Origin of the sequence: Ramlibacter humi (assembly GCF_004681975.1) — a bacterium.
GTDB classification, from domain to species: Bacteria; Pseudomonadota; Gammaproteobacteria; order Burkholderiales; family Burkholderiaceae_C; genus Ramlibacter; species Ramlibacter humi.
Window position 1 is genome coordinate 114,337 of the sequence record NZ_SMLK01000002.1, and the last position, 53,794, is coordinate 168,130.

At 69.5% G+C, this 53,794-nt stretch carries 56 protein-coding genes and 1 tRNA gene (2 of these 57 running past the window's edge); 23 read left to right on the top strand and 34 right to left on the bottom strand.

Features of this window, described 5'->3' with window-relative positions; genetic code table 11:
* Positions 1 to 1,277, bottom strand: partial view of an AMP-dependent synthetase/ligase gene (locus EZ216_RS07910; RefSeq protein ID WP_135249212.1) — the 5' portion only. Its footprint begins 670 nt before the window's first position; 1,277 of the gene's 1,947 nt are visible here — the first part of the coding sequence; it begins with the start codon at positions 1,275 to 1,277; its stop codon lies off the left edge, out of view.
* Between the two features lie 112 nt (positions 1,278 to 1,389).
* Between EZ216_RS07910 and EZ216_RS07915 the strand changes: the two genes are divergently transcribed.
* Together EZ216_RS07915 and EZ216_RS07920 are read left to right on the top strand one after the other, a co-directional pair.
* Complete coding sequence (locus EZ216_RS07915; protein WP_135249213.1) at positions 1,390 to 2,121, top strand: Crp/Fnr family transcriptional regulator; 732 nt, start codon at positions 1,390 to 1,392, stop codon at positions 2,119 to 2,121.
* Positions 2,118 to 2,897, top strand: coding sequence for a pseudouridine synthase (locus tag EZ216_RS07920; RefSeq protein WP_275405141.1), 780 nt, complete (start codon positions 2,118 to 2,120; stop codon positions 2,895 to 2,897). The genes EZ216_RS07915 and EZ216_RS07920 overlap by 4 nt, the downstream gene beginning before the upstream one ends.
* A gap of 1 nt (position 2,898) precedes the next feature.
* Here EZ216_RS07920 and EZ216_RS07925 read toward each other — a convergent pair whose 3' ends face one another.
* The 5 genes from EZ216_RS07925 to EZ216_RS07945 form a co-directional block, all read right to left on the bottom strand.
* The gene (locus EZ216_RS07925) at positions 2,899 to 3,807 is read right to left on the bottom strand and encodes a spore coat protein U domain-containing protein (RefSeq protein WP_135249214.1); all 909 of its coding nucleotides are present in this window, start codon (positions 3,805 to 3,807) and stop codon (positions 2,899 to 2,901) included.
* Entirely contained in the window at positions 3,804 to 6,497 is a 2,694-nt protein-coding gene (locus tag EZ216_RS07930) for a fimbria/pilus outer membrane usher protein (RefSeq protein WP_167772855.1), read from the bottom strand. The genes EZ216_RS07925 and EZ216_RS07930 overlap by 4 nt, the downstream gene beginning before the upstream one ends.
* Position 6,498: 1 nt before the next feature.
* Positions 6,499 to 7,254 carry a fimbrial biogenesis chaperone gene (locus EZ216_RS07935; protein WP_135249216.1) on the bottom strand — a complete coding sequence of 252 codons (756 nt, stop codon included), beginning with the start codon at positions 7,252 to 7,254 and terminating at the stop codon, positions 6,499 to 6,501.
* 46 nt (positions 7,255 to 7,300) lie between these two features.
* On the bottom strand, positions 7,301 to 7,507 hold the full coding sequence (locus tag EZ216_RS07940; RefSeq protein WP_135249217.1) for a hypothetical protein: 207 nt from the start codon (positions 7,505 to 7,507) through the stop codon (positions 7,301 to 7,303).
* A 189-nt stretch (positions 7,508 to 7,696) separates the two neighbouring features.
* Complete coding sequence (locus tag EZ216_RS07945) at positions 7,697 to 8,206, bottom strand: spore coat protein U domain-containing protein (RefSeq protein ID WP_135249218.1); 510 nt, start codon at positions 8,204 to 8,206, stop codon at positions 7,697 to 7,699.
* A gap of 204 nt (positions 8,207 to 8,410) precedes the next feature.
* Here EZ216_RS07945 and EZ216_RS07950 point away from each other — a divergent pair, with 204 nt between their 5' ends.
* From EZ216_RS07950 to EZ216_RS07965, 4 genes are all read left to right on the top strand, one after another.
* Positions 8,411 to 8,617 carry a hypothetical protein gene (locus EZ216_RS07950; protein ID WP_135249219.1) on the top strand — a complete coding sequence of 69 codons (207 nt, stop codon included), beginning with the start codon at positions 8,411 to 8,413 and terminating at the stop codon, positions 8,615 to 8,617.
* A gap of 18 nt (positions 8,618 to 8,635) precedes the next feature.
* Entirely contained in the window at positions 8,636 to 9,319 is a 684-nt protein-coding gene (locus tag EZ216_RS07955; protein ID WP_135249220.1) for a response regulator transcription factor, read from the top strand.
* Entirely contained in the window at positions 9,319 to 10,719 is a 1,401-nt protein-coding gene (locus tag EZ216_RS07960; protein ID WP_135249221.1) for an ATP-binding protein, read from the top strand. Before EZ216_RS07955 ends, EZ216_RS07960 begins: the two co-directional genes overlap by 1 nt.
* A 151-nt stretch (positions 10,720 to 10,870) precedes the next feature.
* On the top strand, positions 10,871 to 11,164 hold the full coding sequence (locus tag EZ216_RS07965) for a DUF4148 domain-containing protein (protein WP_135249222.1): 294 nt from the start codon (positions 10,871 to 10,873) through the stop codon (positions 11,162 to 11,164).
* Positions 11,165 to 11,226: 62 nt separating this feature from the next.
* On the opposite strand, the gene EZ216_RS07970 is transcribed toward EZ216_RS07965, so the two are convergent.
* Complete coding sequence (locus tag EZ216_RS07970) at positions 11,227 to 11,445, bottom strand: hypothetical protein (protein WP_135249223.1); 219 nt, start codon at positions 11,443 to 11,445, stop codon at positions 11,227 to 11,229.
* Between the two features lie 224 nt (positions 11,446 to 11,669).
* On the opposite strand from EZ216_RS07970, the gene htpG reads away from it, so the two are divergent.
* Positions 11,670 to 13,586 (top strand): molecular chaperone HtpG, encoded by a 1,917-nt coding sequence (gene htpG, locus EZ216_RS07975; RefSeq protein WP_135249224.1) that lies wholly within the window; start codon positions 11,670 to 11,672, stop codon positions 13,584 to 13,586.
* 91 nt (positions 13,587 to 13,677) lie between these two features.
* Here htpG and EZ216_RS07980 read toward each other — a convergent pair whose 3' ends face one another.
* The 3 genes from EZ216_RS07980 to EZ216_RS07990 are packed head-to-tail and all read right to left on the bottom strand — an operon-like array spanning position 13,678 to position 16,371.
* The gene (locus tag EZ216_RS07980; protein ID WP_135249225.1) at positions 13,678 to 14,376 is read right to left on the bottom strand and encodes a molybdate ABC transporter substrate-binding protein; all 699 of its coding nucleotides are present in this window, start codon (positions 14,374 to 14,376) and stop codon (positions 13,678 to 13,680) included.
* Entirely contained in the window at positions 14,376 to 15,377 is a 1,002-nt protein-coding gene (locus EZ216_RS07985) for a tripartite tricarboxylate transporter substrate binding protein (RefSeq protein WP_239024314.1), read from the bottom strand. Before EZ216_RS07985 ends, EZ216_RS07980 begins: the two co-directional genes overlap by 1 nt.
* Before the next feature lie 25 nt (positions 15,378 to 15,402).
* Positions 15,403 to 16,371 (bottom strand): tripartite tricarboxylate transporter substrate binding protein, encoded by a 969-nt coding sequence (locus EZ216_RS07990; protein ID WP_135249226.1) that lies wholly within the window; start codon positions 16,369 to 16,371, stop codon positions 15,403 to 15,405.
* 64 nt (positions 16,372 to 16,435) lie between these two features.
* Between EZ216_RS07990 and EZ216_RS07995 the strand changes: the two genes are divergently transcribed.
* The 3 genes from EZ216_RS07995 to EZ216_RS08005 are packed head-to-tail and all read left to right on the top strand — an operon-like array spanning position 16,436 to position 18,529.
* Positions 16,436 to 17,311 (top strand): fumarylacetoacetate hydrolase family protein, encoded by an 876-nt coding sequence (locus EZ216_RS07995; protein ID WP_135249227.1) that lies wholly within the window; start codon positions 16,436 to 16,438, stop codon positions 17,309 to 17,311.
* A gap of 55 nt (positions 17,312 to 17,366) precedes the next feature.
* On the top strand, positions 17,367 to 17,720 hold the full coding sequence (locus EZ216_RS08000; protein ID WP_135249228.1) for a hypothetical protein: 354 nt from the start codon (positions 17,367 to 17,369) through the stop codon (positions 17,718 to 17,720).
* Positions 17,721 to 17,749: 29 nt separating this feature from the next.
* On the top strand, positions 17,750 to 18,529 hold the full coding sequence (locus tag EZ216_RS08005; RefSeq protein ID WP_135249229.1) for a PIG-L deacetylase family protein: 780 nt from the start codon (positions 17,750 to 17,752) through the stop codon (positions 18,527 to 18,529).
* Here EZ216_RS08005 and EZ216_RS08010 read toward each other — a convergent pair.
* The 4 genes from EZ216_RS08010 to EZ216_RS08025 all read right to left on the bottom strand — a co-directional run bounded on the left by EZ216_RS08010 (position 18,526) and on the right by EZ216_RS08025 (position 21,664).
* Complete coding sequence (locus EZ216_RS08010) at positions 18,526 to 19,533, bottom strand: serine/threonine protein kinase (protein ID WP_135249230.1); 1,008 nt, start codon at positions 19,531 to 19,533, stop codon at positions 18,526 to 18,528. The two genes, EZ216_RS08005 and EZ216_RS08010, sit on opposite strands and share 4 nt — an antisense overlap.
* Before the next feature lie 34 nt (positions 19,534 to 19,567).
* On the bottom strand, positions 19,568 to 20,650 hold the full coding sequence (locus EZ216_RS08015; RefSeq protein WP_135249231.1) for a DUF2855 family protein: 1,083 nt from the start codon (positions 20,648 to 20,650) through the stop codon (positions 19,568 to 19,570).
* A 107-nt stretch (positions 20,651 to 20,757) separates the two neighbouring features.
* Positions 20,758 to 21,174, bottom strand: a complete 417-nt coding sequence (locus EZ216_RS08020; RefSeq protein ID WP_135249232.1) for an organic hydroperoxide resistance protein — start codon at positions 21,172 to 21,174, stop codon at positions 20,758 to 20,760.
* A 37-nt stretch (positions 21,175 to 21,211) separates the two neighbouring features.
* Complete coding sequence (locus tag EZ216_RS08025) at positions 21,212 to 21,664, bottom strand: MarR family winged helix-turn-helix transcriptional regulator (protein WP_135249233.1); 453 nt, start codon at positions 21,662 to 21,664, stop codon at positions 21,212 to 21,214.
* Between the two features lie 228 nt (positions 21,665 to 21,892).
* Between EZ216_RS08025 and EZ216_RS08030 the strand changes: the two genes are divergently transcribed.
* Positions 21,893 to 22,624, top strand: a complete 732-nt coding sequence (locus EZ216_RS08030) for a hemerythrin domain-containing protein (protein ID WP_135249234.1) — start codon at positions 21,893 to 21,895, stop codon at positions 22,622 to 22,624.
* Here EZ216_RS08030 and EZ216_RS08035 read toward each other — a convergent pair.
* Genes EZ216_RS08035 through EZ216_RS08050 form a run of 4 tightly spaced genes read right to left on the bottom strand, consistent with a single transcriptional unit; the run spans position 22,621 to position 26,188 of the window.
* Positions 22,621 to 23,961: a GAF domain-containing protein gene (locus EZ216_RS08035; protein WP_135249235.1), complete on the bottom strand. Its 1,341-nt coding sequence runs from the start codon at positions 23,959 to 23,961 to the stop codon at positions 22,621 to 22,623. The genes EZ216_RS08030 and EZ216_RS08035 overlap by 4 nt on opposite strands.
* On the bottom strand, positions 23,958 to 24,449 hold the full coding sequence (locus EZ216_RS08040) for a hypothetical protein (RefSeq protein ID WP_135249236.1): 492 nt from the start codon (positions 24,447 to 24,449) through the stop codon (positions 23,958 to 23,960). The genes EZ216_RS08035 and EZ216_RS08040 overlap by 4 nt, the downstream gene beginning before the upstream one ends.
* Position 24,450: 1 nt before the next feature.
* The gene (locus EZ216_RS08045) at positions 24,451 to 25,248 is read right to left on the bottom strand and encodes an ABC transporter permease (RefSeq protein ID WP_135249237.1); all 798 of its coding nucleotides are present in this window, start codon (positions 25,246 to 25,248) and stop codon (positions 24,451 to 24,453) included.
* A 1-nt stretch (position 25,249) separates the two neighbouring features.
* Complete coding sequence (locus EZ216_RS08050; RefSeq protein ID WP_135249238.1) at positions 25,250 to 26,188, bottom strand: ATP-binding cassette domain-containing protein; 939 nt, start codon at positions 26,186 to 26,188, stop codon at positions 25,250 to 25,252.
* Between the two features lie 77 nt (positions 26,189 to 26,265).
* On the opposite strand from EZ216_RS08050, the gene asd reads away from it, so the two are divergent.
* Complete coding sequence (gene asd / locus EZ216_RS08055; protein ID WP_135249239.1) at positions 26,266 to 27,129, top strand: archaetidylserine decarboxylase; 864 nt, start codon at positions 26,266 to 26,268, stop codon at positions 27,127 to 27,129.
* Between the two features lie 13 nt (positions 27,130 to 27,142).
* Here the strand turns inward: asd and EZ216_RS08060 are convergent, their stop codons facing one another.
* Complete coding sequence (locus EZ216_RS08060) at positions 27,143 to 28,651, bottom strand: AMP nucleosidase (RefSeq protein ID WP_135249240.1); 1,509 nt, start codon at positions 28,649 to 28,651, stop codon at positions 27,143 to 27,145.
* A gap of 157 nt (positions 28,652 to 28,808) precedes the next feature.
* Between EZ216_RS08060 and EZ216_RS08065 the strand changes: the two genes are divergently transcribed.
* A complete protein-coding gene (locus tag EZ216_RS08065; RefSeq protein ID WP_205959641.1) occupies positions 28,809 to 29,075 on the top strand; it encodes a hypothetical protein in 267 nt (88 codons plus the stop codon).
* 63 nt (positions 29,076 to 29,138) lie between these two features.
* On the opposite strand, the gene gorA is transcribed toward EZ216_RS08065, so the two are convergent.
* On the bottom strand, positions 29,139 to 30,506 hold the full coding sequence (gorA, locus tag EZ216_RS08070) for a glutathione-disulfide reductase (protein ID WP_135249241.1): 1,368 nt from the start codon (positions 30,504 to 30,506) through the stop codon (positions 29,139 to 29,141).
* Between the two features lie 25 nt (positions 30,507 to 30,531).
* Positions 30,532 to 31,419, bottom strand: a complete 888-nt coding sequence (locus EZ216_RS08075; protein WP_135249242.1) for a LysR family transcriptional regulator — start codon at positions 31,417 to 31,419, stop codon at positions 30,532 to 30,534.
* 99 nt (positions 31,420 to 31,518) lie between these two features.
* On the opposite strand from EZ216_RS08075, the gene EZ216_RS08080 reads away from it, so the two are divergent.
* From EZ216_RS08080 to EZ216_RS08100, 5 genes are all read left to right on the top strand, one after another.
* Entirely contained in the window at positions 31,519 to 32,151 is a 633-nt protein-coding gene (locus tag EZ216_RS08080) for a glutathione S-transferase family protein (RefSeq protein ID WP_135249243.1), read from the top strand.
* On the top strand, positions 32,148 to 33,083 hold the full coding sequence (locus EZ216_RS08085; RefSeq protein WP_135249244.1) for a pyridoxamine 5'-phosphate oxidase family protein: 936 nt from the start codon (positions 32,148 to 32,150) through the stop codon (positions 33,081 to 33,083). The genes EZ216_RS08080 and EZ216_RS08085 overlap by 4 nt, the downstream gene beginning before the upstream one ends.
* Positions 33,084 to 33,204: 121 nt before the next feature.
* The gene (locus EZ216_RS08090) at positions 33,205 to 33,924 is read left to right on the top strand and encodes an MlaE family ABC transporter permease (RefSeq protein WP_135249773.1); all 720 of its coding nucleotides are present in this window, start codon (positions 33,205 to 33,207) and stop codon (positions 33,922 to 33,924) included.
* Between the two features lie 4 nt (positions 33,925 to 33,928).
* Positions 33,929 to 34,903 carry an MlaD family protein gene (locus EZ216_RS08095; RefSeq protein ID WP_135249245.1) on the top strand — a complete coding sequence of 325 codons (975 nt, stop codon included), beginning with the start codon at positions 33,929 to 33,931 and terminating at the stop codon, positions 34,901 to 34,903.
* On the top strand, positions 34,900 to 35,544 hold the full coding sequence (locus tag EZ216_RS08100; protein ID WP_135249246.1) for a hypothetical protein: 645 nt from the start codon (positions 34,900 to 34,902) through the stop codon (positions 35,542 to 35,544). Before EZ216_RS08095 ends, EZ216_RS08100 begins: the two co-directional genes overlap by 4 nt.
* Before the next feature lie 6 nt (positions 35,545 to 35,550).
* On the opposite strand, the gene EZ216_RS08105 is transcribed toward EZ216_RS08100, so the two are convergent.
* From EZ216_RS08105 to EZ216_RS08145, 9 genes are all read right to left on the bottom strand, one after another.
* Positions 35,551 to 36,084 (bottom strand): alpha-ketoglutarate-dependent dioxygenase AlkB, encoded by a 534-nt coding sequence (locus EZ216_RS08105; protein ID WP_239024315.1) that lies wholly within the window; start codon positions 36,082 to 36,084, stop codon positions 35,551 to 35,553.
* Between the two features lie 246 nt (positions 36,085 to 36,330).
* Positions 36,331 to 36,831 carry a histone H1-like DNA-binding protein gene (locus tag EZ216_RS08110; protein WP_135249774.1) on the bottom strand — a complete coding sequence of 167 codons (501 nt, stop codon included), beginning with the start codon at positions 36,829 to 36,831 and terminating at the stop codon, positions 36,331 to 36,333.
* Between the two features lie 194 nt (positions 36,832 to 37,025).
* Positions 37,026 to 38,249, bottom strand: a complete 1,224-nt coding sequence (locus EZ216_RS08115; protein ID WP_135249248.1) for a ribonucleotide-diphosphate reductase subunit beta — start codon at positions 38,247 to 38,249, stop codon at positions 37,026 to 37,028.
* 125 nt (positions 38,250 to 38,374) lie between these two features.
* Complete coding sequence (locus EZ216_RS08120) at positions 38,375 to 41,284, bottom strand: ribonucleoside-diphosphate reductase subunit alpha (RefSeq protein ID WP_135249249.1); 2,910 nt, start codon at positions 41,282 to 41,284, stop codon at positions 38,375 to 38,377.
* A 353-nt stretch (positions 41,285 to 41,637) separates the two neighbouring features.
* Complete coding sequence (gene ampD / locus EZ216_RS08125; protein ID WP_135249250.1) at positions 41,638 to 42,225, bottom strand: 1,6-anhydro-N-acetylmuramyl-L-alanine amidase AmpD; 588 nt, start codon at positions 42,223 to 42,225, stop codon at positions 41,638 to 41,640.
* Positions 42,209 to 43,690, bottom strand: a complete 1,482-nt coding sequence (locus EZ216_RS08130; RefSeq protein WP_205959642.1) for a sigma-54-dependent transcriptional regulator — start codon at positions 43,688 to 43,690, stop codon at positions 42,209 to 42,211. The genes ampD and EZ216_RS08130 overlap by 17 nt, the downstream gene beginning before the upstream one ends.
* Complete coding sequence (locus tag EZ216_RS08135; protein ID WP_135249251.1) at positions 43,687 to 45,372, bottom strand: sensor histidine kinase; 1,686 nt, start codon at positions 45,370 to 45,372, stop codon at positions 43,687 to 43,689. The genes EZ216_RS08130 and EZ216_RS08135 overlap by 4 nt, the downstream gene beginning before the upstream one ends.
* Positions 45,373 to 45,374: 2 nt before the next feature.
* Positions 45,375 to 45,608, bottom strand: a complete 234-nt coding sequence (locus EZ216_RS08140) for a PP0621 family protein (protein WP_135249776.1) — start codon at positions 45,606 to 45,608, stop codon at positions 45,375 to 45,377.
* Entirely contained in the window at positions 45,608 to 46,405 is a 798-nt protein-coding gene (locus tag EZ216_RS08145) for a cytochrome C assembly family protein (RefSeq protein WP_135249252.1), read from the bottom strand. The genes EZ216_RS08140 and EZ216_RS08145 overlap by 1 nt, the downstream gene beginning before the upstream one ends.
* Positions 46,406 to 46,539: 134 nt before the next feature.
* On the opposite strand from EZ216_RS08145, the gene ffh reads away from it, so the two are divergent.
* From ffh to EZ216_RS08160, 3 genes are read left to right on the top strand one after another with little or no spacing between them, the layout of a single operon-like run.
* Positions 46,540 to 47,907: a signal recognition particle protein gene (gene ffh / locus EZ216_RS08150; RefSeq protein ID WP_135249253.1), complete on the top strand. Its 1,368-nt coding sequence runs from the start codon at positions 46,540 to 46,542 to the stop codon at positions 47,905 to 47,907.
* Positions 47,908 to 47,936: 29 nt separating this feature from the next.
* On the top strand, positions 47,937 to 49,130 hold the full coding sequence (locus EZ216_RS08155) for a M20 aminoacylase family protein (RefSeq protein ID WP_135249254.1): 1,194 nt from the start codon (positions 47,937 to 47,939) through the stop codon (positions 49,128 to 49,130).
* A 25-nt stretch (positions 49,131 to 49,155) separates the two neighbouring features.
* Positions 49,156 to 50,115 carry a tripartite tricarboxylate transporter substrate-binding protein gene (locus tag EZ216_RS08160; protein WP_135249255.1) on the top strand — a complete coding sequence of 320 codons (960 nt, stop codon included), beginning with the start codon at positions 49,156 to 49,158 and terminating at the stop codon, positions 50,113 to 50,115.
* A 19-nt stretch (positions 50,116 to 50,134) separates the two neighbouring features.
* On the opposite strand, the gene miaB is transcribed toward EZ216_RS08160, so the two are convergent.
* The 4 genes from miaB to EZ216_RS08180 all read right to left on the bottom strand — a co-directional run bounded on the left by miaB (position 50,135) and on the right by EZ216_RS08180 (position 52,872).
* A complete protein-coding gene (gene miaB / locus EZ216_RS08165; protein ID WP_135249256.1) occupies positions 50,135 to 51,511 on the bottom strand; it encodes a tRNA (N6-isopentenyl adenosine(37)-C2)-methylthiotransferase MiaB in 1,377 nt (458 codons plus the stop codon).
* Positions 51,512 to 51,516: 5 nt separating this feature from the next.
* The gene (locus tag EZ216_RS08170; RefSeq protein ID WP_135249257.1) at positions 51,517 to 51,900 is read right to left on the bottom strand and encodes a hypothetical protein; all 384 of its coding nucleotides are present in this window, start codon (positions 51,898 to 51,900) and stop codon (positions 51,517 to 51,519) included.
* Between the two features lie 69 nt (positions 51,901 to 51,969).
* Positions 51,970 to 52,046, bottom strand: a tRNA-Met gene (locus EZ216_RS08175).
* Between the two features lie 46 nt (positions 52,047 to 52,092).
* On the bottom strand, positions 52,093 to 52,872 hold the full coding sequence (locus EZ216_RS08180; RefSeq protein WP_135249258.1) for an enoyl-CoA hydratase: 780 nt from the start codon (positions 52,870 to 52,872) through the stop codon (positions 52,093 to 52,095).
* A 94-nt stretch (positions 52,873 to 52,966) separates the two neighbouring features.
* Between EZ216_RS08180 and EZ216_RS08185 the strand changes: the two genes are divergently transcribed.
* Both EZ216_RS08185 and paaI read left to right on the top strand, forming a co-directional pair.
* Positions 52,967 to 53,770 carry an enoyl-CoA hydratase-related protein gene (locus EZ216_RS08185; RefSeq protein ID WP_135249259.1) on the top strand — a complete coding sequence of 268 codons (804 nt, stop codon included), beginning with the start codon at positions 52,967 to 52,969 and terminating at the stop codon, positions 53,768 to 53,770.
* On the top strand, positions 53,770 to 53,794 hold the start of the coding sequence (paaI, locus tag EZ216_RS08190) for a hydroxyphenylacetyl-CoA thioesterase PaaI (protein ID WP_135249260.1). 410 nt of this gene lie beyond the right edge of the window; 25 of the gene's 435 nt are visible here — the first part of the coding sequence; its start codon is at positions 53,770 to 53,772; its stop codon lies beyond the right edge, outside the window. The genes EZ216_RS08185 and paaI overlap by 1 nt, the downstream gene beginning before the upstream one ends.

Sequence of the window (53,794 nt, forward strand, 5' to 3'; positions counted from 1 at the left end):
TACGCCTTCAGCAGGCCGGGCGAGCGCACCAGGATCTCGCCGTCGCCGGCCACCTGGAGTTCCACGCCGTTGCAAGGCACGCCCACCGTGTCGGCCTTGACCTGGTGGTCCGGCTGCATGCACACGAACACCGCCGTCTCGGTGGAGCCGTACAGCTGCTTGAGGTTGATGCCGATGGAGCGGTAGAAGGTGAACAGGTCCGGCCCGATGGCCTCGCCCGCGGTGTAGGCCACGCGCACGCGCGAGAAGCCCAGGTTGTTGCGCAGCGGGCCATACACCAGCAGGTCGCCCAGGCGGTACAGCAGCCGGTCGGCGAAGCCCACCGGCTGGCCGTCGCGCAGCGCGGGACCCACGCGGCGGGCCAGCGCCATGAAGCGGTGGAACATGCCGCGCTTCACGGCGCCGGCGTCTTCCATGCGGATCATCACGCTGGTGAGCAGGCCCTCGAACACGCGCGGCGGCGCGAAGTAGTAGGTGGGCCCGATCTCCTTCAGGTCGATCATCACCGTGCCGCCCGACTCGGGGCAGTTGACGACGAAGCCGCAGGCCAGCCACTGCGCATAGCTGAAGATGTTCTGGCCGACCCACGCGGGCGGCAGGTAGGCCAGCACTTCCTCGTTTTCGGTGAGGCGGTCGAAGTCGGCGCCGGCGCGCGCGCGGTCCAGCAGCGTGCGGTGCGTGTGCACCACGCCTTTCGGGTTGCCGGTGGTGCCGCTGGTGAAGAACATCGCGGCCACGTCGTCGGGCGACGCGCGGTCCACCTGCGCGCGGAACAGGCCCGGTTCGCGCTGCGACAGCGCCGCGCCGGCTTCGGCCAGGCTCGCGAGCGAAGCGAGGCCCGGCTCGGCGTAGTTGCGCAGGCCGCGCGGGTCGTCGAACCAGATGCGCGTGAGCTGCGGGCATTGCGTGCGAATCTCCAGCAGCTTGTCCACCTGCTCCTGGTCTTCCACGATCGCGAAGCGCACTTCCGCGTTCGTGATGGGGAACACGCATTCGGCCGCGACGGCGTCCTGGTACAGCGGCACGGGGATGGCGCCCAGCGATTGCGCGGCGAGCATCGCCGCGTACAGGCGCGGGCGGTTGGCGCCCACCACGACGACGTGCTCGCCGCGGCGCAGGCCGGCTTCGTGCAGACCACAGGCGACTTGCTCCACCAGTTGCGCCATCTGCGCCCAGGTGAAGGTCTGCCAGATGCCGTATTCCTTCTCGCGCATGGCCGCCGCTTGCGGGCGGCGCTCGGCATGCTGCAGCAACAGTCGCGGGAACGTCGTGTCCATCCGGGTCCTCGGCCATCGGCCGTCTGAATGGAGGGCATCGTAGGGGTCACTTTGACGTCAGGTTGTCTTTGCGACGACAATCCCCGGGTTTCCCTTCCTCGGACTAACCCGCATGCAGGCCGCCGACCTTCCGCTGCACCAGCGCCGCCGCCGGCCGACGGAGGCCGAGCTCGCGGGCATCCCGTGGCTGCAACTGCTGCAGCCCGCCGAGTACGAGCGCGCCGCCAGCCACATCACGGTGGGCGACGCGAAGCCGGGCGACTTCGTCTGCCGCGTCGGCCGCCCCGTCACCTACTGGTTCGGTGTCATCGAAGGCCTGCTGAAGATGAGCACCGACAGCGCGCAGGGCCGCACGCTCACCTTCACCGGCGTGCCGCCCGGCGGCTGGTTCGGCGAAGGCACGGCGCTCAAGCGCGAGAGCTACCGCTACAACATCCAGCCGCTGCGCAACAGCGTGGTGGCGGGGCTGCCGGTGGACACCTTCCACTGGCTGCTGGACCACTCCATCGGCTTCAACCGTTTCGTCATGAACCAGCTCAACGAGCGGCTCGCGCAGTTCATCGCCGCGCGCGAGATCGACCGGCTCAACAGTCCCGACGTGCGCGTGGCGCGCAGCCTGGCCGCGCTCTTCAACCCGGTGCTCTATCCCGGCGTGGGCGAGGTGCTGCGCATCACGCAGCAGGAGCTGGCCTACCTCGTCGGCCTGTCGCGCCAGCGCGTGAACGAGGCGCTGGCGGAACTGCAGGCGCAGGACGCCATCCGCGTCGAGTACGGCGGCCTGCGCATCCTGGACCTGGAGGCGCTGCGTTCCAGCGGCGCCGCGCCCGTGGAGGTGGCGGCTTGACCGCCGGCGTGGGCGGCGAGGCCGCGACCACCCGCCTGAACAAGCGCATGGCCGAGCTGGGCCTGTGCTCGCGCCGCGAAGCCGACGACTGGATCGCGCGCGGCTGGGTGCGCGTGGACGGCCAGGTGGCGGCGATGGGTCAGCAGGTGGCGCCCGGCGCGCGCATCGAAGTGGACCGGCGCGCACAGGGCCAGCAGCAGCGGCAGGTCACCATCCTGCTGCACAAGCCCATCGGCTACGTCAGCGGGCAGGCGGAAGACGGCTACCAGCCCGCCGTCACGTTGGTGCAGGAGCGCTCGCACTGGAACGGCGACCGCGTGAAGCAGCGCTTCTCGCCCGCGATGCTGCGCGGGCTGGCGCCGGCGGGCCGACTGGACATCGACTCCACCGGACTGCTCGTGCTCACGCAGGACGGCCGCGTCGCGCGGCAGCTGATCGGCGAAGACTCCGAAGTGGAAAAGGAGTACCTGGTGCGCGTGGCTTTCGGCGCGGTCGAACGCGACGTGCAGGCGTCTTTTCCGCCCGCGCAGTTGGCGCGGCTGCGGCATGGCCTGTCGCTGGATGGCCGCACGCTGAAACCGGCTCGCGTGGACTGGCAGAACCCCGAGCAGCTGCGCTTCGTCCTGAAGGAAGGCCGCAAGCGCCAGATCCGCCGCATGTGCGAGCTGGTGGGACTGAAGGTCGTGGGCCTGAAGCGCGTGCGCATCGGCGGCATGACGCTGGGGCAACTGCCGCTGGGAACGTGGCGCTACCTGGGGCCGGACGAGCGCTTCTAGATCAGTACTCCAGCAACAGCGTGTGGCTGGGCCCGGACTGCGTGCACGAAGCCAGCGCGCAGGTGCCGGCCTGCCCGGCGGCCGCGGTGGCATTGACGTAGTAGGTGACGGCGGCGCCGGTGCCCGCCAGGTTGTAGGCCGTGGTGCTGCTGATGTCGGTGGCGCCGTTGGCGGCCGTTCCCAGCTTCAACCCATACGCGATGCCCGCCGCGGTGCCGGCGACGGGACTGACCGACATGCGGTAGGGGCCGCCGTTGCTGCAGTTGACGGTGAACGGGCGGTTGGCTTGCGCGGCGGCGGCCTGGAAGGCGGCATAAGCCAGCGCCACGCTGGCGGGCGGGCTGACGATGCTGCAGGTGGTGGCGGCCGTGACCGAGGCCGCGAGGGTGCCCGGCGTGACGCTGCACGGCGTCGCCTTGGCGGTCGTGCAGGTGCCGCCGACCGCTGCCGAGTCGGTGTACGTGCGGCCGGTGAGCGGGTTCAACGCGGCGGCCATCTGGAAGGTGAAGGTGAAGCTTCCACTCGCGCTGTTGGTGGTGAAGTTGACCGTCACCACGTTCGCGTTGCCCAGGCCCGTGGTAACCCCGTCGCCCCAGGCCGCGACGCCGGTGATGAGCGAGTACGCCATCGCGTTCCCGCCGTTCGCCACGCGGCGGCTGCCTGCCAGGTAGTTGACGCCCGGGCCCGCCGTCACGTTGAAGGTGATGCGGTTGCCGTCGACCGCGTTGGACGTGCGCGTGCACCTGTAGTTGACGGTGCCCGTCGCGTTGAGCGCCGCATTGGTGTACGTCTGCCCCGCGAGCACGACGCCCGTGATGGTGCAGGTGCCGGCCGCCCGTGCCCCGCCGCCGAAAATCAATGCCAGCGCCAGCAGCGCGGCGGCGCGGACGGCGTGCGGCCAGCGCCTCATCGCCGCACCCCGGCGCATGTCAACGGACCCACGCGCGGAATCTCGTCCGCGCTCGGCGGGGGCAGGTCGACGTCCACGGTGCACTCCTGGCCGCGGTGCAGCAGGCGGATGCGGCCGTGGTCCTGCAGCCCGGTGACGAAAGCTTCCCCGCGGCGCGCGACGAAGAATTCCTTGCGGTCCCCCAGCACTTCCACCTGCGCGCCCGCCGGGGCGGGCCCGCCGTCGTCCAGCACCAGCCGGATCAGCGCTCCGCGCCCGCTGCGGACCGGGAAGACCACTTTCACCGCGCTGCGCGCGGGCGGCACCGCGACCTGCTCGAGGTCGTCGAGCTCGGCGTTGATCGGCAGCTCGCGCGCGTCAATGCGGATGCTGTTGCTCTCATAGGGGCGCAGCCGGGGCAGGATGGCCGTGCCTTGCGCGTCGGTGCGCGTGAGCGTGCCGCCCTGGAAGCCGATGCCCACGTCCGCGTAGCCCGGCACCGAGACGACGGCGAAGCTGTCCTCGATGCGGCGCGCGAGGAACGCGTGCCCGTCGGCGAAGGCCACGCCGCCGCTGCCGCCCAGGCGCAGCGCCTGGGCGTCGCCCGAGACGGAAAGGTCGGCGCTCGCGTAGCCCTTGCCGCCCTGGTAGTAGAGCCCGCCTTCGCTGTAGCCACGGCCGGCGCGGCTGCCCGCCAGCACGCGGCTCCCCAGCCCCGTTTCCTGCGCCAGGGGAAGGGACGCGGCGGTGTAGCCTTCGGTGCGTCCGTCGCGCCGGCTGGCGCTGGTGCTGGATGTCCATCGGCCCAGGGGAACCACCAGCGACAGGCTCGCCGAGATGGCGGAAGTGCTGCCGCCCACCCGGTTGAGCGACAGCACCAGCGCGGCGTCGCTGCCCACGCGGACCGTGTCGCTGATCGAGATGGAGTGGAGCGCGCCGGCAGCGCCGTTGACGACCTTCGCGGCGGTGAAACCCAGCGTGCCCAGCACGGGATGCGTGTAGTCGTACGCGACCACGGCGGCCAGGCGCGGGAAGGCCAGCGAGTCGGAAAAGCCCAGCTGTCGGTAGCCCGGCGTGGCGCCGTCCAGCCGCACGCTGAAGCCGTGCCGCAGGTGACGGTTCTCGATGCCCGCCATGGCCAGCCAGCCGCCTCCCGCGCCGCGGTCGTGGCTGCGCGAGACGGCGACCTGCGCGAGGGACTGTGCCGAGAGCGCGGTGGACAGCGCCAGTGTCAGTGCCTGCGTCCGGCTGCCCAGCTCGGCCTTCGCCTCGGCCGTCCGCGAGTCCGAAATGCCGCGGCGGTACAGGCCCGACGCGAAGGCCTGGCCGTAGTCGGCGTCGCGCTGCGCCAGGTTGCGCCGCACCGCACCCGCTTCCACGCTCCAGTCGCTGAGCCCCGCGCCGAGCAGCGAGTCGTGGGTGAAGAAGTCCTGCACCACCACGGTCTCGCGGCCGAGCAGGTCGCGCACCACGACGCGGGCCTGGCCGCTGCCGGTGAGCGCGCCCGGGTTCTCGATGGTGAAGGGGCCGGCCGGCACCTTCGCGGTCTGCCGCAGCGTGTCGTTGACGTAGAGCTCCACCGTGCTGGGTGCCACCGACACGCCGCTCAGGGCGGCCAGCGGCTGCGTGACCACGCCGGGCGCCAGCGCGGAATTGCGGCCGGCCTGGATGCCGCCGAAGTACACCGCGCGCCCGGCCACGCCCGCGCGCGTGGCGCTGTCGCCCAGCCGCACGGTGGTGCCGCTGTCCGGGAGGTCGCGCGTGAACGCGGTTTCCAGCCGCCGCCAGCGACCCGCGCCGTCCGCGGCGGCGCCGGGATGCCCGGTCACCAGGAAACTCGAGGTCAGCACGCCCGCGGATCCCGACAAGCCCGCTTCCAGCAGGGCGCCGAAGTCGCGCGTGGCGGCGGCGCCGCGCTGCGATTGCGCCGTGAAGTCGACGTCGTAGTTGAGGAACGCGGCCGGGATCGCCGGCGTGACGGGCGGCCGCGGCGCCGCTTCGGGCGAAAGGCGGGTGGCGGCGAAAGCCGCGGGCGAAAACTGCAGTTGAAGCACCTGCGACACCGGGTCCAGCACCGGCTCGAATCCCGCGACGGAAGACAGCGGGTGCCAGCGCTGCCCGCGGAACTCGACGGGCGCTTGCGCCGGCCGGGCGAGCCGCCACTCGGTGAAGGCTTCCTCCGGTGCGTGCAGCGCGCCGTCGCGCTCCAGCAGGAGCCAATTGCCCGAGCGGCTGCCGTTGACGATCACTTCCAGCGGCAGCAGCCGCGTCCCTGCTTCGTTGCGTGCGGTGGCCGGCATCGGCGCGAGGTCGCCCGGAAGCGGCGGTGTCCCGGCGGGCAGCAGGGAGGGCGGCGGCACGAGCAGGTCGACCCGGTTCTCGGAGGAGAGCAGGCGCAATTCGGCGCCTTCGATGGCGGCGAGCGGGTACCACAGCTGGCCGCTTTCCTCGCGCAACAGCGCGTTCTGCCTGGGACGGACGCCCCAGGCGGGAAGGTCGGCGACGCGCACGTGCAGCGCGCCGTTGCGCGACAGCAGCGGCCACGTGCCGAGTGACCGGCCATTGAGGCGCACTTCCATCGGCTGCAGCCGGACGTCCGGCGCGGGGCGATCCTTCACCGGCTGCGCCGGCGTGGCGCCGCCGAAGGCAAGAAGCGCTGCCGCGGCGCATGCGCGGGCGAAGGCCAGGCCGGCACCGCCGCGGTGTCCCATGTCATGGCAGCTGCAGCGCCTGGTCGACGCTCTGGCCATCGTCGAAGAACAGGCGCGCCACCGCCGGGCCCGCGGCGATCGGGCGGTCGGCCTTGATGCTCAGGCTGTGCCGCGCGCCGGGCAGCAGGTAGGTGCCGCCTTCGAAGCGGGCCAGCTCGTCCTGGCCGCGCAGCAGCAGGATGGCGCGAACCTGCGCATAGGCATTGCCGGCGTTCTGGCACAGCGCGTTGAAGCTGCGGGCGTCCAGCCGCGCGATGCGGCACTGCACGTCCCGCCGGGCGGCCGGCGGCGTGACGAAGACGGGCATCGACATCGCGAGCGAGACCGGCAGCTGCAGCAGGATGTCCTTCTCGGCCTTCGGCAGCGTGACCTCGGGCACTTCGCGCACGATCATGCGGTAGGCCGATTGGCGCGCCATGTCGGCCGGCGCCAGGCGGGCCAGCCGCACGACCTGGCGCGCGCCGGGGCCGAGCCGCAGGATGGGCGGCGCCACCAGCAGGTCTTCGGTCAGCACCAGGTCGTCGCTGCCGTCGGGCTTTTGCGACCAGGTGTACAGGTCGGCCTGCAACGCGACCTCGGTGTCGCCCTCGTTCGTGATCGTGATCGCCACGGCGCGATCGTTCGGGCTCATGTAGATGCGCACCGGCACGACGGAGAAGCTGCCCGCGTGGACGGCGGCCGCGGCGAACAGGAGAGCCGCGAAAGGGAGCCGGCCAAGGCGCGCGGCTGCGCGGGGCCGGGAGATCGGATGCTTCATCGTGGGTCGCTTGTCCATTACCGGCGTCGCGGCGGTTGCTTCAGCGTCAGTAGCTGATGAGAAGCTCGAAAGACTCGCGCGTGCCGGCACCGGCATCGCGCCGCACGGCCGCCACCGTGGCCACGATGGCCGGCGCTTCCTGGTGCGTGGCGGCGGGCGGGTCGGTCCGGGAGGGACGGGCGTGCACGTAGTAGCGGAAATCGGCTCGCGGCGACGGCGTGACGCTGACCGGGCCGCCGGGCTCGCACGCCATCTCCAGGACGGCGGTCGTTCCTTCGGACCGCGTACCGCCGGAACATCCCCCGGCCGGGACGAGGCGAACCTGCACGGAGAGGAGGGCTTGCGCGTTGCCCGCCGTGGCCCATGGGCAGGCGCCGATGGCGCAAGCAAGGAGCAGCGGCCGGAGCATGCACGCGGGCCCCGGCGACTGCGCCATCCCGCTTCAGTACGTGACGGTGACGGTGTGGTTGGCCGAGCTGGCCGCGCAGCCCGCGGTGGTGGCGCAGGTGCCGGCTTGCCCGCCCGCCGCCTGGGCGCCGACGGTGTAGGGCTGGTCGGCGCCGCTGCCTGTCAGTCCCGGCAGCGTGCCGCCGCCGGTGGTGCCGGAATAGGAGGCGGTGGTGCCGGCCACCACTTTCAGGAAGTAGGTGATGCCCGCGGCGCTGGAGGTGTCCGGCGCGATCGCGATGCTGTAGGGCAGCGTGTTCGAGCAGCGGACGTTGAAGCTGGTGGACCCCTGCGCCGGCGTTGCCTGGAAAGCGGAATAGGCCAGCGCGATGTTCGTGGTGGCCTGGCTGGCCGGCCCCGTGGTGTCGATGTTGACGAAGCACTTGGGGGTGAGGGTGATCGCCACCTGGAAGGTGGAGGTCGATGACGCCGCCCGCGCGGCCCCGCCACCCAGCGCGATGGCGACGCCCGCGATGAGCGCGAGACAGCGAAACAGTCCGTTCATGATGCGTTCCCGTTGGAGGCTGGGGCAGCCCACATGGCGCCCCAAAAGGCGAATGAATGTATCGGCCGTGGCTCAACGCTGCAAACGCAGAACGTTTGAGTTCTACTGGAGCCCGGCGCGAAGTGCGGCTTGGAATGGGGCGGCTAATGGCAGGCTAACTCTTCGTTCCTAGACTGCCATCACCACTCCCACGTCCACACCACCATGGCAACGTTCACCCTCGCGCCCCTGCTGTTTGCCGCCACGCTGATCGCGGCCCTGGCGGGTGCGCTGTCGATGCTCGGGATCTCCCTGACCGCCGGCCTGCTGCTGGGCCTGCTGGCGGCCGCGGGCGTGGCCGCCGCGGTGGCGTGGCAATTGCGCATGGCCTGTCTCACCGCCCGCTGGAACGCGGGCCGGCGCCTGCGCTGAAGTTCGAAAGGGAAAGCGATGCGAGTGCTGCTGGTCGAGGACGACGAGATGATCGGGCAAAGCCTGCACCGGGCGCTCGAGGCCAACGGCATGTCGGTCGACTGGGTCAAGGAAGGTGAACTGGCGCAGAGCGCCATGGCCGACGGCGGCTACGCCTGCGTGCTGCTGGACCTGGGCCTGCCGCGCCGCGACGGCACCGAGGTGTTGCGCCGCGCGCGCGCCTCCGGCGACCGCACGCCGGTGCTGGTGCTCACCGCGCGCGATGGCCTGGACGATCGCATCAACGGGCTGGACATCGGCGCCGACGACTACATCGTCAAGCCCTACGAATTCCGCGAGCTGCTGGCGCGCATGCGCGCGGTCATCCGCCGCCGCGACGGCGCGGCCCATTCCATCATCGGCATCGACGCCGTGCAGCTGGACCTCACCACGCGCGAGGTGCTGGTGCAGGGCGAAAGGTCGCAGCTGTCGGCGCGCGAGTTCTCGCTGCTGCACGCGCTGCTGGAAAGGCCCGGCGCCATCCTCTCGCGCGACCAGTTGGAAGACCGCATCTACGGTTGGGGCGAGGAAGTCAGCAGCAACGCGGTCGACGTCCTGATCCACGGCATGCGCCGCAAGCTGGGGCCGGACGTCATCCGCAACGTCCGCGGGCTGGGCTGGCGCATCGCCGCCGCGCCCGCCACCGCGAAAGGAGCCGCGTGATGCACATCCTCTCCTCGGGTCCCATGTGCTCGCTGCGGCGGGCACTGCTGCTGTGGCTGGTGCCGCTGTTCCTGATCGTCGGCGCCGCATCGGCCGCGTTCTCGTACTGGAGCTACAACCGCATGGTCGGCGAGTTCCTGGACGAGCAGATGATGCAGCTGGGCGACTCCATCGTCATGCAGGACGAGCGCGTGGCGCTGCCTCCGGTCACCACCGAGCGGGTGCACAAGTGGGGCAGCTACATCGCGCAGGTGTGGACGCCCGAAGGCCGGCTCGAGCGCGCGTCGCTCGCCGGCGTGGACGTGCCGCTGGGCAGGTCGCCCGGCTTCCAGGACTTCATGGTGGACGGCAGCCCCTGGCGCGCGTACACCACGCCGCCCGCGAAGGGCACGGGCAACCGCGTGCAGATCGTGCAGAGCGGCGAGTTCCGCCGCCAGCTGGCGGTGGAGCGCGCGGGCGCCGCGCTGGCGCCGGTGATGATCCTGCTGCCGCTGGCCATCCTGATCCTGTGGGGCGTGGCCGCCAAGCTTTCGCGCGAGGTGCACAACATCGGCCGCGCCGCCGCGGAGCAGGACGTCAACGACATCCACGAGCTGCCCATGACGCGCGTGCCGGCCGAGGTGGCGCCGCTGGTGGAATCGTTCAACGACCTGCTGGCACGGCTGCGTGACGCCTTCGAAACCAAGCGCCGGTTCGTGCAGGACGCGGCGCACGAGCTGCGCACGCCCATCACCGCCGTGGCGCTGCAGCTGGAGAACGTGCGTCGCGACCTGCCGCCCGGCGCGTGCCTGGACAGCTTCAGCCAGCTGCAGGCCGGCGTCAGCCGCGCGCAGCGCCTGGTGGACCAGCTGCTCAAGCTCTTGCGCAACGACACCCGGGCCGCGCAGGAAGCGCCGGTCATGGTGGACCTGCAGGCGCAGGTGCACCAGAGCATCGACGGCCTGATCGCGCTGGCGGACCAGCAGGGCATCGACCTGGGCTTCGTCTCGGACGGCGCGCCGCTGCCCGCGCCCCTGCTGCGCTGCGCCGCCGGCGACCTGCGCAGCCTGCTGGACAACCTGATCGAGAACGCGCTGCGCTACACGCCGCAAGGCGGCGTGGTCGACGTGCGGCTGGCGGCCACGCCGCGCGGTCCCGTGATCGAGGTGGTGGACACCGGGCCGGGCATCCCGCAGGACCAGCTCGGCCGCGTGTTCGACCGCTTCTTCCGCGTGCCCGGCACCGGGCCGCGCGGCAGCGGCCTGGGGCTGTCCATCGCGCAGTCGGCGGCGCAGCGATGCGGCCTGCGCGTGGTGCTGCGCAACCGCGACGACCGCAGCGGCCTCATCGCGCGCATCGAGCCCGCCGCCGCGACGGCCGGCCATGCGCCTGCGCGGCCGCTGTCCCCGGCGGTGGCCTGAGCGCCACCCTAATTCCCAGCTAAGGGAGTCCTCACGGCCAGCCAAGAGTCGGGGCCTACATTGGAATCACGGACGGCGCAGCGAGCAGACAAGACCTCCCGCTCGCGTCCTCCGGAACGCAGACCCAACCCGACCCTGAAAGGAACTCACCATGAACGCCAAGACTCTCCTCGCCGTCGCTTCCGTCGCCGCCGCCTTCTCGGGCATGGCCCGTGCCGGTGAAGCCGACCAGTTCCTGAGCAGCCCGCAAGTCCAGAACCAGCAGCGTTCGCGCGCGGAAGTGAAGGCCGAAGCCGTGCAGGCCGCGCGCAACGAGCGCTTCGGTGAAGCGGACCTCTCGGTGCCGGCGCAGTGGGCCCATGCCGCCCGCAACACCCACGCCGTGCGGGACGAAGCCGCGCAGGCCGTGCGCCTGGGCCAGATCCGTGCCGGCGAAGCCAGCTGAGCGAGCCACCCGCCCATGAAAAACGGCGCCTCAGGGCGCCGTTTTTCATGGGGTGGCCGTTTTCAGGCCGGGCGGGTGTAGATGAACTCGAACGACGCCGCCGAGACGCTGTGGCGCTCGCCCGGGTCGCGGCTGGTACGGCCCAGCGGGCGCATGCGGCCCCTGGTCTCGCTGCGGGCGCCGCGCTCGAGCGTCAGCGTGTGCTGGAACTCCAGCGGCAGGTCGGTGCCGGCGGCGGTGTCGACCAGCGGGGTGGGCAGGGGCGGCAGCTCGATGAACATGGGGCTCAGCGGTTCGGACGGGGCGGACTGTAACAAATCGCAGAGACGGTTCCCCGCGTGTACTGCGACCGCCTGACGGATGACGCCACATATTTCACGCGGGCGAAGGGCTCCTTGTGGTGCGGATGAGCTTCCGCGGCGCGGAAACGAGCGGCCGAGGCTTGAAAATGCCGTCCCCGCCCCCAGACTCCTCACGCTTTTCGCATCCCGTTTTCGAGAGAACCATGAGCCAGGACAAGCAAAAACATTCCTTCCAGGCCGAGGTGGCGCAGCTGCTGCACCTGGTCACCCACTCGCTCTATTCCAACCAGGAGATCTTCCTGCGCGAGCTGGTGTCCAACGCCTCCGATGCCTGCGACAAGCTGCGCTTCGAGGCGCTGGCGGACAACTCGCTGTACGAAGACCAGCCCAACCTGGAGATCCGGGTGGACTTCGACACCGAGGCGAAGACGCTCACCATCACCGACAACGGCATCGGACTGTCGCGGCAGGAAGCCATCGACAACCTGGGCACCATCGCCAAGAGCGGCACGCGCGAGTTCATGGGCAAGCTGTCCGGCGACCAGAAGGCCGACGCGCAGCTGATCGGCCAGTTCGGCGTGGGCTTCTACTCCGGCTTCATCGTGGCCGACCGCATCTCGGTGGAATCGCGCCGCGCGGGCGCCAAGCCCGAGGCCGGCGTGCGCTGGTCCAGTACCGGCAGCGGCGACTTCGAAGTCGAGGAGATCACGCGCGAGAAGCGCGGCACCAGCGTCATCCTGCACCTGAAGCCCGAAGCGGCTGCCGAGTACCTGTCCACCTGGAAGATCAAGTCGGTCATCGGCAAGTACTCCGACCACATCTCGCTGCCCATCCTGATGCGCAAGGAAGAATGGAAGGAAGGCCAGGACAACCAGCCCGGGAAGATGGAACTCACCGATGAATGGGAGACCGTCAACCAGGCCAGCGCGCTGTGGACCCGGGCCAGGAAGGACGTCACCGAAGAACAGTACAAGTCGTTCTACCAGCAGATCACGCACGACCACGAAGACCCGCTGGCGTGGAGCCACAACCGCGTGGAAGGCGCCACCGAGTACACGCAGTTGCTGTACATCCCGGCGCACGCGCCTTTCGACCTGTGGAACCGCGACAAGCCGGCCGGCGTGAAGCTGTACGTCAAGCGCGTGTTCATCATGGACGAGGCCCAGGCGCTGATGCCGCTGTACCTGCGCTTCGTCAAGGGCGTGATCGACTCGGCCGACCTGCCGCTGAACGTCAGCCGCGAACTGCTGCAGGAAAGCCGCGACGTGCGGTCCATCCGCGAAGGCTCCACCAAGCGCGTGCTGGGCATGCTGGAGGAACTGGCGAAGCTGGAGAAGGACGAGTCCGCTTCGGAAGAGGACAAGGGCAAGTACGCGAAGTTCTGGGCCGAGTTTGGCGCCGTGCTGAAGGAAGGCCTGGGTGAGGATTTCGGCAACCGCGAGCGCATCGCGAAGCTGCTGCGCTTCTCGTCCACGCAATCGGACGCGCCCACGGTGTCGCTGGCCGACTACAAGGCGCGGATGAAGGAAGGCCAGGAGGCCATCTACTACATCACCGCCGACACGCTGGCCGCCGCGAAGAACAGCCCGCAGCTGGAGGTGTTCCGCAAGAAGGGCCTCGAGGTGCTGCTGATGGCGGACCGCGTGGACGAGTGGTCGCTGAACTACCTGCAGGACTTCGACGGCACGCCGCTGCAGTCGGTGGCCAAGGGCGCGGTGGACCTGGGCAAGCTGCAGGACGACGAGGAAAAGAAGAAGGCCGAGGAAGCGGCCGAAGCCTTCAAGCCCGTGCTGGCGAAGCTGAAGGAAGCGCTGAAGGACAAGGCCGAGGACGTGCGCGTCACTTCGCGCCTGGTGGACTCACCGGCTTGCCTGGTCGTGGGCGACGGCGGCATGAGCCTGCAGCTGGCGCGCATGCTGAAGCAGGCCGGCCAGAAGGTGCCCGAAGCCAAGCCGGTGCTGGAGGTGAACCCCGAGCACGCGCTGGTGAAAAAGCTGGACGGGTCGGTGCACTTCCACGACCTGGCGCAGATCCTGTTCGACCAGGCAGTGCTGGCCGAAGGCGGCCTGCCGGAAGACCCGGCGGCTTACGTGAAGCGCGTGAACGCGCTGCTGGCCTGACCGTCGTCCCCGCGGAGGCGGGGACCCATGGCTTCCGATGGCGCTTCCAATGCGCAAGCCATGGATTCCCGCCTTCGCGGGAGTGACGCCATCAAAGCGGGTCGAACCCGCCCGCTTGACGCAGTTCCGCGGCTTCGGCCGAAGCGAGCAGCGTCGCCACTTCCGCGGCGGCTTCCGACGCCGCGGATGTCGTCGCCACGGCAGCGGTGTACACCGTCGCCAGCTCGAATGCCTTGGGCAGGTTGCCCACCAGCTGCACGCCGGCGGTGTAGAGGATCTCGGTCACCTGGGTGCAACCGACCGAGCCGGGTTCGCCCGATTCCGCCATCGCGCGCATCGCGGTGGCGCCGTTGGGGAAGGCGCGCAGGCGGTCCTTCAGCTGGCCGTCCAGCCCCAGCGTGCGCAGCACCTTCATGAAGTGGATGCCCGCAGTGGCCTTCTCGGGATCGGGGAAGTAGATCGCCTTCGCGCCTTCCAGCGTCGCTTTCAGCGAAGCCTCGTCATCGACGCGCGGCAACGCATCGCCCGTCTTCACCGCGATGCCGGTGCGCACGCGCCCCAGCGGACGTTCGCTGCCGGGCCGCGCATGGCCCTGCTGCTGCAGTTCGCGGATCAGCGCTTCCGTCAGCACGACCAGGTCGCACGGCTCGCCCGCGAGCAGCTTGTCGCGCATGGCGCCCACCGCGCCGAAGGTGCCGCCCACCGAGAGGCCGCGCGCGGCCAATTGCGGTTCCAGCGCCTTCACCAATCCCTGCGCGGCGCCGCCGCTGAGAATCTGCACCTGCGTCATCAGTCGGCCTTGATGTTCGCGGACTGGATCACCTTGGCCCACTTGGCGATGTCGTCCTGCATGTACTTCTCGAACTGCGCGGGCGTCATCGTCATCGGCACCGCGCCTTGCTGTTCCCAGGCCTTCTGCACGTCGGGTGCGCTGACGATCTTCGTGATGGCTTCGTTGAGCTTCGTGACGATGGCCGCGGGCGTGCCCTTGGGCGCCAGCACGCCCAGCCAGATGGTGGCTTCGTAGCCGGGCACGCCCGACTCGTCGACGGTGGGCACGTCGGGCAGCACCGCCGAGCGCTTCTTGCCTGTCGTCGCGATGGCCTTCACCTTGCCGGACTTCGCGTGCTCGGCCATGGTGGTGACGGCGTCGAACATCAGGTCGACCTGGCCGCCGATGACGTCGGTGCGCGCGGCGGAACTGCCCTTGTATGGCACGTGGACGATGCTGGTGCCCGACATCGCCTTGAACAGCTCGCCGGCCATGTGGTACGGCGTGCCGGTGCCGGAGGAGGCGTAGTTCAGCTTGCCCGGCTTCTCTTTCGCCAGCTTGACCAGCTGCTGCACGGTGGCCACGCCCAGTGAAGGGTGCGCCACCAGCAGCAGGTCGGAAGAGTTGATGGGCGCGACTGGCGCGAAGTCGCGCATCAGGTTGTACGGCTTGTTGGGCACCAGCGTCTCGTTGACGGTGTGCGTGTTCGACATCACCAGCAGCGTGTAGCCGTCGGCCGGCGACTTGGCCGCCGCGTCGGTTCCGATGACCGCGCCCGCGCCGGTGCGGTTGTCGACGACGAAGGGCTGGCCCAGTTGGTCGCCCAGACGTTGCGCGAGGAAGCGCGCGTAGACGTCGGCCGGACCGCCCGCCGCGTACGGCACGATGACCTTCACCGGCTTTGTGGGCCAGGCTTGGCCCGCCGCGGGCGAGGCGGCCTGCTGCGCGAGCGCAGGAAGGGCCAGCATCGACACGGCCGCGGCGGCGATGAACCTGCGAGACAACTTCGGCAACAGCATGGCGTCTCCTTCGGCGTGGCGAGGCTTACTCGACCTTGCCGATCTTGCGCACCACCTCGGTCATGCGCTTCACGTCGGCCTGCACGTACTTCTCGAAGTCCGGCGTGTCCTGGTACAGCACGGGGCTGCCCGCATTGGCGATGACGTCGCGCACCTTCTGGTCGTTGGCCGCCGCCCGCGCCGCGGCGCGCAGGCGCTGCGCGATGGGCTCGGGCACGCCGGCGGGAATGAACAGGCCGGACCACTGCGCGTACTCGGCGTTGTAGCCCGCTTCCTTCAGTGAAGGCGCGTCGGGCATCGATTCCAGCTTGCCGTTGCCCCAGTGGCCCAGCACGCGCAGCTTGCCGGCCTTCACGTGCTGCAGCACCGTGGCGGGACCGGACGACACCGCGTCGATCTGGCCGCCGAGCAGCGCGACGACGGCGGGCCCGGCGCCCGTGTACGGCACGTGCCTGAGCTTGATGCCCGCGGTCTGCGCCAGGATCTCCATCGGCACGTGCATGGTGCCGTAGTTGCCCGAAGAGCCGTAGGTGATGGCGTCGGGCCGCTTCTTCGCGTCCTCGACGAAGTCCTTCACCGTCTTCCAAGGCGCGTCGGCGCGCACGGCCAGCACCGTGGGGTCGGCCGTGAAGCGGGCGATGGGCCGCAGCGCCTGGTAGCTGTACATCGGCGAGCGGCCGAGGAGGGTGTCCGCTTCCGGCAGCACGCTGTACGAAGCCAGCGCCATCACGATGGTGTAGCCGTCGGGCGCGGCTTTTGCCACCTGGCCCATGCCGATGCCGCCGCCCGCGCCGCCCTTGTTGTCGATGACGACCGGCTGGCCGAGGTCGCGCGACATGGCTTCGGCCACCGGACGCGCGACGATGTCGGCCAGGCCGCCCGGCGGGAACGGCACGACCATGGTGATGGGCTTGCTGGGGTAGGGGGCCTGCGCGAAGGCGGCCGCGGACGCGGCGATGAGCGCGACGGCCGCCAGGGCGTTGCGACGTTGCATGAATGAGCTCCTTGTCGAGTTAGCATGCTACATTGCCGCCCCCGAACCGGAGAGAGTTTTCCCGATGAAGATCGCCGCTTACCTCGACCGTGGACGCCCCGGCGTGGGCATCGTCGCGTCCGACCTGCAGAGCGTGCTGCCGCTGGACCTTCCGCCAGCCGACCTGGCGCGCGGCGCGCAGCCGGTGATCGAGATGCTGGTCGCCGGCAAGGCGCTGCCGCCCACCGGCGCGCCGCTGGCCATCGACGCGGTGCAGCTGCTGGCGCCGCTGCCGCGCCCGCGCCGCAACATCTTCTGCGTCGGCAAGAACTACCACGCGCACGCGAAGGAATTCGCCGGCAGCGGCTTCGACAGCAGCGCCAAGTCGGGCGGCGACGTGCCCGCGCACCCGATCATCTTCACCAAGGTGCCCGAGTGCGTCATCGCGCAGGGCGAAGCCATCGTCATCCCGCGCGCGGTGTCCACCGCCATCGACTACGAGGCGGAACTGGCGGTGATCATCGGCAAGGGCGGCAAGGGCATCCGCAAGGCCGCCGCCATGCACCACGTGTGGGGCTACACCATCGTCAACGACGTCACCTCGCGCGATTGGCAGAGCCGCCACCAGCAGTGGGACATGGGCAAGTCGTTCGACACCTTCTGCCCCATGGGCCCGTGGCTGGTGAGCGCCGACGAGTGCGACGCCACGAAGACGCGCGTGCGCTGCTGGGTGAACGATGAGCTGCGCCAGGACGCGCAGACCACTGACCTCATCTTCGACATCCCGACGCTGATCGAGACGCTGTCGGCCGGCATCACGCTGTACCCCGGCGACGTCATCGCCACCGGCACGCCGGTCGGCGTGGGCATCGGCTTCAAGCCGCCGAAGTACCTGCAGCCCGGCGACGTGGTGAAGGTCGAGATCGACGGCATCGGCACGCTCGAGAACCCGGTGCGCTGAAGCACCTCGTCACAGCGGGGCCACGTGCCCCGGGGCGCGGTCCAGAATGGGCCGCATGAGACTGATCCTGCTCGTTCCCGTCGCGCTGCTGTGCGGCGCGCTGGCCGCGTGCGGCTCGGCGGGCGTGGGCGCCGGGATCGGCGTGCCCATCGGCAACAGCGGCATCACGCTGGGTGTCGGCGGCGGCACGGGCGGGCTGAACGTCGGCGTGAGCACGGGCGTGGGACCGGTCGGCGTCGGCGTAGGCGTCAACCAGAGCGGACAGGTCTACACCGGCGCGGGCGTTGGTGCCGGCGTGCCCATCGGCAATACCGGCGCCACGGCCGGTGTAGGCGTGGGCACCGGCACGGTGATCTACGACCCCAAGCAGCACCTCGCTCCGCCGGCTTCCGGCGAGAAATCCCCCTGATCCCCGCGCCGCGCGAGAATCGGCGGCGCATGCCCCATCCTCGTCCGGCCTTCTTCCTGCAGCCCCACTACGACGACGTCGCCCTGTCCTGCGGCGGCACCGCCGCGGCCTGGGCGGCCGCCGGCATGTCGCCGACCATCGTGACGGTGTTCGCGAGCGAGCTGGTGCACTCCATGGTGGGCGAGTTCGCGGCCTGGAAGCATTCGCGCTGGCGGCTGGACGATCCCGACGCGGTGCAGGCAACGCGGCGCGCGGAGGACGAAGAGTCCGCGCGCGCGCTGGGCTGCAACCTGCGCTGGCTCGGGCTGCCCGATGCCATCTACCGCGGTGATCGCTACACGTCGGACGAATCGCTTTACGGCCCGCTGCATCCGGACGAACCGGCGCTGGCCGCGCACCTGGTCGAAGAGCTGCTGAACCTGCCCGAGTGGCAGGACGGCGGCCAGTGGTTCGTGCCGCTGGGCGTCGGCAGCCACGTGGACCACCAGCTGGTGTTCGAGACGGGGCGCATGGCCGCCCGGCGGGGCGTGGAGGTGTGGGCCTACGAAGACCTTCCCTATGGCATCCACACCCCGGAAGGTTTGCCGCTGCGGCTTCGGCAGATCGAAGGCGAGGTGGGCCCTTGCGTGCCGCAACCGATCGGGCAACGGGACATGGAGGCCAAGCTCGCGGCGGTGGCCTCTTACGAATCGCAGCTGCGCGTGATCTTCCGCTTCACCGACGATTTCGGCGCGACGCTGCAAAGGCACGCGGAAGAAGCCGGTGGCCCGCTGGGCCGCGCCGAGCGGCTCTGGCGGGTGCTGGCTTAGGCGACCAGCGGCGGCTCGGCCATCTGCTCGAGCTGCTCTTCCAGCAGGTGCGCCTGCTCCTTCCAGTAGTCGCTGCCGCCGAACCACGGGAACGCCACCGGGAATGCGGGATCGTCCCAGCGCCGCGCCAGCCAAGCGCTGTAGTGAATGAGGCGCAGCGTGCGCAGCGGCTCGATCAGCGCGAGCTCGCGGCGGTCGAACTCGCGCACCTGCTCATAGCCATCCAGCAGCGCGCCCAGTTGCCGCTGGCGCTGCGCGCGATCGCCCGAGAGCAGCATCCACAGGTCCTGCACGGCGGGCGCGGTGCGCGCGTCGTCGAGGTCGACGAAGTGCGGGCCCGCATCGGGCGTCCACAGGATGTTTCCCGGGTGGCAGTCGCCGTGCGTGCGCAGCAGGCGGAACTGCGCGCCCCAGCCGCCGTCGCTGCTGCCGGTGGCTTGCGCGACGGCGTCGAGCGCGGCGTCGCAGGTGTCGCGCCACAGCGCCTGCACGTCCAGGGGGATGCGCTCGTGCGACAGCAGCCAGTCGCGCGATTCGCGGCCGAAGCTGCGCAGGTCCAGCGTGGGGCGCTCGCGAAACGGCTTGGCCGCGCCCACGGTGTGGATGCGCGCGAGGAAGCGGCCGATCCACTCCAGCACGTCCTCGTCGTCCAGTTCCGGCGCGCGGCCGCCGCGGCGCGGGCTGACGCTGAAAGCGAAACCGGCGTGGTGGTGCAGCGTGCGGCCGTCGATCATGAGCGGTGCGACGGCCGGCACTTCGGCTTCGGCGAGCTCCAGCGCGAAAGCGTGCTCTTCCCGGATCGCCGCATCCGGCCAGCGGTTGGGCCGGTAGAACTTGGCGACGACTTGCGAGTGGCCCTGCACCGGCTCTTCCAGCCCGGCCTGGTAGACGCGGTTCTCGTACGAACTCAGCGCCATCAGCCGGCCGTCGCCATGCAGGCCGACGAGCGCCAGCGCGTCCATCACCGTGTCGGGCTGCAGTGCTTCATAGGGATGCGAACTCATGGCCGCATTGTCCCCGCTGCGGCCGGCGCCGAACTCAGCGCAGCGTGAGCACGTGCCCTTCGGAAGGATCGACGCGGCCGGCGAGCAACTGCGTGTACGCGGCCTGGACGTCGTCGCGGCCACGGTGCGATCGCACCTGCAGCCAGGGCTCGCGATCCTGCTGTGCCGCGAAAGCACGCCAGCTGTTCACCAGCCGCTGCTGCAGGCCTTCGGCGCCCCAGTCTGCGGTGCGCTTCTTGAGCTGCGCGGGCGCGAAGAACAGCGCCGGGCGCGGACCCGGCAGGCCGGCGCCGCCGCCCAGGTGCTGAACGTGCGTGCCGCCGACGGCGCAGCTGTACTTCAGCTGGTCGCGGAAGCGTTCGTGCACGGCCTTGCGGAAGTCGGCGTTGCCGGCGAAGTCGACGTACACGCAGGGTTCGTCCGCGGCGACTTCGCCGAGTTGCCCGTAGGCCAGCACGCGCGTGTAGCAGCCCAGGCGTTCGCAATAAGCCTTGTTGGCCGGCGACGTGAATCCCACGACATCGAGCCCCGGGCGCTTCGCGAGCAACTGCGCCGTCGCCCACGCGGTCTTGCTGGACGCGCTGGACAGCAGCACGCGCCGCACGCCGAAGAAGTCCTGGTCGGCGAGGAAGTCGTCGATCAGCCAGGAGGTGGTGAACAGCGGGCGCAGCAGCACCTGGAAGGGCTCGTCGCTGCCGCGATAGAGCGGGTCGGCGCCGGTGCGCACGTACCGGTTGTAGACCGGGTGCAGCGCCTCGCGGTGCGGCGCCGCGTCGCGCAAGCCGGTGGCATCCAGGCGGTCCGGCTGCAGCACCGCGCCATCGGCCAGCGGCCAGTAGCCGTACAGCCGCTCGCCCACCGCCACGCCCGGGTGCAGCGACTGCACCACGTGGCCGAAGCCCCAGACCGGCAGCACGCCCCAGCCTTCCTCGTTCGACGGGAAGAACTTCCAGTAGTCCATCGAGTCGCCGAAAGCCGCGTAGGTGATGTTGTTCGCGGTCAGCGCCAGCAGGTCCGGCGCGACGCGCACCTGCCCGTTCGCCAGCGGCCGGTCGTCTTCGGTGCGCCAGCGGGTGTCCTGCAGCCGGTCCTTGCGGATGAGCAATGTGGTCGTCATGCGGCGACCGTACGGGATTCGTCGGGGCGCCGCAAGAACCTGCGTGACGCGGCCCCAAAAGGCAAAAGGCCGGATCGCTCCGGCCCTTCGTCGTCATCGAACGGTCATCAGACCAGGTTGATCTGGACGTCGATGTTGTTGCGGGTCGCGTTCGAGTACGGGCAGACCTGGTGCGCTGCATCCACGAGCTGGCGCGCGGCGGCCTGGTCCATGCCGGGCAGGCTGACGTTCAGGCGGGCGGCAATGCCGTAGGCCTGGCCGACGGGGCCCAGGTCCACTTCCGCGTTGATGGCCAGGTCGGCCGGCAGCGTGATCTTCTGCTTGGCGGCCACGGCCTTCATCGCGCCGATGAAGCAGGCCGAGTAGCCGGCCGCGAACAGCTGCTCGGGGTTGGTGCCCTGGCCGGCGCCGCCGGGCGAGGTGAGCTTGATGTCCAGGCGGCCGTCGTCCGTGCGGGACTGGCCTTCGCGGCCGCCGGTGGTGTGGGCCTTGGCGGTGTACAGCACCTTGTCGAGCTTGTTCATGGTTCTCTTCCTTTCGGTGGGTTGACGGGGGGAGGGATCAGGCAGCGATGCGGTCGCGCAGCGACTGCACCTGCTGGGTGAGCTGGACCAGTTCGCCGAGGGTGCAGCGGCTGGCTTCGAGCAGGCAGCCGGGCACCTTCTCGGCCTTGGCGCGCAGGCGGCGGCCCGCGGCAGTGAGGGTGACGTGGACGCGGCGTTCGTCGTGCTCGGCGCGCTGGCGCGCCACCAGCCCGGCGGCTTCCAGGCGCTTGAGCAGCGGGGTGAGTGTGCCCGAGTCCAGGCGCAGGCGCGCGCCGAGCTCGGACACCGACAGGCCGTCTTCCTCCCACAGCGCCAGCATGGCGATGTACTGCGGGTAGGTCAGGCCCAGCTCGTCCAGCACCGGCTTGTAGAGCTTGGTGATGGAGAGGGAGGCGGAATACAACGCGAAGCAAAGCTGGTTGTCCAGGCGCAAGGCCTGGTCCTTCGCGATCGCCGTCTTCGTCACCATGGGCGAAACTGTAGCACCAAATTCAATTGCGTGCAATTGATCTGCCCGGCAGCTTTTTCCTGCCTCGGCCGTGAAGCAGTTCCGTGCCGCAGGTCACGGGTGGCGCTGCTTAAGGTTTGCTTAGGAAGCGCTTAAGGAAATCTTCAGAGCGGGCTCGGCAGCGCGTTCCTACAGTGCGAACCCAGCGCGGAATGACCGCGCCCATGCTTCACCCAAGGAACCTGCCCCATGAAGATCGACGCCCTCGAACTGCAACGGCTCGCCGCCGTCCCGAACCGCCTGGACATGTACAGCGGCATCCACAAGGCGATGCGTGCCTGCATGGCCGACGCGCTGCTCGCGTTGGGCCGCGCCGACCTGGACGACACGGCCGCGCTGGCCGCCGCCACGCAGCGCGTGCTGGACCTGATGGACCTTTGCGAAGGCCACCTGGCGCACGAGAACGTGCACATCCACCGCGCGATCGAGGCGCGCGCGCCCGGCGCCGCCGACGCCATCGCGCACGAGCACGAACAGCACGTCCGCCACATCGACGCCCTGCGCGCTTGCACGCTGGCGCTGAAGATGGCGCGGCCCGAACTGCGGCCGGCCGCGGCGCAGATGGTGTACCGGGAACTGGCGCTCTTCGTCGCCGACAACTTCCGCCACATGCACGTCGAGGAAACGGCGCACAACGCCGTGCTGTGGGCCCACTACACCGACGCCGAGCTGGCCGCCATCCACGACGCGCTGGTGGCATCCATCCCGCCTGAAAAGATGATGGGCTTCGCGCGCTGGCTGGTGCCTTTCCTGAACCCGGCGGAGCGCCTGGGTCTGCTGGGCGACATGCGGGCCAAGGCGCCGCCGCCGGCCTTCGAAGCCGTGCTGGACGTGGTGCGCCCGCACCTGGATGACCGCGAATGGCACCAGCTGTGCAACGGCCTGGGCCGGCCGGCGGTGCCGGGCCTGGTGGAAGCCTAAGCCTCCACCAGCTGCAGCGGCCGCGCCACCACCAGGCGGAAGCGGCCGCGGCCCGTCTTCTCGATGCGCACGTGCGGGCCGTGTTCCTGCAGCCGGCGCTGCAGCAGCAGCAGGCGCGCTTCCAGGTTGTCCGTCACGTCGGGCAGGCCCAACGAGGGATCGAGGCGCAGTTCGCGGTTGGTGAACTCGGTGCGGCCTTCGGCCACGTGGTCGCGCACCAGCTTCCACAGGATGGCGCCCGCCACGCCCTTGATCAGGTAGTCCTCGCCCAGGAAGATGCTTTCGTTGGCCGCGAAGCGCTTCACCCGCAGCGCCTCGCCGCGCGACGGCCGGGGTTGCGCCGGGGCGGCCACTTCCGCTTCGGCGGCCTCGCCGACGGATTGCAGCAGGCCCATGATGGCGCCCAGGTGCCCCGCCAGAACCACCAGCGCGTCTTCGTCCCGGTGGCTGAAGCGCAGGTCGTGCGGGCTCTCCGCGAACACCACGCCCAGCAGCCGCCCTGCCGCCTGCACCGGCACGGCCAGCTGGCTGTGCGGCTGCGGCAGGCCGGGGTAGGGAATCTCGGTGGCCGGCTCGACATCGTGCGCGTCCTGCTCGAAGCTGCTGCGCATGGCCTGGCTGTAGTGCGCCGCGTTGGTCATGTGCGAGATGCGCACCGGCGTGCGCTCGCGCGCGGCGACACCGATGACGCCCTGGCCCATGCGGATCTCCGAGCCCACGCCCGACGTGGCGTAGCCACGGCTGGCGACGGTGTACAGGCATTGCGATTGCTCGTCGAGCATCAGCACCATCGCGTGCGCGATGTCCAGCGGTCCGGTGAGGGTGGCAAGCAGCGCTTCCAGCGCGTCGTCCAGCGAGGCACATCGCGACAGCCTCTCGCCGCAAGCCCGCAGCGCGGGCAGCCAGCCCGCGCGTTCCGGCGGCGGGGGCAGCGGCTCGCCCGGCACGGGCTCGATGGCCTCGACTTCGTAGATGTCCGAGCCGCGCAGGCGAAACACGTCGGCCAGGCCGGCATGCGAGGCAATGCCCGCGAGCTGCGCCTTCATGCTCTCGAACACCGGCCCCTCGGACTCGGTGCGCAGGTAGCGGATGTGCAAGCGCCAGTACTCGACCGTGCGCGGATCCAGCAGCAGCACGGTGGCGCGCGGATGGGCCAGGATGTTCTGGCGGGTCTTGTTGAAGAACTGGAACGACAGCGCCACGTGGCGCTCGTCGACGTAGAACACCTGCGAGATGTAGGCCACGTTCGGCACGCCCGCCAGGTCGCAGGTGCACAGCATGGCCGGGATCACGCCATCCAGGCAGGCGCGGAGGTCGGACAGGCGCGGCGCGCTCATCGCGAACCTCCGAGCGCGGAGCCGGCGCGTGGCCCCGGTGTCTGGTCGAAGGCCTGTTCCGGCGTGAAAGAGACGGCCACCAGGTCTTCCAGCCGGCAGGCCAGCATCACCCCCGCCAGCATGCGCGGGTAGCCGGCGCCTTCGAGTTCGAGCTCCATCGCCGCCAGGTAGCGCGCGAGCACGGGACGGTCTTCTTCCGCCGCGGCGCGCTGCGTGGCGGAACGCGCCTTCAGCTGCACGGTGCGGTGCGAGACGGGCGCGCTGAACACCACCGAGAGGTGCCCGGTGCTGGCGATGTCCTGCAGCAGCTGGCGCGACTGGCTGCGTGCCAGGAACACGGTGACGCGGCTGCCGTCCGGCGACACGTCGCTGCCCATGGCGCGCATGATGCTGGGACGCAGCGACGCGTCGTGCGAGCCGACGATGGCCGACATGCCATTGGCCATCATGGCCAGCAGGTCGGGGGGCAGCTGGACGGACGCGGCCATGTCAGCGCGCGAAGCGGCGGCGCGTGAGCACCAGCGCCGACCAGAAAGCCACCACCGTGTACGCCGCCAGCACCAGCGCGTGGCGCAGCGGCTGCGCCGGCCACTGGTCGATGAAGAGCGGCCGCACCAGTTCCACCGCGTTGGTCAACGGCAGCCAGTCGGAAGCGATGCGCAGCGGCTCGGGCAGCTGCTCGCGCGGGAAGAACACGCCGGAGAGGAACATCATGGGCGTGAGGAACAGCGTGAAGTAGTAGGTGAAGAAATCGTAGCCCTTGGCCAGCGCGTTGAAGATGAGCGCGATGCAAGAGAACGTGACGCCCGCACCCAGCAGGATGGGCCAGGCGGCCAGCAGCTTGGGGCTGTGGCTCACGCCCAGCGCCAGCATCACCAGCAGGATGGCGGTGACGGTGAAGATCGACTTGAAGGCGGCCCACAGCATCTCGGCCAGCACCACGTTGTCCAGGTTCACCGGCGCGTTCATGATGCCGTCCCAGGTCTTCTGCACGTGCATGCGCGAGAACGCGGAGTACAGCGCCTCGAACGAAGCCGCGTTCATCGCGCTCATGCAGATGGACCCGCTGGCCAGGAAGACGATGTAGCGCACCGGCTGCCCGTGCAACTGCACGCTGCCCACCAGCGCGCCCATGCCGTAGCCGAAGGCCAGCAGCCACATCAGCGGTTCGGCGATGTTGCCTATGAGGCTGGGCAGCGCCAGCTTGCGCCACACCAGCAGGTTGCGCAGGAACACCGGCCACCAGCGCGGCGACAGGTCGGGAAAGGCGTAAAGGCGCGGCGGCATGTCAGCCTTCCTCCCGGATCTGGCGGCCGGTGAGCTTGAGGAACAGGTCCTCCAGATTGGCCGGGCGGTGCAGGGTGCGCAGGCGCGTCTCGTGCGACAGCGCCTGCAGCAGCGGCCGTGCGTCTTGCGTGTAGAAGAAGACGGTCTCGCCGCTGACTTCCACGCGCGCGGCCATGGAACGCAATTGCGCCGATTCCGCCAGCGCCAGCGCGCCGTTGCCGTACGCCTCGACGACGTCGGGTTCCAGGTGCTGCGCGATCAGCTCGCGCGGCGTGCCTTCGGCGATCTTGCGGCCGTGATCCAGCACCAGCAGGCGCGAGCACAGGCGCTCGGCTTCGTCCATGAAGTGCGTGGTCAGCAGGATGGACTTGCCTTGCTGCAGCAGCAGCTGCAGGCGTTCCCACATCAGGTGGCGCGCCTGCGGGTCCAGGCCGGTGGTGGGCTCGTCCAGCATCAAAAGGCGCGGATCGTTCACCAGCGCCCGCGCCAGCGACAGGCGCCGGCGCATGCCGCCGGACAGCTCCACCGGCCGCGCGTCGGCCTTGTGGGTGAGGGCGGCGAATTCCAGCAGGCGCGGGATGCGCTCTTCGATCACCGGCCGCTTCAGGCCGAAATAGCGGCCGTACACCAGCAGGTTCTCGGCGCAGCTGAAGTCCGGGTCCAGCGTGTCGAACTGGCTGACCACGCCGACCTGCGCTTTCACCGCCAGCGCATCGCGCGGCATGGACAGGCCCAGCGCGCGGATCGTGCCTTCGTCCGGCGCCGTCAGGCCCAGGCACATGCGGATGGTGGTGGTCTTGCCCGCGCCGTTGGGGCCGATCACGCCCAGGCACTCGCCCGGCGCGATGTGGAACGAAAGCCCATCCACGACGGCGCTGCCGCCGTAGCGCTTGCGCAGCTGGTGGGCTTCGAAAAGGGGGGCCTGGTGAGCGTGGGCCATGGGCGGCACATTGTGTCGCACCCCGGGGGTGCCCGCCCCGCTTAAAATTTTTGCCGACTCTCACGCCGCACTTCCCCTTGTTCCCTCCCCTCGCCATCCAGACGCAGTACCTGCTGCCCAAGAAACTGCTCACCGTCCTGATGGGCCGCCTGGCATCCCTGCGCGGCGGCTCGTTCACCCATGCCATCGTGCGCAAGTTCGTCGCGCACTACGGGGTGAACATGGCGGAGGCGGCCGACCCGCGCATCGAGTCGTACCCCACCTTCAACGAGTTCTTCACCCGGCCGTTGAAGCCGGGCGCGCGCCCGATCGCCGACGCGCCGCTGGTGTGCCCGGTGGACGCGGCCATCAGCCAGTTCGGACCGATCGAGCAGGACCAGATCTTCCAGGCCAAGGGACACAGCTATTCGACGACCGCGCTGCTGGCCGGCGACGGGCAGCTGGCGCGCCGCTTCGACCACGGCCACTTCGCCACGCTGTACCTGTCGCCCAAGGACTACCACCGCATCCACATGCCCTGCGACGGGCGGCTGGTGTCCATGACCTACGTGCCGGGCGACCTGTTCTCGGTCAACCCGCTGACCGCGCGCCACGTGCCGGGCCTGTTCGCGCGCAACGAGCGCGTGGTGTGCGTGTTCGACACCGAGTTCGGCCCGTTCGTGAACGTGCTGGTGGGCGCCACCATCGTCGGCAGCATGGCCACCGTGTGGCACGGCGTGGTGAACCCGCCGCGCACCGGCGACGTCCGGCGCTGGGACTACGCCGGCCGGGACATCGTGCTGAAGAAAGGGCAGGAGATGGGCCGCTTCCTGCTCGGCTCCACCATCGTCATGCTGTTCCCCAAGGACATCGTCACCTTCAGCGCCGACTGGGCGCCCGCCAAGGCCGTGCGCCTGGGCGAACCCATGGGCATGATCGCGGGCGCGGCCAGCCCGCTCTGACGCGCCAACCGCGCTACTGGAAAGCCACTTCGTCGAAAGCGCGCAGCTTGCGGCTGTGCAGGCGCTGGCTGCCGCCCGCGCGCAGGATCTCGATGGCGCGCATGCCGATGCGCAGGTGCTGGTCGACCCGCTCGCGGTAGAACTGGTTGGCCATGCCGGGCAGCTTGATCTCGCCGTGCAGCGGCTTGTCGCTCACGCACAGCAGCGTGCCGTAGGGCACCCGGAAGCGGAACCCGTTGGCCGCGATGGTGGCGCTTTCCATGTCCAGCGCCACCGCGCGCGACTGGCTGAAGCGGCGCTGCGGCTCGTTGCCGGGCAGCAGCTCCCAGTTGCGGTTGTCCGTGCTGGCGACGGTACCGGTGCGCATGATGCGTTTCAGGGCCGCGCCTTCGCACCGCGTGACGTCGGCCACCGCCTTTTCCAGCGCCAGCTGGATTTCGGCCAGCGCGGGGATGGGCACCCACACCGGCAGTTCCTCGTCCAGCACATGGTCCTCGCGCACGTACGCGTGGGCCAGCACGTAGTCGCCCAGTTGCTGGCTGCTGCGCAGGCCCGCGCAGTGCCCGAGCATCAGCCACGCGTGCGGCCTGAGCACCGCGATGTGGTCGGTGATGGTCTTGGCGTTGGCCGGGCCCACGCCGATGTTCACCATGGTGATGCCCGTGTGGTTGGGGCGCATGAGGTGGTAGGCCGGCATCTGCGGCAGGCGCGGCGGCGCGTGGCCCCACAGGTCTTCCGGCGGCGTACCCGGCGCGCCCGAGCCCAGGCCCGCGCGGCGCGTGACCACGTTGCCCGGTTCCACGAAGGCGCTGTAGTCGCTGTCGGCCTTCGCCATCTCCTCGTGGCCGAGGCGCACGAATTCGTCGATGTAGAACTGGTAGTTGGTGAACAGGACGAAGTTCTGGAACCAGTCCGGCGCCGTGCCCGTGTAGTGGCGCAGGCGGTGCAGCGAGTAGTCCACGCGCGCCGCGGTGAACAGCGACAGCGGCTGCGGCTCGCCCGGTTGCGCGCGCCAGGTGCCGTTGGCGATGCCGTCGTCCATGCTGCCCAGGTCGGGCAGGTCGAACTGGTCGCGCAGCATGGCGCGCCGCTCCGGCGTCAGCGTGCCTTCGATGTGGTCGTTCTCCGCGAACGAGAAGTGCACGGGGATGGGCTGAGTGGAGGTGCCCACTTCCAGTTCCACGCCATGGCTTTGCCGCAGCAGGCGGAACTGCTCCAGGTAATAGTTGCCGTAAAGGTCGGGGCGGGTCAGCGTCGTTTCGAAGCGGCCCGCGCCGGACACGAAGCCGTAGCTGAGGCCCAGGTTCTCCAGCACTTCCTGCGGGACTGCGGTCTCGGTGTGGATGCGGACGAAGGGGTAGCAGGCCCGCACGTGGCCCGGCAAGGTCTCGCCGGCGACGAAGCGCTGCATGGCATCGCGAAGGTGGTTCACGCCCTGCGCGTAGATCTGTCGCACCTGCGCGAGCGCGCTTTCGGGCTCGGTGTGGCGGGTGGGCGCGATGAACGGCGGCATGTAGGGCATGACGGTGATTGTGCAGCGGCACGCGCGTGCGGCTCGCGCCCGCGCGGTGGTGCGACAGCGTCCTACAAGCTGTAACGAACGAACCTGACGTTACAAATCAGGCCCAGCGGCGACAGTCACTTCCACCCCAGAACAACCCCGATACAGGAGTGCGCCAATGTCGACTGCAGCGTTCGCCGCGAATCCCTTCGCCCTGATGATGGATCCGCAGGCCGTCCGCGAGACGGTGGAAAAGTCCGAGCAGCTCTCGAAACTGAGCCAGCGCCAATGCCACCCGCTGGATCGCGCGGTGATCCGCAGCGCCAGCGCCGAATTGGCTGCCTACGACTCGAAGATCGACCGCACCACGATCTACCTGCCGCCGGAAGAAGAATCTTCCAGGCCCGCGGCGCTGACGCGCAGTTACGGCCGCTCGTACAACTGATCGCCGGTTTTCACCTGGAAACGCCGCCCGGCAACGCCGCGCGGCGTTTTTCCTTGCGCACCTTCAGCGCACGGCTTCGCGCATGGTGACGAACTCCTCGGCCACCGTGGGGTGGATGCCGATGGTGGCGTCGAACACCGCCTTGGTCGCGCCGGCCTTCATCGCCACCGCGAACCCCTGCACGATCTCGCCGGCTTCGGGCCCGACCATGTGCAGGCCCACCACGCGGTCGCTGGCCGCATCGACCACCAGCTTCATCAGGCAGCGCTCGCCGCTGCCGCTCAGCGTGTGGCGCAGCGCCTTGAATTCGCTGCGGAACACGTGGACGCGGGCGAACTTCTCGCGCGCCTGCGCTTCGGTCAGGCCCACGGTGCCGATCGACGGCTGCGTGAACACCGCGGTGGGCACGAGCTCGTAGTCCATGCGCCGGTGGCCTTCACCGAACAGGCGATCGACCACGGCCATGGCCTCGGCCAGCGCCACGGGCGTGAGCTGCAGCCGCGCGGTGACGTCGCCCACCGCATGGACCGAGTGCAGCGAAGTGCGATGGTGGGCATCGACTTCCACCGCGCCCAGCCGGCCCTGCTTCACGCCGGCCGCTTCCAGGCCCAGGCCGTTGACGTTGGGCACGCGCCCGGTGGCGAACAGCACCGTATTCGCATCGAGCGTGCTGCCGTCCTCCAGCGTCGCGCGCACCGTGCCGCCTTCGCGTTCCAGCGATTCCACCTCGGTGCCCAGGCGCAGGTCAATGCCGCGCTTGACCAGCTCGCCGGCGATGAAGTGCCGCACCTCGTCGTCGAAGCCGCGCAGGATCTGCTCGCCGCGGTACAGCAGCGACACCTTCGCGCCCAGGCCGCGGAAGATGGAGGCGAACTCGCAGGCGATGTAGCCGCCGCCCACGACCACCAGCCGCTTCGGGAACGGCTCCAGGTCGAACATGCTGTCGGACGTGACACCCAGTTCCGAGCCCGGGATGGGCGGGTGCGAAGGCGTGCCGCCGGTGGCGATGAGGATGTTCTTCGCCGTGTGCGTCTGCACGCCGGTGGTGGTGCGGATGCGCACGGTGTGGCCGTCCAGCAGTTCGGCCCAGCCGCGCAGCACCTGCACGCCGGCACTGGTCAGCAGCTGGCCGTAGACGCCGTTCAGGCGCGCGATCTCCTTCGCGCGGTTGGCTTTGAGCCGCGCCCAGTCCAGCCGCGGCTCGCCCACGTCCCAGCCGAAGCCCGCGGCGTCCTCGAAATCGGCCGCGTAGTGCGACGCGTACGCGTACAGCTTCTTCGGGATGCAGCCGACATTGACGCAGGTGCCGCCCAAGGCGGCCGCCTCCGCCAGCGCCACGCGGGCACCTCGCTGCGCAGCCATGCGGGCGGCGCGCACGCCGCCGCTGCCGCCGCCGATGACGAACAGGTCGAATTCCGGTGTCGTGGCCATGGTGGGAAACCTCCGTCGAAAGGCGTCAGTCGCGGAAAGCCGTGATCTCCTGGCGCACGAAGTCGATGAACGCACGGGTGCGCGCTGGCAGCAGCCGGGCATGCGGATAGACGATGTTGATCGGCCGCGGCGGCTGCTCGAACTTTGCCAGCAAGATGCGAAGCTTGCCGGCCGCCACCAGCGCATCCACCTGGTACGAGAAGAACATGCCGATGCCGGCCCCGTCGGCGACTGCCTGCACCGCGGGAAAGACGTGGTTGAACTCGAGCGCGCCGCGCACGGGCACGCGCAGCGCGCGGCCGTTCTCCTGGAAGCCCGCCCAGTCGGCCGCCACCACGTTCTTCACGCAGGCAAAGCGCAGCAGGTCGCGCGGGTGCCTGGGCGTGCCGTGCTTCTTCAGGAAGGCCGGGCTGGCCACGACCACGCGGCGGATCGAGCCCAGCGGCTGGGCGACCAGCGACGAATCTTCCAGCCGGCCGATGCGGATGCCGACGTCGATGCCTTCCTCCAGCAGGTTCACCACGCGGTCCAGCAGCAGCACGGTGCAGCGCAACTGCGGGTAGCGGGCCGAGAACTTCGTGACCACGGGCGCGACATGCAGCTGGCCGAAAGGCACGGGCGCGGTGATGGTGAGGTGGCCTTGCGGTTCGGAAGCGCCGCTGGCCAGCGCCTCTTCGGACGCGCGCAGGCGCTCCATCAGTTCGCGGCAGTGCACCAGGTGCAGCCGGCCTTCCTCGGTCAGCGTCACGCGCCGCGTGGTGCGGTTGAACAGGCGCACCTTCAGGCTGGCTTCGTACGCGGCCAGCATGCGCACCACCGAGGGCAGCGAACTGCCCAGCGCGCGGGCCGCGGCGGTCAGGCTGCCGTGCTCGGCGATGGCCAGGAACACCTCGATGGCGCGGAAACGGTCCATGCGGCATTGAACCAGAAATCGCAATAGTCAACTACTAGTGATGGCATTGATCCGTTGAATGCAGCAAACGAAGATGGCATCCGTCACCAGGAGACCCGCATGAACCGACCCGCCGCACCCATCCGCCTGCACCGCCTGGCCTTGTCCGGCCATTGCCACCGCGTCGAGCTCATGCTCTCGCTGCTGCAACTGCCGTACGAGACGGTGGACGTCGACCTGCTCAAGGGCGAGCAGCACATGCCGGCGTTCAAGGCGCTCAACGCCTTCGGGCAGGTGCCCGTGATCCAGGATGGCGGCGTCACGCTGGCCGACTCGAACGCGATCCTGGTGTATCTCGAAAGCCGCTATGCGACCGGACGCTTCCTGCCACGCGATCCGGTCGGCGCCGCGCAAGTGCAGCGGTGGCTCTCCGCCGCCGCGGGCTGGCTCGCGTTCGGGCCTGCCGCCGCGCGGGTGATCAAGCTGTTCGGCCGGTCCGACGATCCAGTGCCGGCGCAGCAGCGGGCCGCGCGCCTGTTCGACGCGATGGAAGTTGAACTCGGGCGCACCGATTGGCTGGCCGGGCGCGAGCCGACGCTCGCCGACATCGCGCTCTACAGCTACACGGTGTCGGCGCCGGAAGGCGGCGTGTCGCTGCAGCCGTACCCGCGCATCCGCGAATGGCTGGCGCGCGTCGAAGCGATGCCGCGCTTCCTGCCCATGCCGCGCTCGCCCGTGGGGCTGGCCGCATGACCACCGAAGCATTCCACGCGGGCGAGCGCGAACTGCAGGTTCGCGCCGGCGTGCGCGAGCGGCTGGCCGCGGCCGGCGAGCGGGTGGTGCGCAACCACATGCCGCAGCAGCACCGCGACTTCTTCGCGCAGCTGCCCTGGCTGCTGGTGGGCGCGCTCGACGCGCAGGGCCAGCCGTGGGCGACGGCGCTGGCGGGGCCCCCAGGCTTCGTGGATTCGCCGGACGAGCGCTTGCTGAGGGTGCGCGCTCAACCGGCGGCAGGTGACCCGCTGGCCGGCGCGCTGGTGGACGGGCGGCCGGTCGGGCTGCTCGGGCTGGAGGCGCACACGCGTCGGCGCAACCGGCTGAACGGCTGGGTGTTCGCGGGGGACGCAACGGGCTTCCACGTGCAGGCGGGCCAGAGTTTCGGCAACTGCCCGAAGTACATCCAGGCCCGGCGCGCGGAGTACGACCCCGGGTGGGGATTGCCCGGGGAGGCCGGGGCGCTCGCGGCACTCGACGAAGAAGCGCGCTCCCTCATCGCGGCCGCCGACACGTTCTTCATCGCCACCGCGCATCCCGATGCGCTGGCGGACGGCGACCCCGCGCACGGCGTGGACTTGTCGCACCGGGGCGGCCGGCCGGGTTTCGTGCACGTGGCCGGCGACGAACTGCTGGTGCCGGATTTCGCCGGCAACCTGTTCTTCAACACCTTCGGCAACCTGCTGCTGCAGCCGCGATGCGGCCTGCTGTTCATCGACTACGCGAGCGGGGACCTGCTGTGGCTGGCCGCGCACGCCGCCATCGACTGGAACCCGCCGGCCGGGTTTTCCGGCGCACAGAGGATGCTGCGGCTGCGCGTCACGGCCGCGCGGCGGGGGCGCCGGCGCCTGCCGTTGCGCTGGAGCACGGCGCAACCGGCGCCGGAACTGGCGCTCACCGGCCACTGGTAGTTCGCGCGCGCAGCCGCGCCGCTATCATCGGCGCGTGACTTCCGCCACCCCCCGTGAGCTCGATGCCGGCCGCCTGGACCAGGCGGCGCTGCGCTGGGTGCTCGGCTGGTGGGGCGCCATCATGTACGCGGCGCTGCTGCTGGTGCTGCCGCTCACGCGCCACGGCTGGAGCGACGAAGGCATGCGGCAGAACCTGGCCCGCCACGCGTACCAGGACACCGCGCCCATCCTGCCCGGCTTTTCCATCCTGGCGGCGCTGCTCACCGTCGTGATCACGCGCATCGTGGTGGTCACCGCCTACAGCTATGGCGTGTCGCAGTACGCGCTGGAAATGGTGATCCGCGTGCTGGTGCTGGAGCTGATCCCGCTGATCGCCGCGCTGTTCGTCGCCCTGCGCTGCACCATCCCCAACGGCGCCGCGGTGGCCGAGATGCGGCGCAACGGCCACTTCCAGTCGCTGCGCCGCGCGGGCGTCGACCCGCTGGTGCGCGAGGTCATGCCGCGCATGCTGGCCGGCGGCTACGCGGTCGTCACGCTGGCGGCGCTGAGCTGCGTGGTCGCGGGCATCGTGGCTTACCTGGCCGTCTACGGCGACACGCTGGCCGGCCTGCCCGCGTACACGCGCATGTTCGGCCACGTGTTCGAACCCACCGTCGCGCTCATCTTCATGCTGAAGACCGTTTTCTTCGCGGTGGCGGTCGCGGTGATCCCGATGGCTTCGGGCGCCAACGACATCGCGGCGCCCAGCCAGCGCGAAAGCGCGGCACTGCAAGGACTGGTGCGCATGTTCGCCGTCCTGCTGCTGCTGGAAGCGGCTTCGCTGGTGGGCAACTACTACTGATCGCATGGCCGAGACCCCCCTACAGGATTCGGAACCCGCGGCCGCACCGCCTGTGCCGCACCTGGCCGCCAAGGCGCGGCTGCTGCTGCTGTTCACCGTGCTGCTGATCGGCGGATCGGTTGTGTACCTGCTGCATGCGCGCGGCTGGTTCGAGGCCACGCAGCCGCTGGTGCTGACCACCGACGATTCGGAGGGCGTCTCGGTTGGCATGGACATGACGTTCTCGGGCTTTCCCATCGGCCGCGTGCGCCAGGTGGAACTGGCGCCCACGGGCGGCGTGCGCATCCTCATCGACGTGGCCAGCAAGGACGCGCACTGGCTGCGCAGCAGCAGCGTGTTCACCATGGTGCGCGGCTTGGTCGGCGGCACCGCCATCAAGGCCTACAGCGGCGTGCTGACCGATCCGGTGCTGCCGCCGGGGGCGGAGCGGCCGGTGCTTCGCGGCGACGCGACCGCGGAACTGCCGCGCGTCATCTCTTCCGCCCGCGAAGTGCTGGAGAACCTCACCGCCATGACGGCCGAAGATGCCGCGCTGCGCAACAGCCTGGCCAACGTGCAGAAGCTGACCGACAAGCTCAACGGCAAGGGCGGCGCGCTCGGCGTGCTCATGGGCAACGACGACGACGCGCGCCGGATTCTCACCACGCTGGAGCGCACCAACGCGCTGCTCTCGCGCCTGGATTCGCTGGCGGGCAACGCCGACCGGCAGGTGTTCGGCCCCGATGGCGTCGTCAAGGATGCGCGCGCCACGGTGCAGCAGCTGAATGGCCTGCTGGCCGATGCGCGCGCGAGCCTGAAGAAGGTGGACGCGGTGCTGGTCGAAGCGCAGGCCGCCAGCGCCAACGTTCGCGGCGCCACGCAGGACCTGGGCACGCTGCGCGGCGAGGTGGAAGCCAACCTGCGCAAGGTCGAAGGGCTGATCAACGAGATCAACCGCAAGTGGCCGTTCGCGCGCGACCAGGAGATACGGGTTCCATGAAGCGCGTGGTTTTCATGGCGATGGCGGTGCTGTTGGCCGGCTGCGGCAACAAGCCGCTCGCGCCCGATTGGCAGGCCAACGCGCATGGCGCGCTGGAGCGCTACGAGAAGGCGTACCTCTCGGGCGCCGCGCGCGCGGCGGACGCCGAGTTCGCGCTGGCGCGGCGCGAGCTGGCGGCCACCGGCGAAGCAGGCCTGGTGGCGCGCGCGGAGCTCACCCGCTGCGCGCTGCAGGTGGCCAGCCTGGCGTTCGAGCCTTGCGCCGGCTTCGAGGCGCTGCGCCAGGACTCGCCCGCGCCGGAGCGCGCGTATGCCGACTACCTTCTGGCGCAGCCTGCGGCCGCGGATCTGCTGCCGGCGCAGCACCGCGCGGTGGCGAATGGCCGCGGCGATGCCGCTGCGCTCAACGCGATCGCGGACCCAATGGCGCGCCTGGTGGCGGCGGGCGTGGTGTTCCGCGCCAATCGCGCCAGTCCCGAGGTGCTGCAGCTGGCCGCCGACACCGCTTCGTCGCAAGGCTGGCGGCGTCCCTTGCTCGCCTGGCTGGGCGCGCAGTTGCGGCTGGCGGAGCAGCGCGGCGCGGCGGAAGAGGCCGCGCGCCTGCGCCGGCGCATCGCCCTGGCGTCTGCCGAAGCCAGCTGAGCGCGATCAGCGCCGGTTCGACGGCGTGCGCAAAGTGATGGAGTAGCGCAGCGCCTTCGTCGGCGAGACCGCGTGCTGCCATTCCCAGCGCGCCGGGCCGCGCAGCAGGTAGATGGAGCGCGGCGCCACCGCCAGCTTCATGACGTCCGCGCGCCTGGGCTCGCGTGGCGGGTAAGGGCGAAAGCGCATCGTCGCGTCCGCCAGCAGCGAGATGCCCACCACGTCCTCGAAGTCCGGCACGTCGCGGTGCCATCCCAGCGGCGTGCCCGGCCGGTATTCCGCGACCAGCGCCTGCGTGAAACGCGCCGGAGCCATGCCCAGCCACGCCGCGGCCTTCTCGCGCAGCGGCTGCAGCCAGGGTGCGATGGGCGGCGCTTCGTTCAGCCGTTGCGCGCTGAAGTCGTACTGGCCGCCGTAGCTCACCACGCGGCGCAGCGCGGTGAAGCCCTGGTACTTCATCGGCCGCAGGGGAAGGGCCTGGATGTCGGCCAGCAGCGCGGCTTCCTCGGCGGCACTCAGGAACTCTTCCTCGTAGCGCATACCCGGGGGCAATGTGGGCGGGGGCGCGCCGAACAGGTCGGGTTGTGGAGCACGTGGCATGGAAATCGGACTCCCTTGCGCAGAGAGCGCGGAGACTTCGCAGAGGACGCAGAGCAAAGAAAATCAAATGTAGTTCTCTGCGAACTCTGCGGGTCCTCCGCGGACTCTGCGTAAGGGCGTCCGCATCCGGCAGCCCCAACGAAAAAGCCCGGCCGGAGCCGGGCTTGAGAGACGCGTACTGCCGTCTCAGGGCTTGGAAGCCGTCGGGAAAGGCCAGGCGGCCTGCGGGTTCAGCGTGGTTTGCGCCGAAGGAGCCGCAGTCGCGGCAGGCGCAGCCGCGGGCTTGGCAGCAGGCGCTTTCGCGGCCTTCTTCGCAGGCGCTTTCTTCGCCGCCTTCTTCGCTGCCTTTTTCGCAGGGGCCTTCTTTTTCGCCGCTTTTTTCGCAGGGGCCTTTTTCGCGGCCTTTTTCGCAGGCGCCTTCTTGGCGGCCTTCTTGGCGCCAGTCTTCTTCGCAGCGGCCTTCTTCGCAGGCGCGCGCTTCGCGGCGGCCTTCTTCGCCGGCGCCTTCTTCGCAGCGGCCTTCTTGGCCGGAGCGCGCTTGGCGGCAGCCTTCTTCGCCGGGGCCTTCTTGGCAGCGGCCTTCTTCGCCGGAGCCTTCTTGGCCGTGGCCTTCTTCGCCGGGGCCTTCTTGGCGGCCGACTTCTTGGCCGCGGGTTTCTTCGCGGCGGCTTTCTTCGCAGTTGCCATTTCCATTCTCCTGTCTAAGTTGACATCAACATCAACCAAAGAAGCACTGGTCGCTTGTTGGTGGCGACCAGCGATCCATGCGGTTGGGCCGGGGCCCAGCCGCATGAACACCGTGGCCCGCAGGGCGCCGGCTCTTGTGGCCGGTCTGCCGTTGCGGGCGATAACTCACAAACCCAAACTTCTCGCAGTTGCCATCAATCCCAGGAAAGCGCGCCACCCGACTGGTATTCGATCACGCGGGTTTCGAAGAAATTGCGCTCTTTCTTCAGGTCAATCATCTCGCTCATCCACGGGAAGGGGTTCTCCTCGTTGGGGAACAGCGCTTCCAGGCCGATCTGCGTGGCGCGCCGGTTGGCGATGTAGCGCAGGTAGCCCTTGAACATGGAGGCATTGAGGCCCAGCACGCCACGCGGCATGGTGTCCTCGGCATAGCGGTATTCGAGCTCGACGGCCTTCTGGAACAGGGCCTTGATCTCGGCCTTGAACTCGGACGTCCAGAGGTGCGGGTTCTCCAGCTTCAGCTGGTTGATCAGGTCGATGCCGAAATTGCAGTGCATCGACTCGTCCCGCAGGATGTACTGGTACTGCTCGGCGGCACCGGTCATCTTGTTCTGCCGGCCCAGCGCCAGGATCTGGGTGAAGCCGACGTAGAAGAACAGGCCTTCCATCAGGCAGGCGAAGACGATCAGGCTCTTGAGCAGCGTCTGGTCGTTCTCCGGCGTGCCGGTGTGGAAGTCGGGGTCCATGATCGCGTCGATGAACGGGATCAGGAAGTTGTCCTTGTCCCGGATCGACTGGACCTCGTGGTACGCGTTGAAGATCTCGGACTCGTCCAGGCCGAGCGATTCCACGATGTACTGGTAGGCGTGCGTGTGGATCGCCTCCTCGAACGCCTGGCGCAGCAGGAACTGGCGGCACTCGGGCGCCGTGATGTGGCGGTAGGTGCCCAGCACGATGTTGTTGGCGGCCAGCGAGTCGGCCGTCACGAAGAAGCCGAGGTTGCGCTTGACGATGCGGCGCTCGTCCTCGGACAGGCCGTTGGGGTCCTTCCACAACGCGATGTCGCGCGTCATGTTCACTTCCTGCGGCATCCAGTGGTTGGCGCAGGTGGCGAGGTACTTCTCCCAGGCCCACTTGTACTTGAACGGCACCAGCTGGTTGACGTCCGTCTGGCCGTTGATGATGCGCTTGTCGGCCGCGTTGACGCGGCGCGTGCTGGCCGCTTCCGCGCCGCGCGAAGCCGTGGGCTGCGACGCGGGGACCTGTGCGCCGTCGTTCAGCGTGCGGATCGCGGGTTGTGCCAGGGGCTGGACGTCGAGCGCCGCTTGCGGCAAGGGAGAGTTCACCTCGCGGTTCGAGAATGAACCGCTGCTCGGGATTGGCGATTGGGGCTTGACTTCGTCGTCCCAGGTCAGCATGTGATGTCCAGTGCTCGGATTATCCGGGCAGTGATGTGTGTTGAAAAGTGTTCGTTCACATCACGCGCGGATTTTGTTGCTTGATTGCATCGGCGTCCTGTCGGAGAACGCCGACACCTCTTCGTTCATTGGCAGGCTTCGCAGCCCGGATCGTCGATCGCGCAGAACTTGATGTCGGTGGCGGGCGACGACGCTTCGATCTGCGATTGCGCCGCGGCGGCCGCGGCTTCGAGTGCGTTCATGCCGCCCGTACCCGCACCCGACGACACCGCGTTCAGCCGGCCCGACTGCACCGTCGACTTCTCGGCGTGCGTCGCGCTGGTGGTGCGCAGGTAGTAGGTGGTCTTCAGGCCGCGCAGCCACGCCAGCTTGTACGTCTCGTCCAGCTTCTTGCCCGACGCGCCGGCCATGTAGATGTTCAGCGACTGGGCCTGGTCGATCCACTTCTGGCGGCGCGCGGCAGCTTCCACCAGCCACACCGGTTCCACCTCGAACGCGGTGGCGTACAGCGCCTTCACGTCCTGCGGCACGCGGTCGATGGGGTGCAGCGAGCCGTCGAAGTGCTTCAGGTCCATGACCATCACGTCGTCCCACAGGCCCAGGCGCTTGAGGTCGCGCACCAGGTAGTGGTTGATGACGGTGAACTCGCCGGACAGGTTGGACTTGACCGACAGGTTGCCGAAGCAGGGCTCGATGGACGCGTCCACGCCGATGATGTTGGAGATGGTGGCCGTCGGCGCGATGGCGATGCAGTTGCTGTTGCGCATGCCGTCGGCGGCGATCTTCTTGCGCAGCGCGTCCCAGTCCAGGGAGGCGGAGCGGTCGACCTCGACGTAGCCGCCGCGCTGGCTGGCCAGCAGCTCCAGCGTGTCCAGCGGCAGCACGCCCTGGTCCCAGAGCGAGCCCTTGTAGCTGGAGTAGCGGCCGCGCTCGCGGGCCAGCTCGGTGGACGCCCAGTAGGCGTGGTAGCAGACCGCTTCCATCGACTTGTCGGCGAATTCCACCGCCTGCTCGGACGCGTAGGGGATGCGCAGCTCGTACAGCGCGTCCTGGAAGCCCATGATGCCCAGGCCCACCGGACGGTGGCGCATGTTGGAGTCGCGCGCCTTCTTCACCGCGTAGTAGTTGATGTCGATCACGTTGTCCAGCATGCGCATGGCGACCTGCACCGTGCGCTTGAGCTTGTCCTGGTCGACGGCGCCATTCTTCAGGTGCTGCACCAGGTTCACCGAACCCAGGTTGCAGACGGCCGTCTCGCTGTCGCTGGTGTTGAGCGTGATCTCGGTGCACAGGTTGGACGAGTGCACCACGCCGGCGTGCTGCTGCGGGCTGCGCACGTTGCAGGCGTCCTTGAACGTGATCCAGGGGTGGCCGGTCTCGAACAGCATGGAGAGCATCTTGCGCCACAGGTCGGTGGCGGGCACCGACTTGCTGGGCTTGATGTCGCCGCGCTTGGCCTTTTCTTCATAGGCGACGTACGCCTTCTCGAACTCGGTGCCGAACTTGTCGTGCAGGTCGGGCACGTTCGACGGCGAGAACAGCGTCCACTCGCCCTTTTCCATCACGCGGCGCATGAACAGGTCCGGGATCCAGTTGGCCGTGTTCATGTCGTGGGTGCGGCGGCGATCGTCGCCGGTGTTCTTGCGCAGCTCCAGGAATTCCTCGATGTCCAGGTGCCAGCTCTCCAGGTACGTGCAGACCGCGCCCTTGCGCTTGCCACCCTGGTTGACCGCCACGGCCGTGTCGTTCACCACCTTCAGGAACGGCACCACGCCCTGCGATTCGCCGTTGGTGCCCTTGATGTGCGAGCCCAGGGCGCGCACGCGCGTCCAGTCGTTGCCCAGGCCGCCCGCGAACTTGGACAGCAGGGCGTTTTCCTTGATCGACTCGTAGATGCCGTCCAGGTCGTCCGGCACCGTGGTGAGGTAGCACGACGACAGCTGGCTGCGCAGCGTGCCGCTGTTGAACAGCGTCGGCGTGGACGACATGAAGTCGAAGCTGGACAGCACTTCGTAGAACTCGATGGCGCGCGTCTCGCGGTCGATCTCGTTGAGCGCCAGGCCCATGGCCACGCGCATGAAGAAGGCCTGCGGCAGCTCGATGCGCGTCTTGCGCACGTGCAGGAAGTAGCGGTCGTACAGGGTCTGCAGGCCCAGGTAGTCGAACTTGGTGTCGCGGTCGGCCTTGAGCGCGGCACCCAGCTTCTTCAGGTCGTACTGCAGCAGCTCGGGGTTCAGCAGCTCGGCTTCGACACCCTTCTTGATGAAGCCGGGGAAGTAGTCGGCGTAGGCCTCGGCCGCGGCGGCCGGCGTGACGTCCTGGCCCAGCACTTCCTTGAAGATGGTGTGCAGCAGCAGGCGGGCCGTGGCGTAGGTGTAGTCGGGATCCTTCTCGATCAGCGTGCGCGCGGCCAGGATGGACGCCTTGTACACCTCGTCGATCGGCACGCCGTCGTACAGGTTGCGCATCGTCTCGGCGACGATGGGCTCGGCCTTTACGTCGGCCGACAGGCCCGTGCAGGCGTTCTCGATCAGCGCCTTCAGCTGGCCCAGGTCCAGCGCGATGCGGCGGCCGCCGTCGATGACGTGCAGCGCGGGCGCTTCGGCCACGGCCGGCTGGCCCTGCTTGGCGCGTTCCTGCGAACGGCGCTCGCGGTACAGCACGTAGGCACGCGCCACTTCGTGGTGGCCGCCGCGCATCAGGCCCAGTTCCACGGCGTCCTGCACGTCCTCGATGTGGAAGGTGCCGCCGCCCGGGCGCGACCGCACCATGGCGCGCATGACGCTCTGCGTGAGCTGGTCGACGGTTTCGCGGACGCTGGCGGAAGCGGCACCCTGGGTGCCGTGCACGGCCAGGAAGGCTTTCATCATCGCGATGGCGATCTTGTCGGGCGCGAAGGGAACGACGGCGCCGTTGCGGCGGATGATCTGGTAGTGGGACAGCGCGCCGGCGGCGGCGGGAGCGGCGGCCGAGACGGCGCCCAGGCCGGCCGAAGGTTGGACAGGGGTGCTGGTGACGCTGGACACAGATTGCATGTCTTCTCCTGCTGCAGTTTGTTCTTGGAAAGGGCGCGAAGTGTAATCGCTCCTTGTCGGCTGGGGCACTATATCTAGCGCCCCGCGTGGGATCAAGCACTATAGGTAGTGGTTCGCCCGGTGGACTGCAAGTGGATGGCCTGTGGACAGCATGTGAGTCCTTTCGTGCCGTCCGCACACGCGCCGCATGCGCGCGTGATGGATCATCCTCCGCCCAGAAATGGCGCGGGCGTGCGGGCCAAATCGCCTCGCAGCCCGCATGGATGCTTGCTGCACGCCCGCGCTTCGAGGCATCGCCGCGCACGAACGCGATTCGCGCGCATGCAACTCAACCACAAAGCCGAAACATGCCGTTACTCAGCGGGTGGGAACGATGATTCGCGCCACCCGAGGCTTCGCTGCAACAGCGGCCAGTCGAAGCCCGCGCCGGGATCCTGCTTGCGCCCCGGCGCGATGTGTTCGTGGCCCGCGATCCAGCGCACCGGGTAGCGCTGCGCGATGGCGGCGCACAGGCCCGACAAGGCCTCGTATTGCGCGGGCTCGAAAGCTTCGCCCTCCAGGCCTTCCAGCTCGATGCCCACCGACCAGTCGTTGCAGTCGTCCCGCCCCTGCCACGACGACCGGCCCGCGTGCCACGCGCGGTGGTCGCAGCTGACGAACTGCCACAGCTCGCCGCCGCGGCGCACGTAGAAGTGCGACGACACCTGCAGGCCGCGGATGGACTGGAAGTACGGATGCGCGTCCCAGTCCAGCGTGTTGGTGAAGAGCGCCTGCACCTCGCCGCCGCCGTAGCGTCCCGGCGGCAGGCTGATGGAGTGCACCACCACCAGCTCGATGGCGGTGGCGGGTGGCCGCGGGCCGAAGTTCGGGGAGTCCAGCCGCCGCGCGAAGCGGTACCAGCCGGCGGACCACAGCGCGCCGTCGTCAGGCGGCAGGTTCATTCGCGTCGTCGCCCGGCGCCGCGATGGCCAGCCGGGCGATGCGGTAGCGGATCTGCCGCAGCGACAGGCCCAGGCGCTGCGCGGCCGCGGTGCGGTTGAAGCCGGTTTCCTGCAGCGCACGCACGAGGATGTCGCGCTCCTGCTCGTCCAGCCAGCCCTGCAGGTCGGCAGGCATGGGCGGCTGCGGCGCCGGCGCCGCGATGGCAGCCGGACCCGGCTCCGCGGGGGCGCCGGATCCGGGCGGCGTCGATGCGGGGGCGGGCACGGCGCTGCAGAAGGCATCGACCTGCAGCGAGTGCCCGTCGGACAGCGCCACCGCGCGGTGCAGCAGGTTTTCCAGTTCGCGCACGTTGCCCGGCAGGGGATGCGAAGCCAGCTGTTCCAGCACCGCAGGCGCGAGCTCCGGCGCCGGCATGCCGGACTCGGTGGCGATGCGCGACAGCAGCGCCTGCGCCAGCGCGGGCAGGTCCTCGCGGCGCTCGCGCAGCGGCGGCACCACGATCTCGATCACGTTCAGGCGGTAGTACAGGTCCTGGCGGAAGCGCCCCGCGGCGACGTCGGCCGCCAGGTCGCGGTGGGTGGCGCTGACGATGCGCACGTCCACCGCATCTTCCTGCGTCGAGCCCAGCGCGCGCACCTGCCTTTCCTGGATGGCGCGCAGCAGCTTGGACTGCATGGCGAGCGGCAGGTCGCCGATCTCGTCGAGGAACAGCGTGCCGCCTTCGGCCGCCTGGAAGTAGCCCACGCGGTCGGCCGTCGCGCCGGTGTAGGAGCCTTTGCGGGCGCCGAAGAATTCCGCTTCCAGCAGCGCTTCCGGGATGGCGCCGCAGTTCACCGCGACGAAGGGGCCGTCGTTGCGGTGGCTGCAGGCGTGCAGCGCGCGCGCGGCCAGCTCCTTGCCGGTGCCCGACTCGCCGTGCACCAGCACGGGCGCCATGCTGCGCGCCACGCGCGCGATGCGGTCCTTGACCTGCTGCATGGGCGCGGAGTTGCCCACCAGGCGCTCCAGCGCCGATTGCCCGCCGGCGCCGGCACGCTCGGGGCGCGCCGCGCCGTTGCCGCGCGCGCGCACCGGCACCTGCTTGTCGTGGATGGCCGAAGCCACCACGCTGCGGAACTGCTTCAGGTCGACCGGCTTGGTGAGGTAGTCGAACGCGCCGGCCTTGAGCGCTTCGACGGCGTTCTCGGCGGAGCCGTACGCCGTCATGACGATGCAGCGCTCGGACCGCTGTTGCGCCAGCATGCGCTGCAGCAGCTCCAGGCCCAGTCCGTCGGGCAGGCGCATGTCGGTGATGACGGCGTCGAAGCGCTTTTCCTCCAGATGCTGCCATGCGTCGGCCAGCGTGCCGGCCGAATCGACGCGGTAGCCCTCGCGCAGCAGCGTCAGCTCATAGAGCGTGCGCAGGTCCGGTTCGTCGTCGACGACCAGGACCTGGGCGATGGGGGTGGATGGCTGCGCGCTCAAGCCGCCATTCTGGCAAACGTGCCGCTGGGGGCCAACGGCGAGGCCGTGCGGAATGCCACGAAAAACACGTTGCCGTCGCGCCGGTCCCCGCTCGGCGCGGGTCCGCGCCGGTAGCCGATGCGCGCGCCGTGCCGCTCGCAAAGCTCGCGGCAGATGTACAGGCCCAGGCCGCTGGAGCGGCTTTCCGAGGAGAAGAACGGCTCGAACAGGTGGCGCTCGACCGCCGGTTCCAGCGCCGGCCCATCGCTCCACACGGTGAGCATCGCGCCGTCGCCGCCCGACGTGGCGACGCGGATCGCGTCGGGCGCGGTGGAGGCGTAGCGCAGCGCGTTGTCCAGCAGGTTCACCAGGATGCGCCGCAGGTGGTCCGGCTCGAAGGCGACGCGCACCGCCGGCGCCCCCATGGCCACTTGTAGGCGCGCGGCCGCGTGGTTCTGTTCGGCCCAGTCGCGGCAATGCGCGCCGACCGCGGCGTCCAGTTCGATGGCGGCGGCGGCCGGGTCCAGCGCCTGGTGCTGAACGCGGGCCACGTCCAGGATCTCTTCCACGATCTGCGCCAGGCGGTTCGCGTTCTGCCGCACCAGCGCGGCGAGCTGCCGCTGCGAAGGCTCGCTCAGCTCCTCTTCCAGCAGTTCGTTGGCCTGCGAAATGGCGGCCAGCGGGTTGCGGATCTCGTGCGCCACCGCGGTGGACATGCGGCCCATGGCGGCGAGCTTTTCGGTGCGCAGCCGCGCTTCCATCTCGCGCAGGTCCTGCAGGAACAGCACGCAAAGCGCATCGCCGTCCTGCTCACCCGCGGCGGCGAGGCGCGTGCGCGCGAACACGCGCCGCACCGGCGCTTCGCCCTGCCGCAGCGACACGTCGGCCAGATGCGGTTGGCCGGTCTGGAAGGTGAGCCGCGCCATTTCCGCCAGCGGCTCCCAGGCGGAATCTTCCGCGAGCTGCAGCAATGCGCCGCCGCGCGCCGGGTCCTGGCAAAGCAGTTCGCGAGCGGCGGGATTGGCGGCCTGCACCTCGCCTTGCGGGTCCACCACCAGGATGCCGTCGCCCAGCGTCTCGATCACCAACTGGTTGACCTGCGCCTGCATATAGGCCGCCTTGCGGCCGCGGCGTGCCGCCTCCTCCTCGCGGGCCAGGCGCAGCGCCAGCTGGTGCGCGAGGAAAGCCAGGGCGAAGAAGCCGGTGCCGGTGAGGCCCGCCTGCAGGAAGCGCTGCGCCACTTCGGCCGGCACCTGCAGCGCCATCACCCACGCTTCGGCCAGCAGCAGCAGCGCCACCGCCGCCGCGGTACCCAGCGCGAGCAGCGTAGTGCCCAGCACCGAAGCCATGAGCACCGGCACGGCGAAGAGAGGCGCGAAATAGATGCCGCCTGCCTGCAGGAACTGAAGGCAGGCGAACACCACCAGGTCGACGCCGATGCTGGACACCCATTGCGGGTCGAACGCGGCGCCGGGATCGGCCGGCCGCATCAGCACCCGCACCGCCAGCGCCGCCACGAAGTACGTGCCGCACATGCCCAGCAACCAGCCGGACACCGCCGGCGATCCCATCAGCCGCAAGCCGAACAGCAGCAGCAGCAGCACGAACGCCACGCCCACGCGCGCGGTGGCGAAGCCCAGCCAGAGCCGGACGAAGGCGGAATGCTCGGGCGCGGGCGCCGCTGGCGTGTCGCCGCCGGCCACGGTCAGTCGCCGCCGCTGCGCCGGTGCTCGGCGCAGCAATAGAGCTTCCCGCTGGTGCCCGCCACCGCGTCTGGACGCGGCAGGTGCAGCGAGCAGACCGGGCAGCGCACCATGTCCTGCGGCAGCGCGGGCGTGCTCTTGGCGGAGGAAGGCGGATCGGGTTCGCGCCGTACGCGGTTGGATCGCCAGACCGACCAGGCGATCCACAGCACCACGGCGAGCAGCAGGAACTTCATCATGCCGCCCGTCCCAGGATCACTTCGAAGACGAAGCGCGAGCCCACGTAGGCCAGTAGCAGCAGCAGCGAGCCCGTGTACAGCACGCGCACGGCGGTGCGGCCGCGCCAGCCGAAGCGCGCGCGGCCGAGCAGCAGCAGCGCGAACGCCACCCAGGCCAGCACCGAGAAGATGGTCTTCTGGTCCCAGCGCCAGGCGCGGCCCCACAGGCGCTCGCCGAAGAGAAGGCCGGCCAGCAGCGTGGCCGACAGCAGCACGAAGCCGGCGCCGGCGAAGCGGAAGGTCAGGCGCTCCAGCGTGAGCAGCGGCAGCCCGGCCTGAATGTCGGCACCCTGGCGCATCGACAGCTCGGCGCGGCGCATCAGCCACGCATGCACCACGGCGGCGGCGAACAAGCCATACGAGGCGATGCCCAGCGCCAGGTGCAGCGGCAGCAGCGGGGAAGTGCTCGGGGGCAGCGGCGTGCCTGGAAACACGAGCGCGAGCAGAACCGCCACCGAGCCCAGCCCGGCCAGCGCCCAGCGCGCCTGCAATTGCGGAAACATCTCGCGCTCCACCGCATACACGGTGAGCACCAGCCAGGCGGTGACGGAGAGCGCGGGCGCGAAGCCGAACCGCGGCGTGTCGCCCAGCAGCATCCAGCCGAGCACCATCGCGTGCAGCAGCCAGGCCACGACGAGGCCCCAGCGCGCGCCGCGCTGGCTCAGGCGTGACGCGGCGGCGGCGGGCACCGCATAGGCGGCCGCCGCGGCCACCGACAGCACGGCGCCCGTGGTGGAACCGCTGGCTAGAATCATGGTTCGCAGTGTAAGGCTGCGTTGAGCGTCCGGCGTTGAGCGTTGAGCGACAAACGCCCACCGCGCGCCGGGCTTTCATCAGCGGGATCGTTCGCCACGCTGAACGCCCAACCCTCAACGCCCCACCTCCCCCAATGGCCACCGCCCTCTCCGACAAACTCTCCCGTCTCGTCAAGGAAATGCGCGGCCAGGCGCGCATCACCGAAGCCAACGTGCAGGACATGCTGCGCGAGGTGCGCATGGCCCTGCTCGAGGCCGACGTGGCCCTGCCGGTGGTGCGCGACTTCGTCGCCCGCGTGAAGGACAAGGCGCTCGGCCAGGAAGTGGTGGGCTCGCTCAACCCCGGCCAGGCGCTGGTGGGCATCGTCAACCGCGAGCTCGTCGCCACCATGGGCGAGGGCGTGTCGGACATCAACCTGGCCGCGCAGCCGCCGGCCGTCATCCTGATGGCGGGCCTGCAGGGCGCCGGCAAGACCACCACCACGGCCAAGCTGGCCAAGCACCTGGTCGACAAGCGCAAGAAGAAGGTGCTCACCGTCTCCGGCGACGTGTACCGCCCGGCCGCCATCGAGCAGCTGAAGACGGTGACGAAGCAGGCGGGCGCCGAATGGTTCCCCAGCACGCCCGACCAGAAGCCGCTGGACATCGCGCGCGCCGCCATCGACTACGCGCGCAAGCAGTATTTCGACGTGCTGCTGGTCGACACGGCAGGCCGCCTGGCCATCGACGAGGCGCTGATGCGCGAGATCCGCGAGCTGCACGCGGCGCTGAACCCGGTGGAAACGCTGTTCGTCGTCGACGCCATGCAGGGCCAGGACGCGGTGAACACCGCCAAGGCCTTCAAGGAAGCGCTGCCGCTCACCGGCATCGTGCTGACCAAGATGGACGGCGACTCGCGCGGCGGCGCGGCGCTGTCGGTGCGGCAGATCACCGGCGCGCCGATCAAGTTCGCCGGCGTGTCCGAGAAGATCGACGGCCTGGAGGTGTTCGACGCCGAGCGCCACGCCGGCCGCATCCTGGGCATGGGCGACATCGTCGCGCTGGTGGAGCAGGTCACCGCCGGCGTCGACCTGCAGGAAGCGCAGAAGCTCGCGGCCAAGGTCAAGAGCGGCGAAGGCTTCGACCTGAACGACTTCCTGTCGCAGATCCGCCAGATGAAGCAGATGGGCGGCCTGTCGACGCTGATGGAGAAGATGCCCAGCCAGCTGCAGGCCAAGGCCGGCCAGGTGGACATGGACAAGGCCGAGCGCGACATCCGCCGCAAGGAAGGCATCATCTGCAGCATGACGGCCGCCGAGCGCCGCAAGCCCGAGATCATCAAGGCGACCCGCAAGCGCCGCATCGCCGCCGGCGCCGGCGTGCAGGTGCAGGAAGTCAACCGCCTGCTCAACGAGTTCGAGCAGATGCAGGGGATGATGAAGAAGATGAAGGGCGGCGGGCTGATGAAGATGATGAAGCGGATGGGCGGCGGCAAAGGTGGCCTGCCGAAGCTTCCTTTCTGAGCGGCGGCGCGGGACTAAACTGCCCGCCCATGAAAATCGTCGACTCTTTCGCGGACGTCTCGCGCTTCGTCGCGCTGCGCCGCGACATCCACGCCCATCCTGAACTCGGCTTCGAGGAGCACCGCACTTCGAAGATCGTCGCCGACCTGCTGCGCGAATGGGGCATCGAAGTGCACACCGGCGTGGCCGGCACGGGCGTGGTGGGCGTCCTGAAATGCGGCGACGGCGCGCGCGCCATCGGCCTGCGCGCCGACCTGGACGCGCTGCCGCTGCAGGAAGAAAACCGTTTCCCGCACCGCTCGCAGCATGACGGCCGCATGCACGCCTGCGGGCACGACGGCCACACCACGATGCTGCTGGCCGCCGCGTGGCACCTGTCGAAGGCGCGCGACTTCAACGGCACGGTGAACTTCATCTTCCAGCCGGCCGAGGAGATGGGCAAGGCGGGGGCCCTGAAGATGATCCAGGACGGCCTGTTCGAGCGCTTCCCCTGCGAGGCGGTGTTCGCGCTGCACAACTTCCCCATCGGCAACGTCGGCGGCTTCGCGCTGAACCACGGCCCGCTGATGGCGTCGAGCAACACGTGGCGCGTCACCGTCACCGGCCGTGGCACGCACGCCTCGATGCCGCACACGGGCATCGACCCCGTCGGCTGCATGATCGACCTGGCGCAGCAGCTGCAAGGCCTGGTGCCGCGTGTCATCGCGTCGACCGAGCGCGCGCTGCTGGCCGTGACGCAGCTGCAAGGCTCCGATGCGCCGAACGTGATCCCCGACCATTGCTGGGTGGGCGGCACGGTGCGCACCTTCTCGGTGGAAGCGACGGACAAGATCGAGGAAGGGCTGCGCCGCCTGGCCAACGGCATCGCGGCGGCGCACGGCTGCATGGCCGACGTCACCTTCCGCCGCGCCTCGCCGCCGGTGGTGAACCACGATGCCGAGGCCGCCTTCGCCGCCAACGTCATGCGCGAAGTCGTGGGCGAGCGCATGGTCGACGAGAACTACCCCGCCGTGATGGGCGCCGAAGACTTCGCCCACATGCTGCGCGCCAAGCCGGGGTGCTATGCCTTCATCGGCAACGGCGACGGCGGCCACCGCCTGCCGGACCACGGGCCCGGTCCTTGCATCATCCACAACACCTCGTTCGACTTCAACGACGAGATCATCCCCATCGGCGCCAGCTATTTCGTGCGGCTGGCGCAACGCTGGCTGGCCCGGCCCTGAACCACCCCAAGAAGGAGCAACGACGATGACCTCCCGCTTCCTGCGCGCGATTGCCGCGCTCACCCTGGCCGCCGCGGCGGCCTCACCGGCGCTGGCGCAGCGCGTGATCCGCATCGTCGTGCCGTTCGGGCCCGGCGCCGTGCAGGACACGGTGGCGCGCACCTTCAACAACGAACTGGGCAAGGAGCTGGGCGCTTCGGTCATCGTCGAGAACCGCGCCGGCGCGGGCGGCACCATCGGCACGTCGGCCGTGGCCAAGTCCACCGACAACAACACGCTGGTGCTGGCGGCGGCCAGCCATACGCTGGCCGGGCACCTGTACAGCAAGCTCGACTACGACCCGATCAAGAGCTTCACCGGCGTCGCCAACATCGGCTACTCCGGCTACGTGATCGCCGCGCCCGGCAACATGCACGTCAACAACCTCGCCGAGTACGTGAAGGCGGTGAAGGCGCAGCAAGGCAAGCTGAACTACGCGTCGGCCGGCAACGGCAGCGCCACGCACCTGGGCATGGCGTACTTCCTGGCCAAGGCCGGCCTGGAGATGCAGCACGTGCCGATGAAGTCCACCGGCGATGCGGTGAACGAAGTGCTGGCCGGCCGCGTGCAGGGCGTCACTTCGTCACTGATCGGCGTGATGGGGTTCAAGAGCGACCCGCGCATCAAGATCCTGGCCTACACCGGCACGCAGCGTTCGAAGTTCATGCCCGAACTGCCGACGGCCGCCGAAGCCGGCGTGCCGGGCTACAAGTTCGATTCGTGGATCGGCGTGCTGGCCCCGTCCACCATGCCCAAGGCCGAAGCCGACAAGCTGAACGCCGCCATCAACAAGGTGCTGCAGGACCCGGCCGTGCAGCAGCGCCTGGCCAACATGGGCGTGGAAGTGGCCGGCAACCAGACGGTCGACCAGTTCCAGAAGGTGCTGAAGGACGACTACGAGCAGGCCGGCGCGCTGGTCAAGGCGTCCGGCGCGCGCATCGAGTGAAGAGGTTGAGCGTTCACCGTCAGGCGTTGAGCGCGGGGTCCGCGTTCTCCCTCAACGCTGAACCTGCAACGCTCAACCTCCCCACGACCTCGCCGCGCAACGAGTGCGGCAGGGCTTGGGTGATGGTGACGTCCACCATCTGCCCCACCAGCCGCTGCGGGCCGGCAAAGTTGACGATGCGGTTGCACTCGGTGCGGCCCATCAGCTCGGTCTTGTCCTTGCGCGAGGGGCCTTCCACCAGGATGCGTTGTACCGTGCCCACGCGGCTGGTGCTGATGCGCGCCGCGTTGTCTTCCAGCACGGCCTGCAGGTGCTGCAGGCGCTTGAGCTTCACCTCGTGCGGCGTGTCGTCGTGCAGCGCGGCGGCCGGCGTGCCGGGGCGCGGGCTGAAGATGAAGCTGAAGCTGGCGTCGTAGCCGACGTCGTCCACCAGCTTCATCAGCTTGGCGAAGTCTTCCTCGGTCTCGCCCGGGAAGCCGACGATGAAGTCGGTGGCCAGCGAGATGCCGGGCCGCACGGCCTTGAGCTTGCGCACCGTGCTCTTGTATTCCATCGCGGTGTAGCCGCGCTTCATCGCCATCAGGATGCGGTCGCTGCCGTGCTGCACCGGCAGGTGCAGGTGGTTCACCAGCTGCGGCACCTTGGCGTAAACGTCGATCAGGCGTTGCGTGAACTCGTTCGGGTGGCTCGTGGTGTAGCGGATGCGCTCGATGCCCGGGATTTCCGCCACGTACTCGATCAGCAGCGCGAAGTCGGCGATCTCCGAGGTGCCGCCCATCGCGCCGCGGAAGGCGTTGACGTTCTGGCCGAGCAGCGTCACTTCCTTCACGCCCTGCGCGGCCAGTTCGGCCACTTCCGCCAGCACATCGTCCAACGGCCGCGAGACTTCCTCGCCCCGCGTGTACGGCACCACGCAGTAGCTGCAGTACTTGCTGCAGCCTTCCATGATGGAGACGAAGGCGCTGGCGCCTTCCACCCGCGCGGGCGGCAGGTGGTCGAACTTCTCGATCTCGGGGAAGCGGATGTCCACCTGCGGGCGCTTCAGCGCCTGGCGGTCGGCCAGCATCTTCGGCAGCCGGTGCAGCGTCTGCGGGCCGAACACCACGTCGACGTAGGGCGCGCGCTCGATGATGGCTTCGCCTTCCTGGCTGGCCACGCAGCCGCCCACGCCGATGAGCACGCCCTTTTCCTTCAGGTGCTTGACGCGGCCCAGGTCGGAGAACACCTTCTCCTGCGCCTTCTCGCGCACCGAGCAGGTGTTGAAGAGGATCAGGTCCGCCTGTTCGGGGTCCTGCGTGGGTTCGTAGCCTTCGGCGGCGCCCAGCACGTCGGCCATCTTGGCCGAGTCGTACTCGTTCATCTGGCAGCCGAAGGTCTTGATGTAAACCTTCTTCATGGCCGTCACTTCCGCGCGCGCCAAAGCATGTTCAGGAGCTCGGCGAAGCGCGCGCCGCCCTGGCCGTCCCCATCGGTGCCGCCGAGTTGCGTGTACTCGTCCTCGGTCAGCAGCCACACCTCGTGCACGTTGCCCATGCCGTCGGGACGGTACACCACGGGCACCGTCTGGCCGGCCAGGCTGCCCGACAGCACCAGCATGTTGTTGGTGTCGCGGATGCGGGCGCCGGGCGACAGCCGCGCGGGCTGGCCGTCGAGCGTGGCTTCGGGCGGCGTGGTGATCGCCAGGCGGCCCGGCTTGACGTCGGCCGGGGCGTTGCGGATGACCGTCTGGGCCTGCGCGGCAAGCGCGGCCGTGGCCAGGAGGAGGGCGGGAATCCAGCGGTTCATGGTGTTGATCCAGAGGCTAGAAGTTGAAAGAAAAAAGGCACTGCCGGGGTGCCGGCAGTGCCTGGAAGATGGTGGCGCTTCACGGACTCGAACCGCGGACCTGTGGATTATGATTCCATCGCTCTAACCGACTGAGCTAAAGCGCCGAGAGCCCAAGATTATAGCGGAACGGGCGCGCGGCCGGGTTGCCGGCTAGCGGTGGCTGAACTGGGCCGGCCGCTTGGCCAGGAAAGCCTCCATCCCCTCTTCCTGGTCCGCCGTCGAGAACAGGGCGTGGAACAGGCGCCGCTCGTACCACACCCCGTCCGACAGGCCTGATTCGAAAGCCCGGTTCACCGATTCCTTGGCCGCCATGGCCGCCAGGCGCGGCATGTCGGCGATGGTGATCGCGGCGGCCAGCGCCTCATCCATCAGCTTGTCCAGCGGCACCACGCGGCTGACCAGGCCCGCGCGCTCGGCCTCTTGCGCATCCATCATGCGGGACGTCAGCACCATGTCCATCGCCTTGGACTTGCCGATGGCGCGCGGCAGCCGCTGCGTGCCGCCGGCGCCGGGGATGATGCCCAGCTTGATCTCGGGCTGGCCGAACTTCGCGTTCTCGGCCGCGATGATGAAGTCGCACATCATCGCCACCTCGCAGCCGCCGCCCAGCGCGAAACCGGCCACCGCGGCGATCACCGGCTTGCGCACGCTGCGCAGGGCTTCCCAGTTGCGGCTGATGTACTCGGTGCGGAAAACGTCCGAGAAGCTGTACTTCGTCATCACCGAGATGTCGGCGCCGGCGGCGAAAGCCTTCTCGCTGCCGGTGACGACGATGCAGCCGATGGCGTCGTCGGCGTCGAAGGCCTTGAGCGCGGCGCCCAGCTCGTCCATGAGCTGGTCGTTCAGCGCGTTCAGCTGCTTGGGGCGGTTCAGGGCGATCACGCCGACCTTGCCGGCTTCGGTGCGCACCTGGAGGGTTTCGTAAGGCATGCTGTCTCTCCTTGCGCGGGCGACTATACCCAAGGGAAAACATTGGCCGACCGCGCGGTCGGGAAATGTTAGATTGATCGCAGGAGACCCCGGAATGAGTGAAGCCAACGTCCTTTTCGAAACCCGAGGCGCCGTCGCGCTCATCACGCTGAACCGGCCGCAGTCGCTGAACAGCTTCACGCGCGCCATGCACCAGGAGCTGTGGTCCGCGCTGGACCGCATCGAAGCGGACAAGTCCATCCGCGCCGCCGTGCTCACCGGCGCGGGCCGCGGCTTCTGCGCCGGCGCCGACCTGGCGGAATTCGATTTCGCCGAAGGTCCCGACCTGGTCAAGCGCGCCGATCCGGGTCCCATCATCGAACAGGCCTTCAATCCCACGGTGCGCAAGCTGATGGCGCTGCGCGTGCCGACGGTGGCTGCGGTCAACGGCGTGGCGGCGGGCGCGGGCGCTTCGCTCGCGATGACGTGCGACCTGGCCGTCGCCGCATCCACGGCCAGCTTCATCCAGGCGTTCAGCAAGATCGGCCTCATCCCCGACGCGGGCGGCACCTGGTTCCTGATCAAGAAGCTGGGCCTGGCGCGCGCGATGGGCTGCGCCATGCTGGGCGACAAGCTCTCCGCGAAGGACGCGAAAGAGTGGGGAATGATCTGGGACGTGGCGCCCGAAGGGCAGGACTGCGTGCAGGCCGCGCTGGCGCTGGCCGAGCGGCTGGCTGCGCTGCCGACCAAGGCCCTGGTGGAAACGCGCCGCGTGCTGCGCGCCGCCGCCGGCAACGACCTGGACAAGCAGCTGAACCTGGAGCGCGACACGCAATCGGCGCTGGGTGCGACGCACGACTACATCGAGGGCGTCACCGCGTTCCTGCAGAAGCGCCCCGCGAAGTTCAAGGGCGAGTGATGACCCCCGAGCAGCGCGCCGCCC

Bases quoted from the DNA above. Each gene is read 5' to 3' on its own strand.
- EZ216_RS07915 (WP_135249213.1), top strand. From the start codon at position 1,390: ATGCAGGCCGCCGACCTTCCGCTGCACCAGCGCCGCCGCCGGCCGACG.
- EZ216_RS07925 (WP_135249214.1), bottom strand. From the start codon at position 3,807: ATGAGGCGCTGGCCGCACGCCGTCCGCGCCGCCGCGCTGCTGGCGCTG.
- EZ216_RS07930 (WP_167772855.1), bottom strand. From the start codon at position 6,497: ATGGGACACCGCGGCGGTGCCGGCCTGGCCTTCGCCCGCGCATGCGCC.
- EZ216_RS07935 (WP_135249216.1), bottom strand. From the start codon at position 7,254: ATGAAGCATCCGATCTCCCGGCCCCGCGCAGCCGCGCGCCTTGGCCGG.
- EZ216_RS07940 (WP_135249217.1), bottom strand. From the start codon at position 7,507: ATGGCGTGCGAGCCCGGCGGCCCGGTCAGCGTCACGCCGTCGCCGCGA.
- EZ216_RS07945 (WP_135249218.1), bottom strand. From the start codon at position 8,206: ATGAACGGACTGTTTCGCTGTCTCGCGCTCATCGCGGGCGTCGCCATC.
- EZ216_RS07950 (WP_135249219.1), top strand. From the start codon at position 8,411: ATGGCAACGTTCACCCTCGCGCCCCTGCTGTTTGCCGCCACGCTGATC.
- EZ216_RS07955 (WP_135249220.1), top strand. From the start codon at position 8,636: ATGCGAGTGCTGCTGGTCGAGGACGACGAGATGATCGGGCAAAGCCTG.
- EZ216_RS07960 (WP_135249221.1), top strand. From the start codon at position 9,319: ATGCACATCCTCTCCTCGGGTCCCATGTGCTCGCTGCGGCGGGCACTG.
- EZ216_RS07965 (WP_135249222.1), top strand. From the start codon at position 10,871: ATGAACGCCAAGACTCTCCTCGCCGTCGCTTCCGTCGCCGCCGCCTTC.
- EZ216_RS07970 (WP_135249223.1), bottom strand. From the start codon at position 11,445: ATGTTCATCGAGCTGCCGCCCCTGCCCACCCCGCTGGTCGACACCGCC.
- htpG (WP_135249224.1), top strand. From the start codon at position 11,670: ATGAGCCAGGACAAGCAAAAACATTCCTTCCAGGCCGAGGTGGCGCAG.
- EZ216_RS07980 (WP_135249225.1), bottom strand. From the start codon at position 14,376: ATGACGCAGGTGCAGATTCTCAGCGGCGGCGCCGCGCAGGGATTGGTG.
- EZ216_RS07985 (WP_239024314.1), bottom strand. From the start codon at position 15,377: ATGCTGTTGCCGAAGTTGTCTCGCAGGTTCATCGCCGCCGCGGCCGTG.
- EZ216_RS07990 (WP_135249226.1), bottom strand. From the start codon at position 16,371: ATGCAACGTCGCAACGCCCTGGCGGCCGTCGCGCTCATCGCCGCGTCC.
- EZ216_RS07995 (WP_135249227.1), top strand. From the start codon at position 16,436: ATGAAGATCGCCGCTTACCTCGACCGTGGACGCCCCGGCGTGGGCATC.
- EZ216_RS08000 (WP_135249228.1), top strand. From the start codon at position 17,367: ATGAGACTGATCCTGCTCGTTCCCGTCGCGCTGCTGTGCGGCGCGCTG.
- EZ216_RS08005 (WP_135249229.1), top strand. From the start codon at position 17,750: ATGCCCCATCCTCGTCCGGCCTTCTTCCTGCAGCCCCACTACGACGAC.
- EZ216_RS08010 (WP_135249230.1), bottom strand. From the start codon at position 19,533: ATGAGTTCGCATCCCTATGAAGCACTGCAGCCCGACACGGTGATGGAC.
- EZ216_RS08015 (WP_135249231.1), bottom strand. From the start codon at position 20,650: ATGACGACCACATTGCTCATCCGCAAGGACCGGCTGCAGGACACCCGC.
- EZ216_RS08020 (WP_135249232.1), bottom strand. From the start codon at position 21,174: ATGAACAAGCTCGACAAGGTGCTGTACACCGCCAAGGCCCACACCACC.
- EZ216_RS08025 (WP_135249233.1), bottom strand. From the start codon at position 21,664: ATGGTGACGAAGACGGCGATCGCGAAGGACCAGGCCTTGCGCCTGGAC.
- EZ216_RS08030 (WP_135249234.1), top strand. From the start codon at position 21,893: ATGAAGATCGACGCCCTCGAACTGCAACGGCTCGCCGCCGTCCCGAAC.
- EZ216_RS08035 (WP_135249235.1), bottom strand. From the start codon at position 23,961: ATGAGCGCGCCGCGCCTGTCCGACCTCCGCGCCTGCCTGGATGGCGTG.
- EZ216_RS08040 (WP_135249236.1), bottom strand. From the start codon at position 24,449: ATGGCCGCGTCCGTCCAGCTGCCCCCCGACCTGCTGGCCATGATGGCC.
- EZ216_RS08045 (WP_135249237.1), bottom strand. From the start codon at position 25,248: ATGCCGCCGCGCCTTTACGCCTTTCCCGACCTGTCGCCGCGCTGGTGG.
- EZ216_RS08050 (WP_135249238.1), bottom strand. From the start codon at position 26,188: ATGGCCCACGCTCACCAGGCCCCCCTTTTCGAAGCCCACCAGCTGCGC.
- EZ216_RS08060 (WP_135249240.1), bottom strand. From the start codon at position 28,651: ATGCCCTACATGCCGCCGTTCATCGCGCCCACCCGCCACACCGAGCCC.
- EZ216_RS08065 (WP_205959641.1), top strand. From the start codon at position 28,809: ATGTCGACTGCAGCGTTCGCCGCGAATCCCTTCGCCCTGATGATGGAT.
- gorA (WP_135249241.1), bottom strand. From the start codon at position 30,506: ATGGCCACGACACCGGAATTCGACCTGTTCGTCATCGGCGGCGGCAGC.
- EZ216_RS08075 (WP_135249242.1), bottom strand. From the start codon at position 31,419: ATGGACCGTTTCCGCGCCATCGAGGTGTTCCTGGCCATCGCCGAGCAC.
- EZ216_RS08080 (WP_135249243.1), top strand. From the start codon at position 31,519: ATGAACCGACCCGCCGCACCCATCCGCCTGCACCGCCTGGCCTTGTCC.
- EZ216_RS08085 (WP_135249244.1), top strand. From the start codon at position 32,148: ATGACCACCGAAGCATTCCACGCGGGCGAGCGCGAACTGCAGGTTCGC.
- EZ216_RS08090 (WP_135249773.1), top strand. From the start codon at position 33,205: ATGTACGCGGCGCTGCTGCTGGTGCTGCCGCTCACGCGCCACGGCTGG.
- EZ216_RS08095 (WP_135249245.1), top strand. From the start codon at position 33,929: ATGGCCGAGACCCCCCTACAGGATTCGGAACCCGCGGCCGCACCGCCT.
- EZ216_RS08100 (WP_135249246.1), top strand. From the start codon at position 34,900: ATGAAGCGCGTGGTTTTCATGGCGATGGCGGTGCTGTTGGCCGGCTGC.
- EZ216_RS08105 (WP_239024315.1), bottom strand. From the start codon at position 36,084: ATGCGCTACGAGGAAGAGTTCCTGAGTGCCGCCGAGGAAGCCGCGCTG.
- EZ216_RS08110 (WP_135249774.1), bottom strand. From the start codon at position 36,831: ATGGCAACTGCGAAGAAAGCCGCCGCGAAGAAACCCGCGGCCAAGAAG.
- EZ216_RS08115 (WP_135249248.1), bottom strand. From the start codon at position 38,249: ATGCTGACCTGGGACGACGAAGTCAAGCCCCAATCGCCAATCCCGAGC.
- EZ216_RS08120 (WP_135249249.1), bottom strand. From the start codon at position 41,284: ATGCAATCTGTGTCCAGCGTCACCAGCACCCCTGTCCAACCTTCGGCC.
- ampD (WP_135249250.1), bottom strand. From the start codon at position 42,225: ATGAACCTGCCGCCTGACGACGGCGCGCTGTGGTCCGCCGGCTGGTAC.
- EZ216_RS08140 (WP_135249776.1), bottom strand. From the start codon at position 45,608: ATGAAGTTCCTGCTGCTCGCCGTGGTGCTGTGGATCGCCTGGTCGGTC.
- EZ216_RS08145 (WP_135249252.1), bottom strand. From the start codon at position 46,405: ATGATTCTAGCCAGCGGTTCCACCACGGGCGCCGTGCTGTCGGTGGCC.
- ffh (WP_135249253.1), top strand. From the start codon at position 46,540: ATGGCCACCGCCCTCTCCGACAAACTCTCCCGTCTCGTCAAGGAAATG.
- EZ216_RS08155 (WP_135249254.1), top strand. From the start codon at position 47,937: ATGAAAATCGTCGACTCTTTCGCGGACGTCTCGCGCTTCGTCGCGCTG.
- EZ216_RS08160 (WP_135249255.1), top strand. From the start codon at position 49,156: ATGACCTCCCGCTTCCTGCGCGCGATTGCCGCGCTCACCCTGGCCGCC.
- miaB (WP_135249256.1), bottom strand. From the start codon at position 51,511: ATGAAGAAGGTTTACATCAAGACCTTCGGCTGCCAGATGAACGAGTAC.
- EZ216_RS08170 (WP_135249257.1), bottom strand. From the start codon at position 51,900: ATGAACCGCTGGATTCCCGCCCTCCTCCTGGCCACGGCCGCGCTTGCC.
- EZ216_RS08180 (WP_135249258.1), bottom strand. From the start codon at position 52,872: ATGCCTTACGAAACCCTCCAGGTGCGCACCGAAGCCGGCAAGGTCGGC.
- EZ216_RS08185 (WP_135249259.1), top strand. From the start codon at position 52,967: ATGAGTGAAGCCAACGTCCTTTTCGAAACCCGAGGCGCCGTCGCGCTC.